The sequence below is a fragment of the Martinezella lusitana genome (assembly GCF_014207095.1).
Lineage (GTDB): Bacteria > Pseudomonadota > Alphaproteobacteria > Rhizobiales > Rhizobiaceae > Rhizobium > Rhizobium lusitanum_B.
This window is the reverse complement of the sequence record NZ_JACHBG010000006.1, coordinates 288,356-344,221: the sequence shown is the minus strand read 5'-3', so window position 1 is coordinate 344,221 and position 55,866 is coordinate 288,356. Positions and strand designations below refer to the sequence as shown.

General features: G+C 60.6%; 57 protein-coding genes (2 of these 57 only partly in view). 26 read left to right on the top strand and 31 right to left on the bottom strand.

Annotated features, from left to right (window positions below; translation table 11 throughout):
* A protein-coding gene (locus tag GGD46_RS16170) for a GntR family transcriptional regulator (RefSeq protein WP_184705574.1) crosses the window boundary here: on the bottom strand, positions 1-112 show its 5' portion. Its footprint begins 626 nt before the window's first position; the window shows 112 of its 738 coding nt (coding positions 1-112); its start codon is at positions 110-112; the stop codon falls past the left edge of the window.
* Positions 113-262: 150 nt separating this feature from the next.
* Here GGD46_RS16170 and GGD46_RS16165 point away from each other — a divergent pair, with 150 nt between their 5' ends.
* Both GGD46_RS16165 and manD read left to right on the top strand, forming a co-directional pair.
* Positions 263-1,576, top strand: coding sequence for an MFS transporter (locus GGD46_RS16165; RefSeq protein ID WP_210325590.1), 1,314 nt, complete (start codon positions 263-265; stop codon positions 1,574-1,576).
* 29 nt (positions 1,577-1,605) lie between these two features.
* The gene (gene manD, locus GGD46_RS16160) at positions 1,606-2,808 is read left to right on the top strand and encodes a D-mannonate dehydratase ManD (RefSeq protein WP_184705572.1); all 1,203 of its coding nucleotides are present in this window, start codon (positions 1,606-1,608) and stop codon (positions 2,806-2,808) included.
* A gap of 23 nt (positions 2,809-2,831) precedes the next feature.
* On the opposite strand, the gene GGD46_RS16155 is transcribed toward manD, so the two are convergent.
* The 3 genes from GGD46_RS16155 to GGD46_RS16145 all read right to left on the bottom strand — a co-directional run bounded on the left by GGD46_RS16155 (position 2,832) and on the right by GGD46_RS16145 (position 5,083).
* Entirely contained in the window at positions 2,832-3,947 is a 1,116-nt protein-coding gene (locus GGD46_RS16155; RefSeq protein WP_184705570.1) for an FUSC family protein, read from the bottom strand.
* 249 nt (positions 3,948-4,196) lie between these two features.
* A complete protein-coding gene (locus GGD46_RS16150; RefSeq protein WP_184705568.1) occupies positions 4,197-4,739 on the bottom strand; it encodes a DUF1269 domain-containing protein in 543 nt (180 codons plus the stop codon).
* Between the two features lie 53 nt (positions 4,740-4,792).
* Positions 4,793-5,083, bottom strand: a complete 291-nt coding sequence (locus tag GGD46_RS16145) for a hypothetical protein (protein ID WP_184705566.1) — start codon at positions 5,081-5,083, stop codon at positions 4,793-4,795.
* Positions 5,084-5,796: 713 nt separating this feature from the next.
* Between GGD46_RS16145 and GGD46_RS16140 the strand changes: the two genes are divergently transcribed.
* Positions 5,797-6,561: a putative nucleotide-diphospho-sugar transferase gene (locus tag GGD46_RS16140; protein ID WP_246806325.1), complete on the top strand. Its 765-nt coding sequence runs from the start codon at positions 5,797-5,799 to the stop codon at positions 6,559-6,561.
* Between the two features lie 56 nt (positions 6,562-6,617).
* Here GGD46_RS16140 and GGD46_RS16135 read toward each other — a convergent pair whose 3' ends face one another.
* Positions 6,618-7,547 (bottom strand): phytanoyl-CoA dioxygenase family protein, encoded by a 930-nt coding sequence (locus tag GGD46_RS16135; RefSeq protein WP_184705564.1) that lies wholly within the window; start codon positions 7,545-7,547, stop codon positions 6,618-6,620.
* 97 nt (positions 7,548-7,644) lie between these two features.
* Between GGD46_RS16135 and GGD46_RS16130 the strand changes: the two genes are divergently transcribed.
* Positions 7,645-8,469 carry an AraC family transcriptional regulator gene (locus GGD46_RS16130; RefSeq protein ID WP_184705631.1) on the top strand — a complete coding sequence of 275 codons (825 nt, stop codon included), beginning with the start codon at positions 7,645-7,647 and terminating at the stop codon, positions 8,467-8,469.
* A gap of 70 nt (positions 8,470-8,539) precedes the next feature.
* Here GGD46_RS16130 and GGD46_RS16125 read toward each other — a convergent pair whose 3' ends face one another.
* On the bottom strand, positions 8,540-9,436 hold the full coding sequence (locus tag GGD46_RS16125) for a helix-turn-helix domain-containing protein (RefSeq protein WP_184705562.1): 897 nt from the start codon (positions 9,434-9,436) through the stop codon (positions 8,540-8,542).
* A gap of 95 nt (positions 9,437-9,531) precedes the next feature.
* Here GGD46_RS16125 and GGD46_RS16120 point away from each other — a divergent pair, with 95 nt between their 5' ends.
* Positions 9,532-11,094, top strand: coding sequence for a 4-hydroxyphenylacetate 3-hydroxylase N-terminal domain-containing protein (locus GGD46_RS16120; RefSeq protein ID WP_184705561.1), 1,563 nt, complete (start codon positions 9,532-9,534; stop codon positions 11,092-11,094).
* Between the two features lie 10 nt (positions 11,095-11,104).
* The gene (locus tag GGD46_RS16115; RefSeq protein ID WP_184705558.1) at positions 11,105-11,617 is read left to right on the top strand and encodes a flavin reductase; all 513 of its coding nucleotides are present in this window, start codon (positions 11,105-11,107) and stop codon (positions 11,615-11,617) included.
* Between the two features lie 80 nt (positions 11,618-11,697).
* Here the strand turns inward: GGD46_RS16115 and GGD46_RS16110 are convergent, their stop codons facing one another.
* The 7 genes from GGD46_RS16110 to GGD46_RS16080 form a co-directional block, all read right to left on the bottom strand.
* Entirely contained in the window at positions 11,698-12,399 is a 702-nt protein-coding gene (locus GGD46_RS16110) for an ABC transporter ATP-binding protein (RefSeq protein ID WP_184705556.1), read from the bottom strand.
* Entirely contained in the window at positions 12,396-14,111 is a 1,716-nt protein-coding gene (locus GGD46_RS16105) for an ABC transporter permease subunit (RefSeq protein WP_184705554.1), read from the bottom strand. Before GGD46_RS16105 ends, GGD46_RS16110 begins: the two co-directional genes overlap by 4 nt.
* Positions 14,098-14,967, bottom strand: coding sequence for a branched-chain amino acid ABC transporter permease (locus GGD46_RS16100; RefSeq protein ID WP_184705552.1), 870 nt, complete (start codon positions 14,965-14,967; stop codon positions 14,098-14,100). The genes GGD46_RS16105 and GGD46_RS16100 overlap by 14 nt, the downstream gene beginning before the upstream one ends.
* A gap of 105 nt (positions 14,968-15,072) precedes the next feature.
* On the bottom strand, positions 15,073-16,254 hold the full coding sequence (locus GGD46_RS16095) for an ABC transporter substrate-binding protein (RefSeq protein WP_184705550.1): 1,182 nt from the start codon (positions 16,252-16,254) through the stop codon (positions 15,073-15,075).
* 52 nt (positions 16,255-16,306) lie between these two features.
* Positions 16,307-17,968 carry an amidohydrolase gene (locus GGD46_RS16090; protein WP_184705548.1) on the bottom strand — a complete coding sequence of 554 codons (1,662 nt, stop codon included), beginning with the start codon at positions 17,966-17,968 and terminating at the stop codon, positions 16,307-16,309.
* A 331-nt stretch (positions 17,969-18,299) separates the two neighbouring features.
* Positions 18,300-19,778: an aldehyde dehydrogenase gene (locus GGD46_RS16085; protein ID WP_184705546.1), complete on the bottom strand. Its 1,479-nt coding sequence runs from the start codon at positions 19,776-19,778 to the stop codon at positions 18,300-18,302.
* 57 nt (positions 19,779-19,835) lie between these two features.
* Positions 19,836-21,290 (bottom strand): APC family permease, encoded by a 1,455-nt coding sequence (locus GGD46_RS16080; protein ID WP_184705544.1) that lies wholly within the window; start codon positions 21,288-21,290, stop codon positions 19,836-19,838.
* A gap of 316 nt (positions 21,291-21,606) precedes the next feature.
* Here GGD46_RS16080 and GGD46_RS16075 point away from each other — a divergent pair, with 316 nt between their 5' ends.
* The 16 genes from GGD46_RS16075 (at position 21,607) to GGD46_RS16000 (ending at position 37,284) form a co-directional block, all read left to right on the top strand.
* Entirely contained in the window at positions 21,607-22,440 is an 834-nt protein-coding gene (locus GGD46_RS16075) for an IclR family transcriptional regulator (protein ID WP_184705542.1), read from the top strand.
* Positions 22,391-23,644, top strand: a complete 1,254-nt coding sequence (locus GGD46_RS16070; RefSeq protein ID WP_184705540.1) for a Tm-1-like ATP-binding domain-containing protein — start codon at positions 22,391-22,393, stop codon at positions 23,642-23,644. The genes GGD46_RS16075 and GGD46_RS16070 overlap by 50 nt, the downstream gene beginning before the upstream one ends.
* Entirely contained in the window at positions 23,641-24,291 is a 651-nt protein-coding gene (locus GGD46_RS16065; protein ID WP_184705538.1) for an HAD family hydrolase, read from the top strand. The genes GGD46_RS16070 and GGD46_RS16065 overlap by 4 nt, the downstream gene beginning before the upstream one ends.
* A gap of 17 nt (positions 24,292-24,308) precedes the next feature.
* Positions 24,309-25,664 (top strand): aspartate aminotransferase family protein, encoded by a 1,356-nt coding sequence (locus GGD46_RS16060; RefSeq protein ID WP_184705536.1) that lies wholly within the window; start codon positions 24,309-24,311, stop codon positions 25,662-25,664.
* A gap of 2 nt (positions 25,665-25,666) precedes the next feature.
* On the top strand, positions 25,667-26,950 hold the full coding sequence (locus tag GGD46_RS16055) for an aspartate aminotransferase family protein (RefSeq protein ID WP_184705534.1): 1,284 nt from the start codon (positions 25,667-25,669) through the stop codon (positions 26,948-26,950).
* Positions 26,951-26,957: 7 nt separating this feature from the next.
* Positions 26,958-27,977: a homoserine kinase gene (locus GGD46_RS16050; protein WP_184705532.1), complete on the top strand. Its 1,020-nt coding sequence runs from the start codon at positions 26,958-26,960 to the stop codon at positions 27,975-27,977.
* Between the two features lie 53 nt (positions 27,978-28,030).
* Positions 28,031-28,417: a 5-carboxymethyl-2-hydroxymuconate Delta-isomerase gene (locus tag GGD46_RS16045; RefSeq protein WP_184705529.1), complete on the top strand. Its 387-nt coding sequence runs from the start codon at positions 28,031-28,033 to the stop codon at positions 28,415-28,417.
* 42 nt (positions 28,418-28,459) lie between these two features.
* Positions 28,460-29,977 (top strand): 5-carboxymethyl-2-hydroxymuconate semialdehyde dehydrogenase, encoded by a 1,518-nt coding sequence (gene hpaE, locus GGD46_RS16040; protein ID WP_184705527.1) that lies wholly within the window; start codon positions 28,460-28,462, stop codon positions 29,975-29,977.
* A 132-nt stretch (positions 29,978-30,109) separates the two neighbouring features.
* A complete protein-coding gene (gene hpaD / locus GGD46_RS16035) occupies positions 30,110-31,090 on the top strand; it encodes a 3,4-dihydroxyphenylacetate 2,3-dioxygenase (RefSeq protein WP_184705525.1) in 981 nt (326 codons plus the stop codon).
* 66 nt (positions 31,091-31,156) lie between these two features.
* Positions 31,157-32,611: an NADP-dependent succinate-semialdehyde dehydrogenase gene (gabD, locus tag GGD46_RS16030; protein WP_184705524.1), complete on the top strand. Its 1,455-nt coding sequence runs from the start codon at positions 31,157-31,159 to the stop codon at positions 32,609-32,611.
* Between the two features lie 23 nt (positions 32,612-32,634).
* Positions 32,635-33,507 carry a fumarylacetoacetate hydrolase family protein gene (locus GGD46_RS16025; protein ID WP_184705523.1) on the top strand — a complete coding sequence of 291 codons (873 nt, stop codon included), beginning with the start codon at positions 32,635-32,637 and terminating at the stop codon, positions 33,505-33,507.
* A complete protein-coding gene (gene hpaH, locus GGD46_RS16020) occupies positions 33,507-34,310 on the top strand; it encodes a 2-oxo-hept-4-ene-1,7-dioate hydratase (RefSeq protein WP_184705522.1) in 804 nt (267 codons plus the stop codon). Before GGD46_RS16025 ends, hpaH begins: the two co-directional genes overlap by 1 nt.
* A gap of 11 nt (positions 34,311-34,321) precedes the next feature.
* Positions 34,322-35,128 carry a 4-hydroxy-2-oxoheptanedioate aldolase gene (gene hpaI / locus GGD46_RS16015; protein ID WP_184705521.1) on the top strand — a complete coding sequence of 269 codons (807 nt, stop codon included), beginning with the start codon at positions 34,322-34,324 and terminating at the stop codon, positions 35,126-35,128.
* A gap of 170 nt (positions 35,129-35,298) precedes the next feature.
* Complete coding sequence (locus GGD46_RS16010) at positions 35,299-36,087, top strand: SDR family NAD(P)-dependent oxidoreductase (RefSeq protein ID WP_184705520.1); 789 nt, start codon at positions 35,299-35,301, stop codon at positions 36,085-36,087.
* A gap of 16 nt (positions 36,088-36,103) precedes the next feature.
* The gene (locus GGD46_RS16005) at positions 36,104-36,883 is read left to right on the top strand and encodes a MoaF C-terminal domain-containing protein (RefSeq protein ID WP_184705519.1); all 780 of its coding nucleotides are present in this window, start codon (positions 36,104-36,106) and stop codon (positions 36,881-36,883) included.
* 11 nt (positions 36,884-36,894) lie between these two features.
* Positions 36,895-37,284 (top strand): nuclear transport factor 2 family protein, encoded by a 390-nt coding sequence (locus GGD46_RS16000; protein WP_184705518.1) that lies wholly within the window; start codon positions 36,895-36,897, stop codon positions 37,282-37,284.
* Between the two features lie 40 nt (positions 37,285-37,324).
* On the opposite strand, the gene GGD46_RS15995 is transcribed toward GGD46_RS16000, so the two are convergent.
* The 14 genes from GGD46_RS15995 to GGD46_RS15930 form a co-directional block, all read right to left on the bottom strand.
* Positions 37,325-38,269 (bottom strand): helix-turn-helix domain-containing protein, encoded by a 945-nt coding sequence (locus GGD46_RS15995; RefSeq protein ID WP_184705517.1) that lies wholly within the window; start codon positions 38,267-38,269, stop codon positions 37,325-37,327.
* Between the two features lie 11 nt (positions 38,270-38,280).
* Positions 38,281-38,997, bottom strand: a complete 717-nt coding sequence (locus GGD46_RS15990) for an SDR family NAD(P)-dependent oxidoreductase (RefSeq protein WP_184705516.1) — start codon at positions 38,995-38,997, stop codon at positions 38,281-38,283.
* A 15-nt stretch (positions 38,998-39,012) separates the two neighbouring features.
* Positions 39,013-39,729: an ABC transporter ATP-binding protein gene (locus GGD46_RS15985; protein WP_184705515.1), complete on the bottom strand. Its 717-nt coding sequence runs from the start codon at positions 39,727-39,729 to the stop codon at positions 39,013-39,015.
* 1 nt (position 39,730) lies between these two features.
* Positions 39,731-40,435 carry an ABC transporter ATP-binding protein gene (locus tag GGD46_RS15980; protein ID WP_184705514.1) on the bottom strand — a complete coding sequence of 235 codons (705 nt, stop codon included), beginning with the start codon at positions 40,433-40,435 and terminating at the stop codon, positions 39,731-39,733.
* Positions 40,432-41,469: a branched-chain amino acid ABC transporter permease gene (locus GGD46_RS15975; protein WP_184705512.1), complete on the bottom strand. Its 1,038-nt coding sequence runs from the start codon at positions 41,467-41,469 to the stop codon at positions 40,432-40,434. Before GGD46_RS15975 ends, GGD46_RS15980 begins: the two co-directional genes overlap by 4 nt.
* Entirely contained in the window at positions 41,466-42,332 is an 867-nt protein-coding gene (locus tag GGD46_RS15970; RefSeq protein ID WP_184705510.1) for a branched-chain amino acid ABC transporter permease, read from the bottom strand. Before GGD46_RS15970 ends, GGD46_RS15975 begins: the two co-directional genes overlap by 4 nt.
* Positions 42,333-42,401: 69 nt before the next feature.
* Entirely contained in the window at positions 42,402-43,655 is a 1,254-nt protein-coding gene (locus tag GGD46_RS15965) for an ABC transporter substrate-binding protein (protein WP_184705508.1), read from the bottom strand.
* Between the two features lie 59 nt (positions 43,656-43,714).
* Positions 43,715-45,310 (bottom strand): GMC family oxidoreductase, encoded by a 1,596-nt coding sequence (locus GGD46_RS15960; RefSeq protein ID WP_184705506.1) that lies wholly within the window; start codon positions 45,308-45,310, stop codon positions 43,715-43,717.
* Positions 45,311-45,313: 3 nt separating this feature from the next.
* The gene (locus GGD46_RS15955) at positions 45,314-46,720 is read right to left on the bottom strand and encodes an aldehyde dehydrogenase family protein (RefSeq protein ID WP_184705503.1); all 1,407 of its coding nucleotides are present in this window, start codon (positions 46,718-46,720) and stop codon (positions 45,314-45,316) included.
* Positions 46,721-46,822: 102 nt separating this feature from the next.
* A complete protein-coding gene (locus tag GGD46_RS15950; RefSeq protein WP_184705501.1) occupies positions 46,823-47,809 on the bottom strand; it encodes a helix-turn-helix domain-containing protein in 987 nt (328 codons plus the stop codon).
* 96 nt (positions 47,810-47,905) lie between these two features.
* The gene (gene hpaR / locus GGD46_RS15945; protein ID WP_246806324.1) at positions 47,906-48,427 is read right to left on the bottom strand and encodes a homoprotocatechuate degradation operon regulator HpaR; all 522 of its coding nucleotides are present in this window, start codon (positions 48,425-48,427) and stop codon (positions 47,906-47,908) included.
* Positions 48,428-48,558: 131 nt separating this feature from the next.
* Positions 48,559-49,266, bottom strand: coding sequence for a GIN domain-containing protein (locus GGD46_RS15940; protein ID WP_184705499.1), 708 nt, complete (start codon positions 49,264-49,266; stop codon positions 48,559-48,561).
* Positions 49,267-49,299: 33 nt separating this feature from the next.
* On the bottom strand, positions 49,300-49,872 hold the full coding sequence (locus GGD46_RS15935) for a DUF1700 domain-containing protein (protein ID WP_184705497.1): 573 nt from the start codon (positions 49,870-49,872) through the stop codon (positions 49,300-49,302).
* 2 nt (positions 49,873-49,874) lie between these two features.
* A complete protein-coding gene (locus tag GGD46_RS15930; protein ID WP_184705495.1) occupies positions 49,875-50,195 on the bottom strand; it encodes a PadR family transcriptional regulator in 321 nt (106 codons plus the stop codon).
* 169 nt (positions 50,196-50,364) lie between these two features.
* Here GGD46_RS15930 and GGD46_RS15925 point away from each other — a divergent pair, with 169 nt between their 5' ends.
* Complete coding sequence (locus tag GGD46_RS15925) at positions 50,365-51,360, top strand: alpha/beta hydrolase family protein (RefSeq protein ID WP_184705493.1); 996 nt, start codon at positions 50,365-50,367, stop codon at positions 51,358-51,360.
* An 88-nt stretch (positions 51,361-51,448) separates the two neighbouring features.
* Here the strand turns inward: GGD46_RS15925 and GGD46_RS15920 are convergent, their stop codons facing one another.
* Positions 51,449-52,090, bottom strand: coding sequence for a dihydrofolate reductase family protein (locus GGD46_RS15920; RefSeq protein WP_184705491.1), 642 nt, complete (start codon positions 52,088-52,090; stop codon positions 51,449-51,451).
* Between the two features lie 113 nt (positions 52,091-52,203).
* On the opposite strand from GGD46_RS15920, the gene GGD46_RS15915 reads away from it, so the two are divergent.
* The 3 genes from GGD46_RS15915 to GGD46_RS15905 all read left to right on the top strand — a co-directional run bounded on the left by GGD46_RS15915 (position 52,204) and on the right by GGD46_RS15905 (position 53,567).
* Positions 52,204-52,560: a helix-turn-helix transcriptional regulator gene (locus GGD46_RS15915; RefSeq protein ID WP_184705489.1), complete on the top strand. Its 357-nt coding sequence runs from the start codon at positions 52,204-52,206 to the stop codon at positions 52,558-52,560.
* On the top strand, positions 52,544-53,023 hold the full coding sequence (locus GGD46_RS15910; RefSeq protein ID WP_184705486.1) for an SRPBCC family protein: 480 nt from the start codon (positions 52,544-52,546) through the stop codon (positions 53,021-53,023). Before GGD46_RS15915 ends, GGD46_RS15910 begins: the two co-directional genes overlap by 17 nt.
* 145 nt (positions 53,024-53,168) lie before the next feature.
* Positions 53,169-53,567, top strand: a complete 399-nt coding sequence (locus tag GGD46_RS15905) for an NUDIX hydrolase (RefSeq protein WP_184705484.1) — start codon at positions 53,169-53,171, stop codon at positions 53,565-53,567.
* 65 nt (positions 53,568-53,632) lie between these two features.
* Here GGD46_RS15905 and GGD46_RS15900 read toward each other — a convergent pair whose 3' ends face one another.
* The 3 genes from GGD46_RS15900 to GGD46_RS15890 form a co-directional block, all read right to left on the bottom strand.
* Positions 53,633-54,904, bottom strand: a complete 1,272-nt coding sequence (locus GGD46_RS15900) for a CynX/NimT family MFS transporter (RefSeq protein WP_184705482.1) — start codon at positions 54,902-54,904, stop codon at positions 53,633-53,635.
* Positions 54,901-55,578 carry a FadR/GntR family transcriptional regulator gene (locus GGD46_RS15895; RefSeq protein ID WP_184705480.1) on the bottom strand — a complete coding sequence of 226 codons (678 nt, stop codon included), beginning with the start codon at positions 55,576-55,578 and terminating at the stop codon, positions 54,901-54,903. Before GGD46_RS15895 ends, GGD46_RS15900 begins: the two co-directional genes overlap by 4 nt.
* A gap of 243 nt (positions 55,579-55,821) precedes the next feature.
* Positions 55,822-55,866, bottom strand: the 3' end of a protein-coding gene (locus GGD46_RS15890) for an MFS transporter (protein WP_184705478.1). The gene runs 1,179 nt beyond the window's last position; 45 of the gene's 1,224 nt are visible here — the last part of the coding sequence; its start codon lies off the right edge, out of view; it ends in the stop codon at positions 55,822-55,824.

Here is a 55,866-nt window from a genome sequence, read left to right as displayed (position 1 = left end):
GCTGGATGGTGTAGCGCGCACCCGGCTGCAGCTCCGTGGAAACGATCATACCTTCGAGGCGATCATAGGCTTCCTCTGACAGGCTCCGGGTTTGCTTCTCCGTCTTCGTCATCGCGCAGTCGATCTTTTCCCGCCCGGCCCAGCCGTCGCGTCCCACATCCGATCAACCTGGATCGGCATTGACTTTCGGCTGCATATATCAAAATTATTGCCTCATGTGAAATTTCAGATTAGTAGCGTGATATTTCATATGGGAGGATTCATGACAATCGAACACTCAACCACTGCCGCGACGATGCAGCGGCCATCCACCAATCGCCGTTGGTGGATCGGCGCCCTGTTAGCGCTCGGCGTTCTCGTCAACTATTTCGACCGGGTGAACCTGACGGTCGCCTCGCCCTTCATCCAGGACGACTTTCACATCGGCCCGGCTGAGATGGGCATACTTTTCAGCGCCTTCGGCTGGACATATGGCTTCCTGCAAATCCCCGTGGGCATGCTGCTTGACCGGTTCGGCGTCCAGCGCGTCATGCGCTGGAGTACATTCTCCTGGGGTGTTGCTTCCATCATCACGGCCTTCTCGACCGGCATGCAGACGCTCTTTCTTTCACGCATGCTTCTCGGCGTCGCCGAAACACCCGGCTTCCCTGCCAACTCGAAGGCAACCGGCTATTGGTTTCCGCGCCATGAGCGCGGGCTTGCAACGGCTCTCTTTGATGCGGCTGCAAAATTCTCCAATGTCATCGCCATTCCGCTGGTCGCCTTCCTGATGCTCCACTTCGGCTGGCGCGGCGGCTTCATCGCCACGGCGATCATCAGCTTCGTTTTCTTCGCACTGTTTTGGCTATTCTATCGCGACCCCGGAGCCGACAGGAATCTCTCGAACGAGGAACGCACCTATCTGAAGGCCGGTGGTGCGGCGCAGGAAGGCGAGGCCTCCGCCAATGCCGTTGGCATGCTCGGCTATCTCCTGCGCAATCGCAAGGTCTGGGGCCTTTCGATCGGCTTTGCCGCCTATGGCTACGCCTTTGCCCTCTTCATCTTCTGGCTCCCGGGTTATCTTGTGAAGGAGATGCATATGGATATTCTGAAGTCGGCAAGCTTCACGACAATTCCCTGGATCTTTGCCACGGCTTCAGACCTTCTGATCGGCGGCTGGCTGATCGACCACTTCATCCGCAAGGGTCTCGACGAATCCCGGGTACGCAAGACGATCATCGTCCTCGGCATGCTGATGGGTCTGGCCGTAGTCGGCGCCGGACTGACTGCCGATCCCTATTGGGCGATCCTCTGGATCACAATCTCTCTGAGTGGCCTTGCCGCGGCTGCACCGGCCGGATGGTCTATCCCCGCTCTCATCGCGCCGAGGGGCGGTGCCGCCACCGTCGGCGGCATCATGAACTTCCTTAACAGCGTAACCGGCATTGCCGCTCCGATCATCACCGGCTTCATCGTCGGGGCCACGCAATCCTTCAGTCGTGCCTTCCTGCTGGCAGGTGTGATGCTGGCGATCGGCATCGTCTCCTATGTCTTCGTCCTCGGTCGCATCGAGCAGATCCCCGATCCGAAGGCATGATTTCGTTTAAAGACCAGGAAAGGTTTCCCATGAAAATCACCAATGCGAAGGTCATCGTCTGCTCGCCTGGGCGCAACTTCGTCACCCTCAAAATCGAAACCGATGACGGGATTTACGGCATCGGCGATGCAACGGTGAACGGCCGCGAGCTGGCCGTCGCCTCCTACCTGCAGGATCATCTCGTTCCCTGCCTCATCGGCCGCGATGCGTCGCAGATCGAGGACATCTGGCAATATTTCTACAAGGGCGCCTATTGGCGCCGCGGCCCGATTACCATGGCGGCGATCGCCGCCGTCGACGTGGCACTATGGGACATCAAGGCCAAGGCGGCCAACATGCCGCTCTACCAGTTGCTCGGCGGTGCCAGCCGCACGCATATGCTCGCCTACACCCATGCAAATGGCGAGACGATCGAGGAGACGGTCGACAAGGTTGCCGCCTTCAAGGAAGAGGGCTGGAAGGCAATTCGCGTGCAAAGCGCCGTTCCTGGCCTACCGGTGACTTACGGCGTCGAAAAGGTCGGCTCGCTCGCGCAAGCAGAGGACAAGCCGCGCGAAACGCTTTGGGACACGCCCACCTATCTGCGGTTCCTGCCGAAGCTTCTCGACCATCTGCGCGATCGCTTCGGCTATGATCTTCACCTTCTGCACGACGTTCATCATCGCCTGACCCCGCAAGAGGCGGCAGCGCTTGCGAAGGAGGTGGAACGCCACAGGCTCTTCTGGCTCGAAGACGCGGTTCCGGCCGAAAATCAGGAGTCCTTCCGGCTTATCCGGCAGCACTCCACCACGCCGCTCGCACTCGGCGAAGTCTTCAACTCGATCCACGATTGCCGCCAGCTGATCCAGGAGCAGCTAATCGACTATATTCGTACAACGCCGCTGCATGCCGGCGGCATAACCCATGTGCGGCGCATCGCCGATCTTGCGGGCCTCTATCATATCCGCACCGCCTGCCATGGCGCGGCTGACATGTCGCCGATCACCATGGGTGCGGCGCTGCATTTCGATCGCTGGGTGCCGAATTTCGGGATCCAGGAATATGCCTTCCATCCGGATGAAGCGAAGAACGTCTTCCCACACGAATGGCATCTGAAGGACGGCCAGCTCTATAGTGGCGAGAAGCCGGGACACGGCGTCGATATTGATGAGAAGGCTGCTGAAAAATACCCCTATCGGCGAGCCTATCTCGACGTGGCACGGCTGTCGGATGGAACCATGTGGAGTTGGTGATGCTCAGCGAACGGCCGGCGTGCTCAAGTCGGCCGTTCGCTTTCATCGCCGCGGCTTTCTCGGATGCGGTCGGCGAGATCGAGGAAATTTTGTCGTATTCGGCGCAGGGTGAAATCGAAGCCGAACAAACGCCCGCTGTCGCTGAAAGCGACCGATTGGGCAGCCTCGGAATGCTGAAATGCGTCGAAGACCGCTTGGAAAGCACTGTCCGCATCGGACAGACGATCTGAATCGATATCGCCTCCCTCTCTCAGTGCTTTCCCGCAAGCCTCGGCAAAGGCGGCTTGGGCGCGCAGAACCAGTGCAGCCTGTGGCCCGATCGCCTCGACCACTTCAACGGGAAAAGGCGCTTCGAACAGGTGGCTGACATAGGTCATGTCATTGCGAATGCGCCACAGCGAACGCGGAATGGCGTCGGAAATTCCCTGCTTTGCCAGCCATAGAGATCGCTCGCGCTGTGCATCGGTCAGCAACGCTTCCGTTGCCACCAGCGATTGCCGCAGCCCGATATTGGCCTCCGCCGCCGACACCGCTTCGCCCTTTTCAGCTGCAGCCGCAAGCATCCGCATGATCTGGGCCATCACATCGAGCGCCGATGCGAAGCGATCGAGCACAACGGTTCGCGAACGGGTCGGCAGGATGAAGAGGCTGGCGAGCACGCCGATGACACCTCCCAGTGTGATTTCCGCGATCCGGTCAATCACGAAAACCTCCACCGGAACCGCCTGCGAATGCGTCAACATTACGATCGCGGCCGTCAAACCTGCGTTTTTCAAGCGCGGCGCTCGCACGGAAACGAAACTTGCAAACCCGACGACACTGATCAGTGCGACCCCTATGGGAAGCGGCTCGTGCGGCGTCAGAAACACGGCTATGCCGCCAAGCACCGCACCGGCGACCGTCGCAACCAGACGGTCGACGGCCATGCCGGCTGTGGCACCGACCGAAGCCTGCATGACAATCAGTACCGTAAACACAGCCCAATAGCCCTGCTGAAGGTGGAGCAACTGGGAAACAGCATAGGTGACCGTACAGGCGATCATGACCCGCAACGCCTGTATGGCTGCGCGCTTGGTCTGAAACGTCGAGGTTTTCGGTGGAGGCGGAGGTCCGCTTTGACGAGATGCGGGCTCGATCATCGCGCGGCCTCACGGGTGTAGACGTGTGTTGACAATGGCCGTGCGGGGTCTTGCCCCTCCCCTTCGAGTGTGGCGGCATCAGCAGCCGCACCTTCGCCGGACAATGGCAGCAATTTCTCCAGTAGGAAAGAAGGTGGACGCGTGCAGATGGCCTGCGCCGCACGCCATCAAGGCTCTATAAGATGAAAGCCCGAACAACCGCTGAAGTCGTACGGGCTCCAATATGCGACGAGCCTTGAGATCCGCGGATCACGCCGTGGCTGGGGCGGCGGATGGCGTCAGCGTGTCGTCGAGAAGCGCTTGCCGCAGCCGATCTTCTTGCTCCGGCGAAAGCGAGGTGCGAAGCAGGCGCGCGTGATCGCCCTTAAACTCGGCCAGCACCTTCTCAGGCTGGACCTTGCGGATCAGCAGGAAAAGCGCTGAGCTTTTTGCAGGGATGGTGTCAGCCAGCCTCTTGATGAGGTCGTCGTCGATACCGTAATCCGCCATCGATCCGGCCAATGCGCCGGATCCCGCGCCGAGCGCGCCGCCGACAACCAGGCCTGCCAGCGGATTCAGAAACAGCAGGCCGACCAGAGACCCCCAAAGGGCGCCCGATAGGCCGCCGCTTGCCGCACCCGCAGCAGTGAGATTGACGCTTTGCTTGAGACGAACCTTGCCAGTTTCGTCTCTGACCGCAATGACGGCGTCTTCCAGATCGATCAGATATTCCTTCTCTAGCTGAACGAGACGATTGAGAACGGCATCCGCCTTGTCGGCATCATCAAAACCAAGCACCACGAGTTCAGACATCAAAAATCCTCCAGGGTCGTGTCGACGTGACGGCAGATAGTGCACCGCCGCGATTAGTGAACAGCCGTGCTGATCATTCGATACGGATGGCTGGCCTTGAACTGGGAGATGACCTCAGTGGCCTGTTGCAGCACCTTGTCTGCACTTTCCGGATCATCGCGGGCGAGCTCATCCGCGTGAATGCGGATCGCCTCGGCCATATTGTTCGAAAACGCCGCGAACTGCTTGTCGCCTTCAACCAACGCTTCGTTTGCGGCATCTTCCAATGTCAAAGCGGCATCGATCAGGATTTCCTCGCGTTCTTCAACGCTCAACTCTTCTATTACTCTGGTTCTGTCTTCCATTTTGACCACTCCAAATAGACGTGATGGATATCGAGCTCATGAAGCCTCGAATACTAGACAGCTAAGAAGAGGGAATTTCAGATTCAAGCCCCCGGGGCCTCCAATCAAGGTCAGGCGTGCCCGGATTGCATGGCTTGCACATCGAGGGCTGAAGGATCTCGAGCTCGTGTACGGAGCTTGGTTGCGTACTTGTCAATGCTTGCATAAATCACAGCAAGCCACCAAGGGCTGCGACTCGCTATTCACCGCCCCCGCCGAGCATCCAGCGGATGTCGGAAATCATAGAAAAATGGTGCCGTATCCTTAGAAAGCGTGACCTGCCGGGCCGCCTTTCAGCGAGAAGTAAGCAAAGGCCGCTAGGAAAAATAGGACGATGGCGACGGCGACCAGCAGGCGCTTCCGCCATGGCGGTATTTGCCTTGGCGGCTTCGGCTTGGGACGGCGCTCAAATTTGACAACATTATCGGACATACAGACCGGATTAGCGAAGATCAAACGGTTTGCCAATCCAATATTACCATAAGCGAGGTCACCTTCCGACTAGCCATTAGCCCAAATCGCTCAAGCGAACTCTCAATCTGACCTGCGACACACCGGGGGCGTGCAAGTGGGCCGACCGCCAATATCAACGGAAATGCAAAACGGACCTGACACAGATCGCGAATTGCGGAGCAGGCCATTGAACGAATAGACAAAGCCCCGAAGGTGCCTTCTTGAATATATTCAACATGGTGCGCCCCTGGACAGCCCAGCAGCGCGCGCTCATCGTCCCGTTCCCTGCCCGGCAAGATCTGGAGAGGCGCAAATCCGCAGCGACCGACGCCGATGGTCCTGTGGTGGCTTTCTTCACCGCCGGCAGCTTCTACGAACAGGAAGAGAAGCGCATGGCCCGTTCAGCCGAGAGGATCGGCCTGAAGGTCCTTGCGACAGCATTGCCCAGCGCCGGAAGCTGGGTGCTCAATGCAGGCCTCAAACCCGGCTTTCTCACGCAAGAAAGATCAAGGTTGCGCGGACCGCTGCTATACGTCGATGTCGACGCCGTCTTCCATCGCAATCCCTGGCCGGAACTTCGTAAACTCGATTGCGATATTGCCGCTTACTATGAGACCAACGGCCGTCTGGTCAGCGCGACGATCCTGATCAACGACACGCCGGCGGCGGCGCAGCTTCTGGAACTCTGGCGGCAGGGATGCGTTGCCAATCCCGAGATGTGGGATCAGCTCGTTCTCGAACATATCATTGCCGAGGATGAAAAGAGCGTTCATCCGCAGTTTCGCGTCGTCAAGCTGCCCGTCTCCTTCTGCTGGATTTTCGATCGTGTCGAAAACGAAAGCGTCGCCGAGGTCTATATCGAGCAACTTCAGGCCAGCCGGGAGGCAAAGAAGCGCAAGCGCTGGTTCGGCCGCATCGGCAAACGCCTGAAACGCCGCCGCGACCGCATCGATGAGATAGAGCGCATCCTGTGTAGCGGTCGCTGACCGGAACCGGCCTCCCCACTTCGGCCGGCATCCGGATCTGTGCTGGCTTGGTCCTGTTAGAGCATGTCGCCAAGCGACCAATGGTTGTTCCAGCGAACGTCGATCTCATCCTCTACATTCTGATAGCGGATGTCGGTGGACAGACGCAGTCGCTGGCGCTCATCCTGATTGGTCGTCGAGGCATGAATCATGAAGGGCGAATGCAACATCACGTCGCCGGCCTCGTAGTCGGCGATCAGCCAGCGCGTGTCGAAACGCTCTGCCATGTCAGGCAGGTCCTTCGAGACCCACCCGCCCTCTGTCATGTTGCGATTGTAAGCGCTCACGCGCTCCTCGGGGCTAAGGTCGCTGTTCTGTTCGGCGAAGTCGCGCTCCATTCGCGCGCCGATGGCATGCGAGCCTTCGAGATAGGTCAGCCCACCCATTTCGACCGGAATGTCTCCGATCGGGATCCATGCCGTCACGACCCGACTGGTGCCGCCCCGAAGATAGACGAGATCATAGTGCGCCGGCGTTGCCGTCGTCGTACCCGGCCGAACATGGCGCATGATCTTGCGCTTGTGCAGGTAGGAGATGCCCGCCAGGAATTCATCCATGAAACGGGCCATACGCGGCTGCGCGCAGAACCCCTCATAGGCGACGGAACGGACCAAGGCCATCAAATAGCGGTCCACCGCTTTGCTATCCGGAGTGATCGCAGAAGCGATCCCGTCGCGCGGGTCCGTGCCGGATGCGATGAGGCCGGTTGCCGCCAGATGGCTGAATACCCAGCCCCGGAACTCGATCACCTCGCTTCGCGGCAGAAAGCCTTTCAACCAGACATATCCGTTCTCTTCATAAAGCCAGCGGATCGCGGCGACCCCGATACCCGGATCGGTCGGAGTGAGGTAACCGAGCCGATCTGCCGTCGTCGACAGCTGTTTCCCATTCGCCACGAGACTGGGGCCTTTCCCGTCTCTGTGCGTCACCCCCATGGAAATCGACATTTCACTCGCCCGCTACAAGAGTTGAAGACCCATTGAATCTAGCGAAAAGAACTGCTTTCCTACATGGAGGAAAATCATGCTGGACTTTTCGCTCACCATGGAAACGACAGACGCCATCTATCGGTCACCTCTTGAGGCCATGGGAGGACTGGCCATTATCGGCAGCGGGAGGCAGCACGTCGCTCATTGGGTGAAAGCCCGAAAGCTGCCGAGCTATGCCGCCGTTCTGATAGAGCAAGGCAACGGGCATCTTGAAACCGATGCCGTCGGTCGTAGGAGCGTAGAAGGCCCTGCCCTTTTCTGGCTCTTCCCGAACAGGCAACACTCCTACGGCCCGGATACGGATGGCTGGAGTGAGCGATGGGTGCTTTTCGAAGGCTCGCTCGTCCGCGATTTCCTGCGGCTACGGCTTATCAATGAGCAGAATCCGATCGCTTCTTTACGCAACCTCGACCGTATGCAACGCCTCTTCAGCGCCCTTCACGCCAATCTGCTCGAAGATACCCCACTTGCCAGTGCCTCGGCAGCTTCAGTGCTGCATCAGATCGTCATTCTCGCGGCCCATCAGGTCAGTCAAACAAAGCCTTCGCAAGCAGATGGAGCCGATCTCTCCGAGATCATCGACGCGCTTCGCAAGAAAGCAATGCAGCCTCTCGACATGACGGCTTTTGCGGCCGAGCACGGCATGTCGCCGGCAACGCTGCGTCGGAAATTTCTGGCGGAAATTGGGTTGCCGCCAAAGGCTTTTCAGCTTCGGCTGCGCATGGACCACGCCAAGGAGCTGTTAGCGACGACGGACGACAAGATCGAACTCGTCGCCTCCAAGGTTGGGATCGTCGACGCGTTCTACTTCTCGCGTCTGTTTCACGAGCGGGAAAACTGTACACCGCGCGAGTTTCGCCAACGCTACAGCAGAAGTTGAGCCGCAGCGAGATCGCGCATCAGGCCCTTGATGGCACGGTCATACCCACTGGAAACTGCCGCGTCTGCGTTCATATCTCGGCATCGCCGCCGATCGAGCTTCGCTCCACATTCCGACGTCGCCACGCGGCCGGAGCCTCTCCCATCCGCTTGCGGAAGAACCGCGAGAAGTAGGCCGGATCCTCAAAGCCAACTTCCCGGCCGACATCCTCGACCGAGCGGATCGTGAACATCAACAGGCGCTTGGCCTCCAGCAGACGCCGCTCGAGCAGCAGTTCCTTGACGGTAAGCCCGAAAACCTCGCGCGCGGCCTTGTCGAGTAGATGAGGTGTGGTGGCAAGCAGTTCGACGTAGCGGCCGACCGGCCAATCGCTCCGATAATGGCGATCGATGGCGCTTCTAAGCGCCAGCGCAAGGGCAACGGTCGGTGAGGCTTGCGGAAGCGCCGCGCTGCCGCCAAGGCGCCCCACCAACGAGAGCACGACGCCAACCAATCCCAATATGACTTTCTCGTTCTGCCCGCCACGATCCGCATATTCGGCGCTCACCATTTCAAGCAGCGCATCGACCCGCTTCCAGGATGGATCTTCCGGCCGCCCCGTCAGAAATGTCGGCGCATCGAGGCCGAGGTCCACCTGAGAGGCAAGCGTCTTCAACGTATCGTCCGATACCGAGACCACAATGGCGTCGGACTGATCGTCAACCTCGAATCCATGAATGATGTTGCTTGGGACGAAGCTGATCGTCGGAGCGGAAAAATTCCAAGTTTCATCCTCAATACGATAGCGACCGCCACCTTTGAACCAATAGGTGATCTGCCCCATAGATGGGTGCTTATGCGCCGCCACGTGCCCGAAATGCAGTGTTTTCCGGTCCATGACCGTCTCCACATGCAGAAAGCCGATGTCAAGCACACGGCTTGGCTCGCCATAGACAAAGAAATTCGGGATCTCGTTTTTCTGCGACATGCCGGAAAAAGTACCAGCGAATTACCTCCTTTGTCCATGGCCGCGGCGCCGGCGGCGACGTAGCATCGGTCATGATCTCAAGGGAGGAATACGAGATGCGAGCCGAAGACCACCGCAGCGACAAGAGCCGTCCATTTACCGGCGCCGAATATCTGGAAAGCCTGCGCGATGGCCGCGAAGTCTACATTAATGGCGAACGCATCGCCGATGTGACGGCGCATCCCTCCATGCGCAATTCCGCTCGCTCGATTGCGCGCATGTATGATGCGCTGCACGACGAAAAGTCCAAGGAGCGCCTGACGTCGCCCACCGACACTGGATCCGGCGGCTACACCCATAAATATTTCCGGGTGGCGAAATCCTCCGCCGAGCTTGTGGCCCAGCAGGGCGCCATCGCTGATTGGGCACGCATGTCCTATGGCTGGATGGGCCGGACCGCCGATTACAAGGCCGCTCTGATGAACACGCTCGGCGCCAATGCCGACTGGTACGGACCATTCAAGGACAATGCGCTTGCCTGGCACAAGCGCGCGCAGGAGTCCGTGCTTTTCATGAACCACGCGATCGTCAATCCGCCGATCGACCGTCATAAACCTGCCGATGCCGTCAAGGACGTCTTCGTGCACATCACCAAGGAAACCGACGCCGGTATCTATGTGTCCGGTGCCAAGGTGGTCGCGACCTCTTCGGCGCTGACCCACTACAACTTCCTTGCCCAGAGTTCGGCGACCGTCACTGAAGATCCGTCGCTATCGGTCATGTTCATCGTTCCGATGAACGCGCCCGGGATCAAGATGTTCTGCAGGGTTTCCTATGAGCAGACCGCCAATACTGTGGGGCAACCCTTCGACTATCCGCTGTCGTCGCGCTTCGACGAAAATGACGCGATTCTGGTGCTCGACAATGTCTTCGTGCCCTGGGAGGACGTGCTCGTGCTGCGCGATGCGGCCAAGATCCTGTCTTTCCACCCGGCTTCCGGCTTCATGCATGGCTATTGCTTCCAGGGTTGCACGCGCTTCGCCGTAAAACTCGATTTCATCGCCGGACTGCTGGCCAAGGCGCTGCGTGCCACCGGCGGTGACGCCTTCCGCGGCAATCAGGCGGCACTCGGCGAAGTCATCGCGCTGCGCCACATGTTCTGGTCCTTTTCCAACGCCATGGCCTACAATCCGCAGCCCTGGGCGAATGGTGCAGTGCTGCCGAACATGGAAGCAGCCCTCTCCTACCGCACCTTCATGTCCGAAGCCTATCCACGCGTCATCGAAACGGTGCGCAAGGTCGTCGCCTCCGGCCTTATCTACCTGCCCTCATCGGCCAAGGATTTCGGCAATCCGGAGATCGATCGCTACCTCGCCCAATATGTGCGCGGGTCCAACGACATGGGCCATATCGAGCGCATCAAGATCATGAAGCTCTTATGGGACGCGACCGGCACCGAGTTCGGCGGGCGGCATGCACTCTATGAGCTGAACTATGCCGGCGCGCCCGAAGAAGTCCGTCTGCAGGTTCTGAAAGGCGCCGAGCGCGGCGGTCGGCTGAAGGAGATGGAGGCACTCGTCGACCGGTGCATGAGCGACTACGACGAAAACGGCTGGACTGGAGACACCTGGCTTCCGCCGCTTGGGCAAACCTCCCCTATCCGCAACGCTGCCGAGTGAGGTCGTTGCTATGGAGGAGCAACTTTCGAAAACCGAATTTCGCAACGCGATGGCCCGGGTCTGCGCCCCGGTCAACGTGATCACCACCAACGGCCCTGCCGGCCGCGGCGGCTTTACCGCCACAGCCATGTGCAGCGTCACCGACGAACCGCCGACGCTTTTGGTCTGCATGAACAGCCGCTCGACGCAGACGGCACTCTTCTTCGAAAACCGCCGCTTTTGCGTCAACGTCCTCACGCAGGAGCATAAGGAGCTGGCCGGCTACTTCGCCGGTCAACGCGCCGAGATGGAAGAACGTTATGCCGCGGCAGAATGGGTGGATTTCCGCTCAGGCAGCCAGGCGCTTTCCGACGCGATCGTTTCCTTTGATTGCCGTTTGACAGAAGCACGCCTCGTCGGCACGCATCACATCTTCATCGGCGAGGTGATGGATATCCGCAGTCGCAGGGATGGGCACGCCCTACTCTACTTCGACCGTAACTATGTCCATGTCCCAACCCAGGCCGGCAGCTTCGGCGGCTGAGCAGCAAAGATGCCTACGACAAAATGGGGATGCGATCCGTAATCGCATCCCCATTTGCCATCTTGAATACCGTTAGGTCGTTAGGCGGCGGCATCGCCGAGATAAAGACGATGCAGATGCGCCGGATCGCCGGCGAGCGTCGCGCAATCACCGTCATAGACGATCGCTCCGCGGCGCAGGACATAGGCACGGTCGCCGATCGCAAGCGCAAGCGCCGCGAATTGCTCGACGAGAATAACCGCCATGCCGGAATCGGCCAATTGCCGGACCGCCCGCATCAGGCGGCTGACGATGACAGGCGCAAGACCGGAGGACATTTCGTCGATCATGATGACCTTCGGCCGAGTCAGCAACGAACGGGCGATGACGACCATTTGCTGCTCACCGCCCGACAGCATGCCGGCCTTGATATCGCGACGCTGACGCAGCTCCGGAAAGAGGGCGTATGCCTCCTGAAGATCGGCGGCAGGATCGAGTGCGACCTTGAGATTCTCCTCGGTGGTCATTTCCGGAAAGACCGTTCGCCCCTGCTCGACGTGACTGATGCCGGCACGAGCGCGCAAGCCTGCGCGCAGCTTCAGAAGCTCGACGTCATCCATCGTCACCGAGCCCGCCGCAGCGGGGATAATGCCCGACAGGCTTTCGAGCAGCGTCGTCTTGCCGGCTCCGTTCGATCCAAGGAGTACGCTGATTTCACCGCTCGACACGCTGAGATCCACGCCCCGGACGACGGGAATGCCGGAGCGGTTGACGACGAGGCCGTTGATGGAAAGTGCGGTCATTCGGCAGCCTCTTCGAGTTCGATGCCCATATAGGCCTTCTGGACGATCGGCATGGCAAGCACGGCTTGCGGGGCGCCGTTGGCGATCACGCGCCCGAAATCGAACACCGTGATCCCCGAGCAGGCCCGCCGTACGAGATCCATGTCGTGCTCGATCAGAAGCACGGCGCTGCCGAAAGTCTCGGGGATAGCAGCAATGCGTTCACCCAGCTTGACCGCATCGGCATAGGATTGGCCGGCGGCAGGTTCGTCAAGGAGGATTACGGGCGGGCGCGAAGCGACGACGCCAGCGACATCGAGCAGGCGCCGGGTCCCCGCGTCGATCGACGCAATCGGCGTGTCGGCGGGCGGACAATCGAACCATTGTAGAATGGCGGAAAGTTCGTCATCGCTGATGGCGCCTGCAGCAAGCCGCACATAGCCGCCGACGCTGAGTTCGGGTGCGATACGTGTCGTCTGCCAGGTCCGGTGAATACCCAACCGGGCGCGGCTGGTGGCCGAGAGACCCTCCAGCGGCTTGCCATTCAGCTTCACCGAGCCGTCATAGCGGGCCAAAAAGCCCGCGATCGCATCGACCATGGTCGACTTGCCGGCGCCGTTCGGCCCGACCAGGCCGACGACGGTTCGCGCAGGCACTTTGAGGTTGACTTTATCGAGCGCCACGACCGCGCCGTAGCGGACGGTGAGATCGCTGACCTCGAGCGCCAGACCCGGTTCATGAGCGGCGCTTGGGGGCAAGCGGCCCGCATCTTGATGGGAGGAAGCTTCCCGGCGGCGGGGCAACAGCTTGCGCCCGAGCCGCATCCAGGTCTCGCTGATCGTTTCGCCGGAGGAGAGCGCATGCACAGCACCGATGGCGAAGAAGACATTGCCAACGTCCTGCGGCAGATTGAGCCTGCGCAGCAGTTCCGGAAACAACGTGATCAGTATGCCGCCGATGACGGCGCCGAGCGTGAAATGCGCACCAACCATGGTCGCGACGGCGAACAGCGCCAGCGATTGCATCATCGAGAAGTTTTCGGACACCAACGTTCCGAGATAGCCGGCGAGAAGTCCGCCCGACACGCCGGAGATAAAGGCGCTGATGGCGAAGGCGCTCAGCTTTGCCCGCGGTATCGAAACGCCATGCGCCGCGGCTGCACGCTCCGAATGTCGCACCGCAAGCCAGGAAGCACCAAGCCGCGAGCGGCTGACGAATTCGAGACTGACGGCAATCACCCCATAGACAATCAGCACGAAGATGAAGAAGCCATAGTCGCTCTCAAAAAGCGATGGGCGTACGACCTGCGTGAACGTGGTCTGCCCTGGGAAAGTGATCGTCGCCAACACCGTATCGAATGCGGCGGAGAAGCCGAGAGTAACAATCGCAAGGTTGATGCCGCGCAGGCGCAGCGCTGGCAGGCCGATGGCTATGCCGACCGGCACGGCGGCAAGACCGCCGACGATCATCCACACCACGAGGCCGCCAGGTGCCTCGATAACGTTCAGATATCCTGTCACCCAGGCGCCGACACCCGCGAAAGACATCTGGCAGAGCGAGATCATGCCCGTGCGGCCAGCGACGAGACCAAGGCTTTGGAGCGCGATGCCGGTGATGAACACCGCGGTCAGCAGGAACACCCAGTACTTGGGCAACAACAGAAGAATGAGCGCGCCGACTGCGGCAAGCGATAGGGCCGTGACAACGGCGGCGCGGAAACTAGCGTGCTTCATCCCAGCGGGCTCCTCTTTGCGACCACAGGAGGACAGCAAGAATGACGATGAATGGAACGGTGCTGCGATACTGGCTGACGAGATCGATGGTGCTGACAGCACCCTCCAGAATGCCGATCGTCAGTCCACCCAAAAGGGCGGCGCGGAAGCTGGCAAATGCGCCGATCAACGCGGCGGCAAGCGCTGGCACGACAAGAAGGCTCAGCGACGAAAAATCGGGAGAGCGCAGCGGCGCGATGATCATCAGCGCGAAGGAGGTCACGCCGCCTGTTACGGCCCAAACTCCAAGCGCCAGCAATCTTACGCGAATGCCGATCAGCTCGGCTGCCATCGGCCGCTGCGACAGAGCGCGCAATTGCAGCCCTATCCGCGTGCGCGCCAGGAACTGCTCCGTCACTAAGGTAAAGACCACGGAAAGAAGCAGTGTCGTCACAGCCGCCCAGGTAACTTCGACGCCGGCGAGGCGGAACGCCGATCCGGGGATCAGCTCGGGAAAATAGTGGGGATGCTGGCCGCCGGTCAGCCGCAAGCCGATGGCGATGATGCCGACCAGAAGCGCCGCCGTGACAGCCGCTTTGGTGGAGGCATTCACATTGGCAAACCAGGTCGTCATGACGAGCCCTATCAGGACCCCGGCCAGGGCGCCGGCGGCAATTCCCGATAGCGCCGCCGGGAGGAGCGGCATGCCGGCCTCGTGCAGCGCGACCATGATGAAGGTACCCGTGGCGCCGATTGCGGCACCGGTAAAGTTCACCACGGCTACGAGGCGGTAGGTGAATATTGCGCAAACGCCAAGGATGGCATAGGCGCCGCCTGCGGAAAGACCAGCCACGGCGGCTGTAAAGAGAGCGTTCATTCAGAGACTCCGGAAGCGGGCACACCGCCTCACCAGATCAGATCATGGTCGGGGCTCATCGCCTGGCCTTGTCTCGGTATCGACAAGGCCAGGCGCGCAGCCTTCTTACTTGGCCTTCGCCAAAGTATACCAATCCGGTGTTTTGACTGTCCACTTGCCATCGACAAGCTGCATGACCTTGGTCGCCTTCATGGGCGAATGCGCCCTGGCTTCGCCGAAGACATAGGGACTGCCAGCGAGGGAATACTGCATTTCCTTGCCCCCCTTCAGCGCCGAAGAGACGGTTTCGCGGGTGACTTCGCCGTCGATGCCCGAAATCGTGTCGATCATCACCTTGGCGGCGAGATAGCCACCCTGCGAGAAGGCGGTCTTTGCGAGGCCAGCCTTGTCCATGGTCTTGGCCCAGTCGGTGTTGGCAGCGGTGTTTTCGGTGTAGGGCTCCCATTCGGTGCCGACATAGACGGGCTGCTTGCTACCGGCCAGTGCCTTGGCAACGCCCTCCGTGTAACCGGGTGCGAGGAACAGCCAGTTGATGCCCGAGATCTTCTGCGCATCGGCAGTCTTCACCCATTGCACCACGCCCGGCTCAACCTGGTTGGTGAGCACGGCATCGCAGCCCGCGTCGCGCGCCTTGATTACGTAAGGCGTGAGGTCACCCTGCGGCGGCAGCGTCATGTCGACGAGGCCGACCTTGTTGCCGGACAGCTTCTGCCAGGCCGCAACCGCGTTGCCATAGGCTTCCTGCGTGCCGCCCAGGATCAGGAAGAAGGCGCAGACCTTCTTTGCTCCAAGGTTTTTCGTCGCATAGTCAAGCATAACCGTGGTCAGCGTGAACGGGCCGACGTTCACGGGCGAGATGCTCGGCGCATTGAAGCAGAGGGGGTCGACGCCCACGCCCTGAACCGCGAGCACGTCATTGCGATTGTAGGTGCCGGCATTGACGGCGCAGTCGAGCAGGCTTGCGCCGCCTGCCAGAGCCACGACGCCTTTGTTGTCGATGAGGTCGCGTGCCGCTTGGGCCGCTACTTGCGGGTCGCCCTTATCGTCGGCCAGCGAATAATCGATCTTGCAGCCATTGATGCCGCCTGCGTCGTTCAACTGCTCGAAGACGGCCTTGGTAGCCTTCGGCGCGTCGGAAAAGTCGACGACGCCGGTGACCGTCGAGACGGCGCCGACCTTGATCGGCCCGCTCTTGCAGGTCGGTCCGGCCGCGAAGGCTGACGAACCCGTGAAGGCCATGCCGGCAACAGCCAGGCCAACGGCGATGAGTGTGGATGTCAATTTCATTCTCTTCCCTTCCCTCCTTGTAATTTGCGGCGTTTCCTCTTCGCCGCTGCAGCTAGCGCTGGTAGACAGGCTCACCCGCGAAATATGTGGTCAGCACCTTGGTATCGGCGATTTGATCCGCCGGTACTTCGAAGACATTTTGGTCAAGCACGATGATGTCGGCCGATTTGCCAGCGACAAGCGAGCCGGTTTCATCGTCCAGCCGCATCGCCTTTGCCGAATTGAGCGTGTAGATCTCGATTGCCGAAGCGAGGTCGATCGCCTGCTCCGCCCAAAGCGAGACACCCGGAAAGGCGCCGGACGGGTTCTGCCGCGTCACCATGCCTTCAATCCCGTTCCACGGATCCGGGATCGGAATGACGGGCCAATCGGAACCGCCCGCCAACAGTGCGCCGGTGGCCTTCATGCTGGCGATCGGCCAGAAGCGGGTTGCCCGCTCCTCGCCCATCACTTCCTTGTGGCCTTCCAGGAAGGTCGTCGGATACCAGATCATCGGGCAGAGATCGGCGACAACGCCGAGCGTCGCGAAGCGGCTGATGTCTTCCTCGCGCAGATAGCTCGCATGAGCGATGTGATGCTTGATGTCAGTCGGGCCGTTGAAATGCCTGACGGCCTCGACCGCATCGAGCATCTCGGTGACGGAATAATCGCCGGCGCAGTGGATCTTCAATCCCATGCCGAGCTTTTCGGACTTGTCGATATGGCGAACGAGATCAGGGTAGCTCACCAGCACTTCGCCACGATAGCCATGGGGACGCGCGGCGTCTGCGACATAGGCGTCGTGGAAAGCCGCCGTGCGGGCGCCGGGGACGCCATCGAGGAAGATTTTCGTGAAGTTCGGCTTCACATGTTCGGTGCGAAACTCATCCCGCAGCGCCAGCAGGCCATCACCCGATAGGCCAAACATGAAGCTCGGCTCTATGAGCGGCAGCGACGTAACAGCCCATGCGGTCAGCTTGCCCTTTAGATCCAGATTCTTGAGGGCCTTCAGTATGGGCAATACCGACGCGGCATCCTGGAAGGCAGTCACGCCGTAGGAGTTGACGACTTCGATGGCGCGGGCCACGGCGGCCTCGCCCATTTCCTCGGTGAACGCCTCGGCAGCCGTCCGCTCGACAATGCCGGCGGCGGACTCGACCAGCAGGCCGGTGAGCCTGCCGGTGACCGGATCGCGGCCGAAGGAACCCTGCGGTGGATCAGGCTGATTGTTGGAGATACCGGCAAGCCGCATCGCCTCGCTGTTGACCCAGCGATTGTGCATGGTTTCATCACGCAGAAGAACGGGATGTCCGAGGCTTGCCTCATCCAGCTTCCTGAGCGCGGCCTCGCTGTTGATCGCCGTGATCATGTCGGCGCCCCATTGATTGGCAACGATCCATTGCCCCTGCGGCACGATCCCGGCCTGCTTGCGCACATGGGCGCAGATCGCCTCGACAGAGGCGCCGGCCGGAATCTGGGTTTCGAACAGTTCGGCCTGGCCGCCCATCATGATGTGGTTGTGGATGTCGATGAAACCGGGCATCGCCATCTTGCCGGCAAGATCGACAAGGCGCGTTTCCGGCCCCTTCAGCGCTTCGATTTCGGTGTTGCTGCCGACGGCCAGGATGCGGCCATTCTTGACGGCGAGCGCCTCGGCCCAAGGCTGGCTTGGCTCAACAGTATAGATTCGTCCATTGATAAGAATGAGGTCGGCAAAGCCGAGCGAAACAGTCATGTTCAGTTCCCACTTAGATTCATTATTTGAACCATTTATTCAAATATTGAGAGTGATGCAGGGCTCAGCGTTTGTCAATATAGTTCACACGTTAAATATATTGATGTATGTACCACCAGCGCGAGCAAACCTGGAGCTCCGCGCACGACATATCAGCCGCCCGCAAGGCCTATGCTTGCGAGACGGACGCAGCCGGTGCGCGTGCGCTCCCGGCGTTTGGCCAAAGTAATTCCGCGAAAAACGCGTAACGGCTTTCCGCCCGGAGTTTTCGAGGAAGCAGAAGGATGTGGCACTTTCGCGATTCGAAGAAAAGCGGAAGCGCCTTATCGCGTCAAAGCTGGATCCAGGCGGTTTTCAGATCGACATATTTGTCGAGAGCGTGCAGCGACTTGTCATGACCGTTGCCCGATTGCTTAACGCCGCCCAACGGCACGCTGTTGTCAGCGCCGCCATAGGTGTTGACGTGGACGACGCCAGCCTGGATTCCGCGCACCATCCGATGAGCGCGTGACAGGTTCGACGTCCAGACGGCCGAAGCGAGGCCATATTCGGTGGCATTGGCAATCTGCAGAGCTTCCGCCTCGGTCTCAAACGGGATGATTGATAGGATCGGCCCGAAGACTTCTTCGCGCGCCAAGGTCATCGATGGCATGACGTCGAACACGGCCGGCCGCATGTAATAGCCGCCGGTCTCCTCCAGGATGCGCGAGCCACCGGTGCGCAAGGAAGCCCCTTCGGATAGGGCCTGCCCGACATAGCCGAGATCCTTCTTCAGCTGTATCTCGCTGGAGATCGCGCCGGCTTCCGTCGACAACTGGAGGGGATCGCCGACCGTCATGGCATCTGCAATGCGGGCGACTTTTTCGGAAAAGGCCTCATGGATCGATTTCTCGACGAGCAGGCGGGAGCCGGCGACGCAAACCTGGCCAGAATTGCGGAAGATGCCATAGGCTGAGACTTTCGCAGCCTGATCGAGATCTGGCGCATCGGCAAAGACAATGTTCGGAGACTTGCCGCCAAGTTCGAGATAGATGCGCTTCAGGTTCGAGCGCGCCGAATATTCCAATAAACGACGGCCGATAGGACCTGAGCCAGTAAAAGCTAGGACATCGACATCCATATGCAGGCCCAGTGCCTCGCCGCTGACCGCACCCCGGCCGGTGACGACGTTGAAGACCCCTTCGGGCAATCCTGCCTCCGCACAGAGTTCCGCGAGCCGCAGCAGCGTCAGCGACGCACCTTCGGCCGGCTTCAGCACGACGGAATTGCCGGCAGCAAGAGCCGGCGCAATCTTCCAGGCGCCGATCATCATCGGAAAATTCCACGGCACGATTGCCGCGACCACGCCAATAGGTTCGCGGTGGACGAGGCCGAGAATATTGTTGGCGGTCGGCGCGATCTCGCCATAGACCTTGTCGATCGCCTCGGCATAATAGCGGAAAGTGCCTGCGGCACTGCCCGGCTCCGCCTTCAGGGCCATTGAGATTTCGGTGCCGTTGTCGCGCACGCCGAGCACGGCAAGTTCCAGCGCATTCTTCTCGATCAAGTCGGCGATCTTCAGCAGCACTTTTTTGCGTTCGGCGGGAGCCGCTTTCGACCAGCTGCCCTTTTCGAAAGCTGTACGCGCCGCCCTGACGGCCAAATCGACATCTTCCGCACCCGCGTCGGCGATGGTGGTCAACCTGGTGCCGTCGATCGGCGAGATGACGTCCATGACAGCGTCGCTGACCGCCGGCCGCCAAGCGCCGCCGATGAACAGCGATTGCGGGGAAACGGACATCGTCCGGAGCTGATCGATCTTATCCTGCATCTCATTCTCTCGATTGAAAGGGTGGCGAGTACCCCCGCCACCACGATTGGAATTGTATCAGGCTTCCTGACCGGCACCGAGGCGGGCGAAACCATCGGCATCCGCCGACCGCAGGCGCGCGGCAGCGATAAATCCGATCACGCCCGCGATCAGAACGAGGCAGGGCAGCAGCACGGCAAGCACACCATTTGCTCCGGCAATCGCGCCGAAATTCGCCGAGATATAATAGACGAGCGCCGCAAGAATAAGCCCCGTCAGCGTCGGCAACACCTTGACCGCCAGCACATTATTCTCAAGTCCCGGATTGCGGCTGAAGAACACGACAATCGAAAAGGCGGTAAAGGCCATCAGCAGAATGATTGCCAGAGTGCCCACGTTCGTCAGCCAGGAGAAGAGCCCCAGCACAGGATCCTGACCGGTCGCGGCGAACAGCGCGACGACGAGCACGGCAATAACAGTCTGGATGATCGAGCCGACATGCGGGCTCTGGAAGACCGGATGCGTCACGCCGACCGACTTGGGCAGCAGTCCTTCACGACCGGCGACATACATGTAGCGCGCAACGCCATTGTGGAAGGCGAGAACGCCGGCGAAAAGGCTGGTGATGAAGAGGACGCTCATCACGACCGTGATCCAATGACCGACATAGCGCTCGGCAAGGCCGAAGAGGAAGGTCGTCGGATCGGCAAGGCCCTGCAAGGTGGGCACGAGCTTGTCGACGCCGGCGCCTGTTACCATCAGCCAGGACGTCAGCATGTAGAAGAGGCCGATAATCAGCACCGAGATATAGGTTGCACGCGGTACGGTCTTGTGTGGTTCACGTGCTTCTTCACTGTAGATCGTAGTTGCCTCGAAGCCGATGAAAGCGGCAAAGCAGAACAGAAGGCCCACAGCCGGCGTTCCGCTCCAGAAGGCGGTTGGCGTGAAGGGTGCGGCAGAGAGGCCGGCATCACCACCCTTTACGAAAATCGCGCCGTCGATGACGAGAACGACGAGATATTCAAGGATAACGAGCACTGTCAGCACCTTGGCCGAGAGATCGACTCGGCGGTAGCCGAAGACGGCCACAAGAGCGATGCCGATAAAGGTCCAAACCCACCACGGCAGGTCAAGGCCGAATTGCTCGGCAAAAAAGCCTTTGGTCGCAGCGCCGAAAAGCCCGAAAACGCCGACCTGCATGCAATTATAGGCCAGAATGGCGATGAGAGCGGCAGCACCGCCCATAAGCCCGCCGAGGCCGCGAGCAGTATAGGCATAGAAGGCGCCGGCGTTGCGGATGTGCCGCGCCATCGCCACGTAGCCGATGGCGAACAACAGCAAAATGCCGGTCACCAGCAGGAAGGTCAGAGGAATGCCCGGGCCGTTGCCGAGCATCATCGATAGCGGTACGCCGCCGGCAACCGCGGTCAGCGGCGCTGCGGCAGACACGACCAGGAAGGTCACGGCACCCACGCCGAGACTGTTTTTGCGCAGCTGATTCTCAGCAGCACCTTGCGAATTTTGCGTGTTCATCTGCGTTTGTTCCCCTTGTTGAGAGCATCCGATCGTCGCTGTGATTTCCCACAAGCGACCTCCACCAGAACCGGACTGACGAGCGGGGGCTTGAGCTTTTGTTGATTATGCCGCCATCAGCGCTTATGGTTCATTATTTGAACCGCAGCTTCAAATATAGACTTGCAAACATTCCTGTGCTCTGTCAAGTTATTTCGCATGTTAAGTATCTTGGGTCGCTGCTATCGTGCCGCGGCGCATGGTCAGCGAGCTGATTTGACGGAAGCCCCGGCTGGACGCACAAAAACAGACGCTGACCAACCCAAGAGGAGGAACAATGAGCACGATCGGGAAGGCGCTTTCATTGCTGGATACGCTGTCACGGCTGGACAAGGAGGCGGGTCTAACAGACATCGCCAATCTGTGCGCACTCGACAAGGCGACGGCGCGACGCTTTCTGGTCGAGCTGGAGAAACACGGTTTCGTCGAGCAGGATCCTGACACGCGGCGATATAGAGTAGGCTCTGCACCCGTACGTCTTGCCCGCATTCGCGAAGCGCGTTTCCCGTTTTTGCGAGTAGCAATCCCCTTCATTCAGGCACTCGCGGGATCGTCGACCGAGACGGTGCATCTTTCCGAATTTTCCGGCGGGCAGCTCTCCACCATTTATGTGGAGGATTCGTCCTGGGCGCATCGGATCATCGTCGAAGTCGGCAGTCTCCTGCCATTTCATGCGACGGCGTCCGGCCTCGCCTTCCTTGCATTCTGCCCGCCGGCAGAAATCGGAGCCTTTCTTAAGAAGCCGCTCGAGAAATACACCGATCATACTGTCGTCGATCCCCAGCTGATCCGCGGCATGCTCGACGAAACGGCGGCACGCGGCTTCTCGATCAGCCATCAGGGACTGGAAGCCGGCGTGATCAGCACGGCGGCACCCGTCTGCGGCCCCAACGGCCGCCCGATCGGCTGCGTGGCCATCGCAGCGCCGCTCTCGCGCACGACAAACGCTGGCATCTACGAATTCGGCGCACAAGCCGTCGCGACGGCCAACGCGATTTCAGAAAAATACTACGGGTCGGAAAAACCCTTGGGAACCAATGCAAAATCAGGAGGACGGATTAATGAGCCCCACGGCTCCCTCGCCCAGAATTCTCGTCATCGGAACCGGTGACACCAAGAGCGACGAACTGCAATTCATGGCATCCGTCATCGCGGAAGCCGGCGGCAGGCCTGTTATGGTCGATGTCAGCATTCTCGGCGATCCGCCTTATGTGCCCGATTTTTCCAGGCATGACATCGCAAAGGCCGCCAATACCACGATCGAAGCGATTGCCGAGAGCGGCGATGAAAATAGCGCCATGGCCGGCATGGCCGCGGGCGCAACCGCGCTGACGAAACGACTTTACGAGGACGGTCTGGTCGACGGCATCATCGTCCTTGGCGGCACCATGGGCACCGATCTGGCGCTCGACGTTGCTGCGGTCCTGCCTCTCGGCGTACCGAAATTCGTGGTTTCGACCATTGCCTACTCCCATCTGATCCCGCCCGAGCGCATTGCCCCCGATCTCATGATGATCTTGTGGGCCGGCGGCCTTTACGGATTGAACGATATCTGCCGCTCGGTTTTGTCGCAGGCATGCGGCGCCGTTGTCGGAGCGGCAAAACATGGAACCAGGACAGATCGCCAGCGCCCGCTCATCGGCATGACATCGCTCGGCTCCAGCTGCCTCAAATACATGAAGTACCTGCGGCCGGAGCTCGAAAAGCGCGGCTATGAAGTCGCTATCTTTCATGCCACCGGCATGGGCGGACGCGCCTATGAAGCCATCGCTTCGCAGAGAGGGTTCGCCGCCGTCTTCGATTTCTGCATTCAGGAAGTCAGCAATCATCACTACGACACCGTGGTCACCTCTGGCCCGGACAGGCTGGAGAACGCTGGCCGCACCGGCATTCCGCAGATTGTCGCGCCCGGTGCCGTCGACATGGTCGATCTTCAAGCATGGCGGCCATTGCCTGATATCCTCGCCGAGCGGCCCTACCATGCTCACAACCGGCTGATCGCGTCCGTCACCACATCACCGGAGGGCAGGCGTGAAGTTGCCCAACTAATCGGACGCAAACTTGCACGCGCCGATGCGAGGGTTGCCTTCCTGCTCCCGACCGAAGGCATTCAGGAATGGGACAAGCCGAACGAGCCGCTGCATGATCCGGATGGGCTTGCCGCCTTCGTGGAAGAGATGCGCCGTGCCATACCGCCGTCCGTCGCTTTGGAAGAGGTCGACGCCCACATCAATTCTCCCGCCTTTTCAGCTGCAGCCCTTGCCGTTTTCGACAAATGGGTCGCCGAAGGCGTCATTCCGGAGGGAAGACCATGACATCACAACGCGCGCTCATCCTTGATTTCGGCGGCGTGGTGACACGTACGTTGTTCGAAACCCATGAGGTCACCGAGCGCACTCTCGGTCTCCCGAAGGGATCGCTGACGTGGCTCGGACCGTTCGACACCACCACAGATCCGCTCTGGGTGTCGATGCAGAAACGCGAAATCACCGAGCGCGACTACTGGCTGACGCGCGCGGGAGAAGTTGGGAAAATGGCCGGCGAAAACTGGGCCGACATGCAGACTTTCGTTCGTCGCGCCCGCGGTGCCGAGCCTGAGCTCGTCCTGCGTCCGGAAGCCCGCGACGCCATCCTGCGGGTCAAGGAAGCCGGTCTCAAGCTGGCGATCCTGTCGAACGAACTGGACCTTTTTTACGGCGTCGAGTTCCGCAAACGCTTCCCGCTGATCGACCTTTTCGACGTTATTGTCGATGCCACCTATACGAAGATCCTCAAGCCCGATCCCCGCGCCTACGAACTCGTCCTTGCCGAGCTCGATCTGCCGCGTGAGGCCTGCGTCTTCGTTGACGACCAGAAGAAGAACATCGAGGGCGCCGAAGCCGTGAAACTGCCTCATGTGCATTTCGACGTTACCCGCCCCGCCGAAAGCTATGCCCAAGCACTTGCCATGCTGGGACTCTGAACAAGAAGGAATTTGATATGCGCGAAACCAATTTCATCATTGAAAACAATGCCCGTCACCTTTGGCACCCGATGGCTCACCCGGCCGAGATGCAGGCGCATCCGCCGCGAATCGTCAATTCGGGCGAAGGCGTCGAGATCGTCGACATCCAAGGCAAGAAGGTGCTCGACGCTGTCGGCGGCCTCTGGAACGTCAACCTCGGCTACTCCTGCGAGCCGGTGAAGAAGGCGATCCGCGACCAGCTCGACGAACTGCCCTACTACTCCACCTTCCGCGGCACGACGAACTCGCCGCTCATCGAACTGTCCTACGAACTCGCCGAATGGTTCAAGCCCGATGGCCTGAGCCGCTCATTCTTCACCTCCGGTGGCTCGGATTCGGTGGAGACCTGCTTACGGCTGGCGCGCCAGTATCACAAGATCAACGACCAGCCCGAGCGCACCAAATTCGTCGCGCTGAAGAAGGGCTATCACGGCACGCATTTCGGCGGCGCCTCCGTCAACGGCAACCAGAATTTCCGCCGCAACTACGAGCCGCTGCTGCCTGGCGTCATTCATTTGCCCGCGCCCTTCACCTACCGCAATCCGTTCAACACCACCGACGGAGCAGAGATCGCACAGGCGATCGCGACACTCTTCGAGGATGAAATCGCCTTCCAGGGTGCTGACACCATCGCGGCCCTGATCGTCGAGCCGGTGCTGGGCGCCGGCGGCGTCATCGTCCCGCACGAGACCTTCCTGCCGCTGATGCGCGAGATCTGCGACCGCCATGGTATCCTGCTGATCGCCGATGAGGTCATCACGGCATTCGGCCGTACCGGCGCCTGGACTGGATCGCGTCTCTGGGGCGTCAAGCCGGACATGATGTCGACGGCGAAGGCGATCACCAACGGCTACTTCCCCTTCGGCGCCGTGATGATTTCCGACAAGGTGGCGCACGTCTTCGAAAGCAATAAGAACTCCGTCGGCAATATCGGCCATGGCTACACCTATTCCGGCCATCCGGTCGGTGCCGCAGCAGCGCTCGCAACGCTCAAGGAGACCAAACGGCTTGACGTGGCTGCCAATGCCGCCGCCCGCGGCGAAGAGCTGCTGGCCGGCCTGAAGGCGCTGCAGAACAAGCATGAATTGATCGGCGATGTGCGCGGCAAGGGCCTGATGTGCGCCCTCGAACTCGTCAGCGACCGTGCAAAGAAGAGCGCGGCGGCCAAGGACGTGGTTCAGAAGGTCCATGACGCAACCTACGATGCCGGTGTGATGGTCCGCACCTCCGGCGCCAACGTCATCATGTCGCCGCCGCTGATCGTGACGGCTGCGAATGTCCAGACCATCCTGACCGCGCTCGATGCCGGCCTCTCTGCAGCAGGAGCCTGATCATGTCCGACAATGCAGCTCTTATCGCACGGCGCGAGCGGCTTCTCGGCCGCAACATGTCACTCTTCTATGAGGATCCGGTCCATCTGGTCCGCGGGGAAGGTGTCTGGCTATGGGATGCCGACGGCAAGAAATACCTCGATTGCTACAACAACGTGCCGCATGTCGGCCATTGCCATCCGCGCGTGGTCGAGGCCATCACGCGCCAGGCCTCGACGCTGAACACCCACACGCGCTACCTGCACGAAGGGATCCTCGACTATGTCGAGCGGCTGACGGCGACTTTCGACAAGAGCCTCGACGCGGCGATCCTGACCTGCACGGGCAGCGAAGCCAACGACGTGGCACTGCGCATGGCACAGGCCGTCACCGGCAAGACCGGCGTCATCGCGACCAACCACACCTATCACGGCAACACGACGGCCGTGTCGCAACTGTCGACGCGCATGCCGCCAGTCGGCGGCTTCGGCGGCCATGTTCGGCATGTGCCTGCGCCGGACAGCTATCGGCCGCTCGGCGGCGAAGGCGGAGACGCCTTTGCCACGGCTTTCGCAGCAGAGGTCGAGAAGGCGATTGCTTCACTACAGGACAGCCCGCATGGCTTTTCCGCTATCATCATCGACCCGTTCTTTGCCAATGAAGGCTTCCCGGATCTGCCGCCGGGCTTCCTGGACAAGACGGTCGCCGCTGTGCGGAAAGCGGGCGGCCTGGTCATTACCGACGAGGTGCAACCCGGTTTCGGCCGCACCGGCACGCATATGTGGGGGCATCAACATGCCGGTATCGTTCCCGACATCGTCACCCTCGGCAAGCCGATGGCCAACGGCCATCCGGTCGGCGGTGTCGTTGCCAACATCGATACGGTGAATGCCTTCCGCAAGGCGTTCCGCTATTTCAATACCTTCGGCGGCAATCCGGTCTCCTGCGCGGCGGCGATGGCGGTTCTTGACGTCATCGACGACGAAAACCTCATCGAAAACGCCCGCAAGGTCGGCGAATACACGCGCACTGCCTTCCAGAAACTCGCGCAGAAGCACTCGATCATCGGCGACGTGCGCGGAAGCGGCCTCTTCATGGGGACGGAATTCGTGCTCGACCATGCAACGAAGGAGCCCGCGCTGACGCAGGCAACCCGGATCGTCAATGAGATGCGCGAACGGGGCGTGCTGATGGGTAAGATCGGCATTCATCAATGCGCGACCAAAATCCGGCCGCCCATGCCCTTTACCACAGAGAATGCCGATTTCATGCTGTCGATTTTCGACGACGTGCTGTCGGGCTTGTGAGGCTGATATGGTTGACGAGTTGCCACAAGCCGTCCGGGACGCCCTGCAGAAGCGCGCACTGGAGGCGCTCGACCATTGGTCAGTTCAGGCCGATGAACCGGTGCTGATGAAATATCGGGAGAATGCCGTCTTCCGCATCACTCTCGACGACGGACAATATGCCGCCCTTCGGCTACATCGTCCAGGCTATCACGACGAAACGAGCCTGCGCTCGGAACTGCACCTGATGGCCGCGCTGCGGCTCGGCGACCTCAACGTGCCGAGCCCTGTTCCTACAAGCGACAGGCAAAGCCTCGTTCGGCTCCCGGCCAACCGGCAATTTTCCGAGCAGCACGCCGACGTCGTCAGTTGGATCGAGGGTTCACCGCTCGGCCAGAGCGGCACGCCGCTGGCACAGTCAGCCGAAAAGCAGGCGCAGATATTCTACTGCGTCGGCCGCTCCATGGCGACCATGCATAATCTCGCCGATGCATGGGCACCGCCCGAGCGTTTTCGACGCCCGGCCTGGGATGTGGAAGGCCTCGTTGGCGAAAAGCCCTTGTGGGGACGCTTCTGGGATTGCCTGGGCCTCCCGAAGGACGATGCCGAAGCGCTGACGGCATTGCGAGGCCAATTGCGCCAAGCGCTCGCAAAGGCGCAGGAACGTGGCCTCGATTATGGCCTGATCCATGCCGATCTTGTGCGTGAGAACATCTTCCTCACGGACAACGAAAGCGACGTTGCCTTCATCGATTTCGACGATGCGGGATATGGTTTCCGTCTTTTCGATCTTGCAACGGCCTTGCTGAAGAATCGCAACGAATCCGCCTATCCGGACATCGAAAACGCGCTGATTTCGGGCTATCGGAGCCAGCGTGAGCTTTCCGACGCAGCGCTCGAATTCCTTCCGCTCTTCATGGTTCTGCGCAGCCTCACCTACATCGGATGGCTCGCCGAGCGGCCCGAGATTCCGAACGCCGCCCCGCGCCTTGCTCGCTACGTCAACGAAAGTCTGGAGATGGCAAGAAAGCTGAACAGCATCGCTTGACTTCTCTCGGAAATTTATTAACGTGTTAAGTAAATAAGAGATCGGGAGGACGCATGCCACATCTCGCCATCGAGTATTCGGCCAATCTGGAAGGCCGCGCCGATATCGACGCGCTTTGCGAACGACTACTGAAGACCGTGCTGGAAACCGGTCTTTTCGAGATCGGGGCCGTGCGCGTTCGCGCCTTCCGCGCCGATCACTACGCAATTGCAGACAAGCTGCCGGAGAACGCCTTTGTCGATCTGAATTTCCGCATCGGCAAGGGTCGCACGGCTGATGAAAAGAAGCGGACCGGCGAGGCGATCTTTGCGGCGGCAACCGAGGTTCTAAGCCCTCTCTTCGAGACGCCGCATTTCGCGCTCTCGCTGGAAATTCGCGAGATCGATGCGGAACTCAGCTGGAAAAAGAACGCCATTCATCCGCGGCTTCGCGGCAAGTGACCACGCCCGCCTAGGGACGAGATAACATCAAGGAAATAGACGATGTCCAAATTGCAGGAAAACATCGCAAAGGCCGAAAGCTTTCTGGCCCGGTTCAAAGAGCGCGGTGTTCTCAACCGCATCAACGGCGAGGATGTCCGTGCCGATGACGGTTCGACCTTCGAGACCATTTCGCCGGTCGATCTGAAGCCGCTTGCCACCGTCGCCCGCGGCAAGGCCGCCGATATCGATCGTGCCGCCAAAGCCGCAAAGGCCGCCTTTGCTGATTGGGCTGCCATGCCGGGTGACGCCCGCAAGAAGCTTCTGCATAAGATCGCCGATGCAATCGTGGCCCGCGCGGAAGAGATCGCCTTCGTCGAATGCATGGACACCGGACAGTCGCTGAAATTCATGGCCAAGGCCGCCCTGCGCGGCGCCGAGAATTTCCGTTTCTTCGCCGATCGCGCACCGGAAGCGCGCGATGGCAAGTCGATCCGCGCCGAAGGCCAGGTGAACCTGACGACGCGCGTGCCGATCGGCCCGGTCGGGATCATCACGCCCTGGAACACGCCCTTCATGCTGTCGACCTGGAAGATCGCGCCGGCACTGGCCGCTGGCTGCACCATCGTCCACAAACCAGCCGAATTCTCGCCGCTGACCGCCCGCCTGCTGGTGGAGATCGCTGAGGAAGCCGGCCTGCCGAAGGGTGTTTGGAACCTGGTCAACGGTCTGGGCGAAGATGCCGGCCGCGCTCTGACGGAACATCCGCTCATCAAGGCCATCGGCTTCGTCGGCGAAAGCCGCACCGGTTCGATGATCATGAAGCAGGGTGCCGATACACTGAAGCGGGTGCATTTCGAGCTTGGTGGCAAGAACCCGGTCGTCGTCTTTGCCGATGCCGATCTTGAGCGCGCCGCCGATGCCGCCGTCTTCATGATCTACTCGCTGAACGGGGAGCGCTGCACCTCGTCCTCGCGCCTGCTGGTCGAGGAAAGCGTCTACGACAAGTTCACCGCAATCGTCGCCGAGAAGGCCAAGCGCATCAAGGTCGGCCATCCGCTGGACCCGGAAACTGTCGTCGGCCCGCTCGTCCATCCCGTGCACGAAAAGAAGGTGCTGGAATATATCCAGATCGGCAAGTCCGAGGGCGCAACGGTTGCAGCCGGCGGCGAGAAGTTCGATGGCCCCGGCGGCGGTTGCTACGTCTCCCCGACCCTGTTCACGGGCGCCAACAACCAGATGCGCATCGCCCAGGAAGAAATCTTCGGGCCGGTACTAGCAGCCATCCCCTTCAAGGACGAATCCGATGCGCTCGCGCTCGCTAACGACGTCCAGTATGGCCTGACCGGCTATCTCTGGACCTCGGACGTCACCCGCGCGTTCCGTTTCACCGATCATCTCGAGGCCGGCATGATCTGGGTGAATTCGGAAAACGTTCGCCATCTGCCCACCCCCTTCGGTGGGGTCAAGAATTCCGGCATCGGCCGCGACGGCGGCGACTGGTCGTTCGATTTCTACATGGAAACCAAGAACGTCGCCTTCGCCACCAAGCCACACGCAATCCAGAAACTCGGCGGCTGAGCCGACAATACGCATTAGAGCGGTTCAGCTTTTCGAGGAAGCGCGGAACCGCTCGAACTTTTCGTTTAACGCAATTCCGGACGGAAAACCGCTTCGCACTTTTCCTGGAAATTGCTCCAAGAGGAGGAACACATGCCCCTGCCAAAACCAAATCTCTATCCGCCCTTCAACATCGTGCGCCTCAGCCATGTCGAATTCGGCGTTACCGACCTTGCCAAGTCGCGCTCCTTCTATGTCGACACACTCGGCCTGCAGGTGACGGATGAGACGGCCGACACCATCTACCTGCGGGCACTCGAAGAGCGCGGCCATCACTGCATCGTCCTGCGCAAGTCCGACAAGGCGGAAGCTCGCGACCTCGGCTTCAAGGTCTTCGGCGACGAGGATCTCGACAAGGCCGCTCACTTCTTCAAGGGCAAGGGCCTGCCGGTGGAATGGGTCGAGCGCCCTTACCAGGCGCGGACCTTCCGCACCCGCGACCCGCATGGCATCCCGCTTGAGTTCTACTCGAAGATGGATCGCCTGCCGCCGATCCATCAGAAATATGCGCTCTACAAGGGCGTCAAGCCGCTGCGCATCGACCACTTCAACTGCTACTCGACCAATGTCGATGAAAGCGTGGCTTTCTATAACGAACTCGGCTTCCGCGTCACGGAATATACCGAGGATGCCGAAACCGGTCGTCTCTGGGCTGCCTGGACGCACCGCAAGGGCGGCGTCCACGACATCGCCTTCACCAATGGTCGCGGCCCGCGCCTGCACCACACCGCCTTCTGGGTTCCGACGCCGCTCAACATCATCGACCTTCTCGACCTGATGGCAACCACCGGCTGGGTCAGCAATATCGAGCGCGGCCCGGGACGCCACGGCATCTCGAATGCCTTCTTCCTCTACGTCCTCGATCCGGATGGCCACCGCATCGAAATCTACTGCTCGGACTATCAGACCGTCGATCCCGATCTGGAGCCGATCAAGTGGGACCTCAAGGATCCGCAGCGCCAGACACTTTGGGGCGCACCCGCTCCCAAATCCTGGTTCGAACATGGTAGCCTGTTCGCTGGCGCAGAAGTCGCGGAACCGGAACTGAAGGCACAGCCGATTATCGCGCCTTAAGCGTTACCCTCAAGAGCGGGCGAAAACGCCCGCTCTTTTCAACGTTATCCAGGCGAGGAGATAGTCATGAAATTGAAGGACGCAACGTTGTTCCGGCAGGCGGCATTGGTCGGCGGCGAGTGGATCGAAGCCGATCCCGCAAACGCGATCAAGGTCGACAATCCGGCAACAGGCGAGATCATCGGCCTGGTTCCCAATCTGGGCGCTGCCGAGACGAAGAAAGCGATTGCTGCAGCCGAGGTGACCCAGAAGGAATGGGCCGCCCGCACCGCCAAGGAGCGTTCCGGCATTCTGCGGCGCTGGTTCGAGCTGATGATGGAAAACCAGGATGATCTCGGACGCATCCTGACAGCCGAACAGGGTAAGCCCCTGCCCGAAGCCAAGGGCGAAATTGCCTATGGCGCAAGCTTCATCGAATGGTTTGCCGAAGAAGGCCGCCGCGTCTATGGCGACATCATCCCCGGCCATCAGAAGGACAAGCGCATCCTTGTCATGAAGCAGCCGATCGGCGTCGTCGCGGCCATCACCCCCTGGAATTTCCCGAATGCGATGATCACCCGCAAGGCTGGCCCGGCTTTTGCCGCTGGCTGCGCCATGGTCCTGAAACCCGCGTCCCAGACGCCGTTCTCGGCAATCGCCCTTGCGATCCTCGCCGAGCGTGCCGGCCTGCCCAAGGGACTGTTCAGCGTCATCACCGGATCGGCCCGCGCCATCGGCGCCGAGATGACCGCAAGCCCGGTCGTGCGCAAGCTCACCTTCACCGGCTCGACCGAAGTCGGTGCGGAACTCTACAAGCAGAGCGCGCCGACCATCAAGAAACTCGGCCTTGAGCTAGGAGGCAATGCGCCCTTCATCGTGTTCGACGATGCCGATCTCGATGCTGCTGTCGAAGGCGCGCTGATTGCCAAGTTCCGCAACAACGGTCAGACCTGCGTCTGTGCCAACCGTCTCTACGTGCAGGACGGCGTCTATGATGCCTTTGCCGAAAAGCTTGCCAAGGCTGTGGGTTCGCTGAAGACCGGCAACGGTTTTGACGAGGGCATCAATCTCGGACCTCTGATCGATGAAGCGGCTCTCAACAAGGTCGAGGAGCATGTCGCCGACGCTCTTTCCAAGGGCGGTCGCATCGTTGCCGGCGGTCATCGCCATCAGCTCGGCGGACGCTTCTATGAAGCGACGGTACTCGCCGACGTCACGCCTGCCATGGCTGTGGCGAAAGAAGAGACCTTCGGACCGGTGGCTCCCCTCTTCCGCTTCAAGGATGAGGCCGATGTCATCGTTCAGGCCAATGACACCGAGTTTGGCCTTGCCTCCTACTTTTATGCCAAGGATCTCGCCCGCGTATTCCGCGTTGCCGAAGCCCTGGAATACGGCATGGTCGGCGTCAATACCGGCCTGATCTCGACGGCCGAAGCCCCCTTCGGTGGCGTCAAGCTCTCCGGCCTTGGCCGCGAGGGCTCGCGCTACGGCATCGAGGAATTCACCGAAATCAAATATGTCTGCCTCGGCGGCGTCGTCTGAGGTCAAAACAAGGCCATGAAAGCATGACCCATCCAAGATTCCTGTCCTTTTCGAGAAACGGCCGTCATGGTTACGGGCTTGCGGTCGACGGCGGTGTCGTCGACCTCTCCGCCCGCCACGGCGCGACATGGCCAACACTGCGTGAGGTGATCGAGGCCGGTCGCCTCGTTCAGCTCGCAGAGGAAGCCAAGACGTTGAAGCCGGATTTCGCACTGGACGACATCCGCTTCGAAATTCCCATTCCGTCGCCGGAAAAGATCATTTGCGTCGGGGTCAACTTCCCCGACCGCAACGAGGAGTACAAGGATGGGCAGGCTGCCCCTTCCAACCCCTCTCTCTTCATCCGCTTTCCGCGCTCGTTCACCGGCAACGGCCAGCCGCTGATCCGGCCGCCGGAAAGCCCTCAGCTCGACTACGAAGGCGAGATCGTCATTGTCATCGGCAAGGGTGGCCGACGGATCGCCGAAGCCGATGCCTTCTCGCATATCGCGGCTCTTTCGCTTTGCAACGAAGGCACGATCCGTGACTGGGTGCGGCACGCAAAGTTCAACGTTACCCAGGGCAAGAACTTCGACAATACAGGCTCGATCGGCCCCTGGCTGATCCCCTTCACCGATGCCGCCCAGCTCGACGACATTGAGCTTAAGACCCGCGTCAACGGCGAGGTGCGCCAGATCGACCGCACCAGCCGGATGATCTTCTCCTTCCGCAAGATCATCAACTACATCTCCACCTTCACCACGCTCGTTCCCGGCGACGTCATCGTGACAGGCACGCCGACCGGCGCCGGCGCCCGCTTCGACCCGCCGATCTGGCTGAAGCCGGGAGATGTCGTCGAAGTCGAGGCAGATGGCCTCGGCATCCTGAAAAACACCATCGCCGACGAGGTGCTCTGATGCTGTCGCAAGATGAAATCCAGGCCGCGGCAGAAAGCCTCGACCAGGCTGAGCGGACGCGCGTCCAGACCGGGCTCCTGTCGCTGAAGCATCCGCAGATGACCATGGACGACTCTTATGCCGTCCAGAGCGCCTGGGTGAAGAAGAAGATCGCCGCTGGCCGCAAGCCGATCGGCTGGAAGATCGGGCTGACGTCGAAGGCAATGCAGTATGCCCTCAACATCAACATTCCGGATTCCGGCGTGCTCTTCGACGACATGATCTTCGAGGACGGCGCGACCGTGCCGGCCGACCGCTTTATCCAGCCGCGCATCGAGGCCGAAATCGCCTTCGTCATGAAGGCGCCGCTCAAGGGGCCGAACGTCTCGATCTTCGATGTGCTGAACGCCACCGACTACGTGACCCCCGCTCTTGAGATCCTGGACACCCGCATCCTCCGGGTCGACCCCGAGACGAAGAAGGCGCGCACTATCGTCGATACCATCTCCGACAATGCCGCCAATGCGGGCATCGTCACCGGCGGCCGCGCGGTGCGACCCGATCAGATCGACATGCGCTGGATGGGCGCGATCGTCAGCCGCAACGCCGAAGTCGAGGAAACCGGCCTTGGCGCCGGCGTTCTGAACCAGCCTGCACGCGGCATCGCCTGGCTTGCCAATCGCCTGTCGCAATATGGCGACGGTATCGAATCCGGTCAGATCGTTCTTGCCGGTTCGTTTATCCGCCCGATCGAGGCGCGGCACGGCGATACGATCACTGCCGATTTCGGTCCTTACGGATCGGTCAGCCTGTTCTTTGCATAATGGAGTAAGACATGCCCGCGCCCAAGAACCTCTTTAAACAGGCATTGAAGGAAGGGCGGGCGCAGATCGGCCTCTGGCAGGCCCTCGCCAATGCGTACACGGTCGAAATCTCAGCGGGCGCGGGTTACGATTGGCTGCTGCTCGACGCCGAGCATGCGCCGAACGACGTGCCGCTCCTCGTCTCGCAACTGCAGGCGATGAAGGGCACGGCGAGCCACGCGATCATCCGTCCGCCAATCGGCGAGACCTGGATCATCAAGCAGATGCTCGACATCGGCGCTCAGACCCTGCTCATCCCGATGGTCGACAGTAGGGAAATGGCCGAGACCATGGTCAAGGCTGTCAGATATCCGCCCCATGGCGTGCGCGGCGTCGGTGCGGCCCTTGCCCGCGCCTCCGCCTTCAATCGCATCCCTGACTACCTGCCGACGGCCAATGACGAGATTTGTCTGCTCCTGCAGGTGGAAAGCCGTGCGGGACTCGAAGCGCTCGATGCCATAGCCTCGACTGAAGGCGTTGACGGCGTCTTTATCGGCCCCGCCGATCTCGCTGCCGACATGGGCTATCTCGGTGGGCCGGGCGCGCCGGAAGTGCAGGCGGAGGTCGAAAAGGCGCTTGCGAAAATTCAGGCGCATGGCAAGGCCGCCGGCATCCTGATCGGCGACCTCTCGCTGGCCAAGCGCTATCTCGAACTTGGTGCGACCTTCGTGGCGATCGGCAATGATGTGACGCTTCTCGCCAATGCCACCACCAAGCTTCTGGATGATTTCAAGAACGCTGAAGCTGCAAAACCGCCTGCTGACGCGAAGGTTTACTGATCTCCGCAGACGCCTCTCGCAGACCAGCGAGGGGCGTTTGCCAATCATGCGGTGGAGGAGCCGCGCGATTGAACGCGTTGTGCACGCTCAGTCAAAACGGACTGCACAGCTGGACGCGACGCCTGCGAACGCATCGGCCATGATGCTCAAGAAATCCAAGAGGAGGAAACATGCGTTTCAAGAACAAGACGGCCCTGATTACGGGTGGCGGCACGGGTATCGGCGCAGCGGTCGCGCGCCGCATCCGCCAGGAAGGCGGCAATGTCGCGCTCGTCGGGCGCCGTCCCGAGCCGCTTAGAAGCGTTGCCGAAGAGATCGGCGCAACTGTCGTTGCAGCCGATGCTGCCGATGGCGCCGCGATGAAGGCTGCCGTGGAAAAAGTCGTCGAGACCTATGGCGGGCTCGACATCCTGATCGCCAATGCCGGCGGCCACGGTGTTGGACCGACGGTCAGCATGTCGGACGAGACATGGGATCTTGCCGTTCGTCTCAACCTCAACACCGCATTCGTCAGCGCGCGCGAATCCCTGCCCCACCTCATCAAGAACAAGGGCAATATCGTCGTTCTCGCCTCGATCGCCGGGCTGTTTGCCGGGCCGGATGCCGCGGGCTATGTCACCATGAAGCATGGCTGCATCGGCCTTGCAAAGTCGTTGGCGCGCGACTACGGCCGCAAGGGCGTTCGCACCAATACCGTTTGCCCCGGCTGGGTCACGACCGCCATGGCTGACGAGCAGATGGAATTCATCGTCGAGAAGTACAAGCTGAACAGCATCGAGGAAGCCTATGCGCTCGTCACCAAGGACGTGCCGCTCGGCCAGCCGGCGACCGCCGAGGACGTCGCCAATGCCGTCTGCTTCCTCGCTTCGGGTGAGGCTTCGATGATCAACGGCGCGGTCCTGACCGTCGACGGCGGCGCCGGCACCGTCGATCTGCCGACGCTGGCATTTGTGGATTAAGGGGGAGGAAACGCGCATGAACCAGAATCCAAAAGATTGGAAAACCTACGATCAATTCGCCTATGGCATCGACACGAACCGGCTGCCGGCGACGGATGCCCTTGCCGGCTCGTCGCACAAGGTCGCCTTCGACGACGGCCGCAAGCTCGAGCTTGCCTTTGGCAAGGAACACGTCAAATGGTCCGACGGCAAGGACAGCGCCACGGATAAGGCCGAAGTTATCGAAGTCGCGCCGAACACCTATTTCGTCGAGATCGTTTTTGCCGGACGTTCGAAGGAAGCGGAAACGCTGATCCTCAATGTCGAAACGCGTCGCGCCCTGTCGATCTACTCGATCGTTCGCGAATTGAAAGATTCGGTCGGCGAGCCGCAGGTGGCACAGATCTTCCGTCCCGGCATCATCGAAGGCGGTGTTGTCAGCGGCCAGGCTCCGGCTGAGAGCCGCGACCTGATCGGGCTCCGGGCACACTTCACCTACAGCCCCAACCATGTCTATGAGCACACGTACCTGTCGTCGCAGCGCTATGCCTGGCAATGCCTCGTCGGCGTTCAGCGCGGCCATGGCGACGTCGATCTGACCACCACCTACAAATTCGACGAGAACCAGTACATCTTCACCTTCCGCGAATTCAAGATCGCGGTCGCGTCGACGTTCTTCTACAATTTCAATGACATGCGTTCAACAGGCAAGTTCCTCGGCATCACTGGCGACGGACGTATCCAGAACAGCCCGGCCGGCGCGTTCATCCGCAAGGCCTCGATGACCTACTATCTGCCCGGTCAGGAACCAGTGTGAAGGACAGCACGATGCGAACAGCTTTCGAAATTGTGAAGGCGCATTACGACGCCAATCTCCGCCGCGACATGGATGGCATGCTTGCCGACATCGCGCCCGATTGCCACTGGACCGAGATGGACGGTTTTCCCTGCGTCGGCACCTATGTCGGCCCGCAGGAGATCTTCAAGAACGTCTTTCAGGCGCTCGGCGAGCTATTTGACGGCTATACATTCACGCTCGAACGGCTCCTCGACGCCGGCAACGACGTGGTCGCAATCGGCGAATATACCGGCACCAGCAAGCAGACGGGCAAGCCATTCAAGGCTCGCGTCGTGCATGTCTGGGGCGTGGCGCAGGATAAGATCCGCCGGTTCGAACAGTTCACCGATACGCTTCGGGTGGTAGAATCGATGCGTTGATCGGTCGAGGCGGCCGGGACTCGACGTCCGGCCGCCTCTTTTATACAGCCGCGGCCCTACGCCATTGCGAGGGAGAAACACCGAAGCGATTGCGAAAGGCCCGGGAAAAATGTGCGCTTGATGAAAAGCCGAGCGCAAAGGCGATTTCGGATATTTCGCCGGCGTAGCCTCCGGCATCCCGCAACTGTGCGGCAGCCTTTTCCACGCGTAAATTCCAGATATAGTCCGAAGGCGTCAGGCACTCGACCTCGAATGCCCGATAGACATAGCGCACCGAGCAGCCCATACGGCGCGCGATCATTGTGATGGTCAGGTCCGGCCGCTCGACATTGCTTTCGATGAACTCCTTGATCCGCTGCAGCAGCAGAGCCAACGGATTGGCAACCGGTCTTGCCGGCTGCGTATCCGCGCCGATCACGGTGCGAACGAGATCGATCATCGTCTGGCCGATGCCGGCGCGCCTGGCTTCATCGAGATGGCCGATCTCATGCATGGTCGATTCCATCAACGACAGCAGGATGCGGCACATGCCGTCCTGCTCCGCATGCGCCGTGAACGGCCTCGCCAGCCGCTCGATGGCGCTGTGGGAGAGCGCATGCCGCGGCAACTGCAGCAGAAGCTGGCGCACAGGCGTGCTGTTGGTCAGCACATAGGGCCGACGTGGGTCATAGATGACCAGAGCATCGGATTGGACCGGGGCACGCTGTCCGCCCTGCATCAGCGAAGCAATACCCTCAGTCTGCAGGATCAGTTTGATCGCGTCCGGATCATCAGGCCCCGCCGTGACGCGCTCGCCGAAAACGACATGCCGTTCGGCCTCCAACCGCGTCAGCCGGCATGCACCGAGCATTGCCGACACCATGCGGCTTTTATTCTGGTCGGCGGCGCCGAAATCAAGACGGACATTGCCGAAGAGATTGCGCGCGAGGCCGGCAAAGTCCTGCCCACCGGCAATCTCGACATGACGTTGAAGCGCTGCAGCCATCGTAGAAGCCCTCAAGATGTGAGATATCCGCCATCGACCGGCAGGCAGGCACCCGTGACATAACGTGCCGCGTCCGAGGCAAGGAATATGATCGCATCTGCGACCTCATCCGAAACGCCCCATCTGCCAGCCGGAATACGTTGAAGAATGGGGCCGGAAGCAGCTTCGTCGGCGAAAAGCCCGCGGCTGAGCGGCGTGACGATCCAGCCCGGCGCAACCGCGTTGACGCGAATTCCGGCCTGCGCATATTCCTGCGCCAGCGACTTCGTTAGCTGCACGATCGCGCCCTTGCTGGCCGCATAAGCCGGGCGGTCGGCTGCTCCGAAGGTGGAATACATCGAAGCGATGTTGACCATAGCCGATCCGACCTGCATTCGCGGACGGGCGAGTCGGCAACAATCCATGACCGAAGTCAGGTTGATCGCCATCACCTCGTCGAACACGGCCTTCGACCATTCGCCCCGATCGCGGCTGACGCCCGTGCAATTGACCAGGACATCGATGGCTTCGACGGATGCGAGGAAGGCTTCCAGCGCCCCCGGCACGAGCACATCGACTTCATGGTTTTCGATCCCCGGCATTGCGGGCGCCTTGGACGCGCCGAGACCGCAGCTGAGAACACGGGCACCAAGTGCGGCAAAGCCGTGCGCGCTGGCCGCTCCAATGCCCGATGTGCCGCCGGTCACGACGATCGTTCGCCCGGCAAAGAGATCCGCAGAAAACGTCATGGCAACTCCCTTCTGTCAGTTGGCAAGGTAGGCGCCGTGGAGAATGTCCGGTTGCGCCTTCAAGGTCGCGGCCGAGCCGTCGAAGACGAGACGCCCACGCTCCAGAACCAGGGCCTGATCGGCAAGATCAAGGGCAAGGTTGGCGAACTGCTCGATCAGGAGAACGCCGATGCCGCCCGCCGCTGCGATCTTGAGCGCCTCGGCCAGCCGCTTCACGACGGCAGGCGCCAGTCCGAGAGAAAGCTCATCGACGATCATGAAGCGAGGCTTGGCAACGAAAGCCTGCGCCATCGCCACCATCTGCTTTTGGCCGCCAGACAAGTCCGATGCCGATTGGCGGCGGCGTTCGGCAAGTTCGGGGAATATTTCGTAGGCGCGCTCGAGCCCTTGCTTGCGGCCACTGGCCGACGGATCGAGGGCGGCCACGAGGATGTTGTCCTCCACGGAGAGCTGTCCCAACACGCGATGCCCCTCCGGCACAAGCGCAAGGCCCGCACGGCGAATGCGATCGGGCGCAAAACCATCGAGCTTGGCACCATCGAGGCTCACCGAGCCGCCGCGCGGTAAGACGCCCGCCATGGCCATGACGGTGCTCGACTTGCCTGCGCCATTGGCGCCAAGCAACGTCGTGACCTTGCCGGCAGTCACCGAGAAGGAAACATCATGAATGACGCGCTTGCCGCCGCGCTCCACGACAAGATTCTCGACGCGGACTTGTGATGTACCGGTCATCTCAGAACTCCCCCAGATAGGCGCGACGCACATTGGGATCGGCAAGCACGGCATGGGTCGGACCGAGCGCCAGAAGCTTGCCGTAGTCGAGCACCATGGTCTCGCTGCACATCGAGCGGATCAGATCGACATCGTGATCGATGATCAGGACCTGTGCCCTGAACTCTGCCGGGATGCGGAGAACCAGTTCACGAAATGCTTTGCCCTCCTCCTCGGTCAACCCTGCCGCCGGCTCATCGAGCAGGATGAGCTTCGGGTTGCCGATCACACATTTGGCAAGCTCGACGAGACGACGCTGAAACAGATTGAGCGATTGCCCCAGGCGATCGGCAACCGAGGTCAGACCGACGAAGGCCAGAGCCTGATCGACCGCGCCGGAGCGATGTCCCACAGACACGACATGATCGGCGATCGCAGAGATATTGCCGGCGACCGTCAGATCCTCGACAACCTGCTCCGTCTGAAACGAACGCCGCAGGCCGGCGCGTACGCGCTGAAGCGGCGACATCGACAGCAGTGCCTGCTCGCCCAGCGACACCGTGCCCTGGATCGGGCGGACGAAGCCGGAGAGCACATTGAGCAGCGTGGTCTTGCCGGCACCATTCGGACCGATGAGGCCAGCCACCGGCGCCGTCAGCACGGCGCTGAGCTCGTTGATCGGCTTGACGCCGCCAAATTGCACCACGAGATTGTCGATCTTGATCATCGATCCCTCCCCAGGGAAAACTTGTTGCCGAGCCAGGCGATCACATCCGATACCTGACCCGCAATACCTGTCGGAGCGGTCGCCAGAGCATGGAACAGCGCCATGCCGAAGATCCCGATCGTCACATAGCCGTCGATACCAAGATCGGTCAGAAGCGCCGGCACTGCCCGCAGGAGAAGACCGGCGATCAAGGCGCCGTACCAGTTGAAGACCCCGCCGACGATCGCCAGCGAGAAGAGATTGAGGCTATCGAAAGCGCCAAAGGCGCGGCCGTCGAGCTGGCCAACATTGCCGGCAAGCAGCCCGCCGGCGAGACCGGCCAGAAAGCCGCTGAGCGCAAAGGCCCATGCCTTGTAGATCAGGACATTGACCCCACTTGCAACCGCGACCGTCTCACCCTTGCGGATCAGCGCCCAGGCGCGACCCGGACGAGCAAGCTTGTGCCATTGCGCAACCAACAGACCGATCGCCGCCGCCACGCAGACATAAAGGAAATAGGCGACTTCGCCCTCGGCGATAACGGGTCTCGCCAGCATTGCACGTCCCGAGCCATCTGCACGCCCAAGGAAGCCGGGACCACCGTCCGGAAAGCCCCAGGCGCTGATGACGATCTGGAAGGCACCGGCCAGCATCAGCGTTACAAGCGCCAGATACAGACCGCGCAACCGCAATGCCGGTACGCCGAAGGCCAACCCTACCACCGAGGCGACGATGCCGCCCGCGAGCAGGCTGACTTCGAAAGGCGGATGGAAAGCATGGCCTATACGCAACGTCACCCAGCCGCCGACACCGACAAGCGCAAACTGGCAGAGCGAGACCAACCCGAGCTGGCCGTAGAGAATGGCGAGGCCGGCAACGGAGAGCGACAGGGCAACGGCTGATGTTGCCGCCGATAGCCAGAAGGAATTGGCAAGGAGAGCGACGACGAGCGAGAAGATCGCCATCGTCATCGGAACATGCAGTAGCTGCTTGGGCAGGCGCACCATCGATATGCCTTCGGCGTTGGAGGCGATTGTCTGATCTTGAACGGTCATCGGTCTTTCAACGCGGCTCGCGCCGTGCCTCCCAGGATCGTGACTGCAACGAGCGCGATGACGAAGGGTGCGGCCGCGCGATAGGGCGAGATCCAGGCGATCGGCGTCAGCACGGCCTCGGCAATGCCGATCAGAATGCCGGCGACGGCCGTTTCCCAGAGCGAGCGCAGCTGCCCGAGGATCGCCGCAGCAATCGCCGGAATAACGAGCAAGGTCAGAAACGTTCCCTGCAACCGCACAAGGTCGGCAAGCAACAGGCCAGCGAGGCCTGAGAAGATACCGGTGATGACCCAGGCAGCAGTTTCCGTATAAAGGATGCGTACGCCGAGGACTGCGCTCAGATCACGGTCATTGGCAAGAGCACGCATATCGAGGCCGAGGCGCGTGCGGTTCAGCAGCAATGTAATGGCAATGACCATTACGACCGCCAATATGATGGCGATGATGCGCGTATAGGTCAGGCGCACAGCAAAGAGGGTCACAAACATCTGGTCGGTCGGGAACTGCAACCGGCGCGGCAGCTCGCCCCAGATGACGCCCATGACGGCGATCAAAAGGAGAGCGGGCGCCAGCGTCCCTACCGCGCGCACGACGATATCGCGATGCGACAGCATGGGCGCGAAGATCCGGCCATAGAGAAAGCTGATCGTGGTGGAGACGGCAACGGCCGCCAGAATGGCAACGGCGAGCGGCATCTTCCACTCCAGCAGTTGCCAGGCACAATGGGCGCCGATCGCGCCGAAAGCGCCGAAAGCAAAATTGAGAACGCCGGTCGCTCGAAACAGAACGACGAGCCCGACACCGGACAGTGCGTAGACTGCACCTATTCCCAGCCCGGAAATGACAAAGGGTAGAAAGTTCATGGATCGATCCTCTCGGGTCGCTCGGTTCCGCGGCGTCAGCACCGCGGAACCGATGGCAAGCTTCGGGGCTTAGTTGAGGCCGGCCGACTTTTCGAAGGCGCGGATATCCGTCAATTCCGGATCTGGCGATGGAGCGCAATCGGAGACGACCTTCCACTTGCCGCCTTCGGCAACCGCCATGCGTGTCGTCGAGTTGGCATTGTGACGCGGCTGGCCGTCGCCGTAGTACCAGGGAGCGCAGAAGATATCGCTCTTGAAGTCCTTGATCTGCTTCACGGCCGCGGATGCGGTCTCGCGGTTGATCTTGGCAGGATCGAGCGTCATCAGTGCCTTCTCGGCGACGCGCGCCGCCAGATAGCCGGCCTGGGCGAAGGTGTCACGCGGGTCAGACTTCTGGCCGTATTGATCCATCACGGCGAGCCAGTTCTGATTGTCCGGCGTGGTTGCCTCGAGATCATTGAACTCCATGTTGACATAGAACTTGTCGTTCCAACCCGGGCCGATGGTCGACGGAACCGAGAGATCATAAGCAGAAGCAGCGCTCAGGAAGGTGATGGATTGGTTCAGACCCTGCTCTTCGGCTGCGGTCAGAAGCGGCACCGCAACGCCCTTTGAAAGGCCGAGAACGATAACGTCGGGCTTGCTTGACGCTGCCTGCAGGATGACGGACGTCGCGTCGGCAGAGCCCGGATCCATCAGGATCGTCTGTGCGGCGAAGCCCTTTTCCTTGGCGAGCAAAGCGACACCATCGCAGGACCACGTGCCGACGTTCGGAATGTTCGGGGCGACGCAGACTACAGACTTGGCGTGGAGCTTGTCGAGCGCGTAACCCATGGCACCCAGCATCGAGACGCGCGGTCCGGCATTGGTCGGAGCGATATTGCCCGCAAAGAAGCATTCGCGCGGCACGCCGACACCGGCCAGCACCAGAATACCAGCCTTCTTGTAGAGCTCAGCATTGGCGCCGCATTCGACATAGCTCGAGTTGCCGACCATCAGCACGGCTTTCTGGTCGTTGACGAGCTTGGCCGCCAGCTGCGCCGCGATCTCCGGATTCCACTGGTCGTCCTCGACCATATACTTGACCGGCCGGCCTTTGATGCCGCCATTAGCGTTGAGGCAATCGAAATAGGCCTTTGCCGCCTTGGTCGAGTTCGAGAAGTCATCCGGGCCGGTCTTGCCGGTGATGGCGCCGATGACGATCGGCTCGCCGGTCGCCGGCTTGCCGCTATTGTCGCCGCAGGATGCGGCCGCATGTGCACTGAACGCCGAAACGAGCGTCAGGAATAGGCTGATCGCCAGCCCTCTGAGATTGATAGGCATTTTCTCCTCCAGTTGTTGTCCCCGCTCCCCACGGGATCTTGATGTCTGCGATCTCGGGCTCAGCCCGAAATCGCCTTTCCTGTCATGAAGGCGGCAGCCTTTGCCGCAATCATCATCGTCGGGGCGTTGGTATTGCCCGAAACCAGAGTCGGCATGATCGAGGCGTCACAGACCCGCAGCCCCTCTATGCCGCGCACCTTCAGGTCCGGCCCCACCACAGCATTGGGATCGTCTGCCCGGCCCATGCGGGCCGTGCCGGCCGGATGGAACACGGTCTTGCACGATTGGCGGATGTAGTCCCGCAACGCCTCCGGGTCCTTCTCGACACCCGGCTTCGGCAACACCCGACGCTTGACCAGCTTGGCAAGCGCCGGTGCATCGAGAATCCGGATCGCGGTTTCAACGCCGCGCACCAAGGTCTCGATATCGGCGGGATCGGAAAGCAGATTGGCATTGAAATCCGTCTGCTCGGTCGGATCGGCACTTTTCAGCCGGATCCAGCCGCGCGATCTCGGCCTGAGATAGCAGGGGCCGATGCTCAACCCGTGACCAGGTTCCGGGTCGCGATCGATGAAGCCGATCAGAACCGGCAGGACGTGAAACTGCACGTCCGGCTGGCCGGTGCCTGACGTATCGACAAAGCCACCACACTCGACGACATTTGATGACAGAAGACCGCGATGGGATGTCAGATAGCGCAACATGTGGCCCACAGCCTGTAGACCCTTGTCCTGACCGAGGATCGAGATCGGCTCGTATGTTTCCCCCTGCACGGGCACTTCCAGGTGGTCCTGATAGTTGGTGCCAACGCCGGGCAGATTAGCGACGACCTTGATACCGAGCGATGAAAGATGCTCCGCATCGCCGATGCCGGATAGCTGCAGGATCTTCGGCGTTGCAATCGCACCGGCGGTCAATGCAATTTCGCGCTCCGCTTTGAAGATCGTGCCGTCGAGCAGTTCAACACCAACGGCCTTTTTTCCTTCGAACAGAATGCGGGCGACCTTGCGCTGTGTCAGCACAGTCAGGTTTGGCCGTTTTTCGGCGTCGCGCAGGAAGGCTTGCGCGGAACTCCAGCGTCGGCCCCCGTAGGTCGTGCTTTGATAGAAGCCGACACCGGCCTGATCCTCACCGTTGAAATCGTCATTGTGCGGAATACCGATTTCGGTCGCGGCCTTGATGAAGGCCTCGCTCAGCGGGTGGCGGTGACGTGGATCCGAGACGCGCAGGCCGCCATTGTTGCCGTGATACTGACCATTCAGTCGCTCGTTGTTCTCAAGCGAGCGGAAGGCGGGAAGGACGTCGTCATAGGACCAGCCCTGGCAGCCCATTTGCGACCAGGTATCGTAGTCGTTGCGATGACCGCGAATATAGATCATCGCATTGACCGAACTGCCGCCGCCAAGCACGTTGCCCTGCGGCGTGATGCTCGGACGCCCGTTCAAGCCTTTGTCGGGGTTCGAGGCGTAGGGATGGATGTCGATCCCCTTGCCTAGCACCTTGAAGAAGGTCGCTGGGATGTGGATCCAGGGATCGGCATCCCGCCGACCCGACTCGATCAGCAGAACCCTGTGGGCGGGGTTCTCCGACAGCCGGTTCGCCAAAACGCAACCAGAGGATCCACCACCAACGATGATATAGTCGTACGTCGCCATGTCTTAGCTCAGCACCGTCTGGATCGTCGTGAATTCCTTCAGCCCCTCGGTACCGAACTCGACGCCGAGGCCGGATTGCTTCACGCCGCCGAAGGGTGCGTTGGGCTGAATGGTGCCGTGCTTGTTGATCCATACAGAGCCGCATTCCAGCTGCATCGCATAGCGCTTCGCCTTCTGGGCATCAGCAGACCAGACAGAGCCGCCGAGGCCGGCGGGATTCTGGTTGGCGCGCACGATCACCTCATCGATATCGCTATAGCGGATGATCGGCAGGGCCGGACCGAACTGCTCCTCATCGACCAGCCGCACACCATGATCGACATCGGCCACGAGCGTAATCGGATAGAAATATCCAGGCCGCTCCATCGGCGCACCGCCGGTCAGGATGCGGCCGCCATTGGCACGCGCATCATCGACGAGCTCGCGCACCTTGTTGAACTGCATTTCGTTCTGGATGGGTCCGAGAATGCTCGTTTCGTCGAGGCCGTCGCCAACGGCGATCTTGCTCGCATAATCGGCAAGCCCGCGGCAGACCTCTTCATAGATGCTGTCATGCACGTAGAGGCGCTTCAGCGCCGCACAGGTCTGGCCATTGTTGATGAAGGCACCCCAGAAGAGGCCTTCGACAATTGCTTTCGGGTCTGCATCCGGCAGCACGATACCCGCATCGTTGCCACCGAGTTCCAGCGTCAGCCGCTTCAGGGTCGCAACCGCCGACGCCATGACCTTCTTGCCGGTTTCCGTCGAACCGGTGAACGTCATCTTGGCGATGCCGGGATGAGCGGAGAGTGCTGCCCCGATGCTATTATCGCCGGTAATGACGTTGACGACGCCGGGCGGGAGAACTTCATTCATGATTTCGACGAGGCGGATGGTCGACAAGGGTGTCAGCGGCGACGGCTTGATGACAACGGTGTTGCCGGCGCGTATGGCCGGGACAATATGCCAGCAGGCAATCATCACGGGCCAGTTCCAGGGCGTGATCGAACCGACGACGCCGATCGGCTTACGATGCAGCTCGACACGGCCTTCATTGTCGTCCTGAAGCACCTCGACCGGCAGGTCCAGTTCGGCGGTGTGCCGCGTCCAGGCGAGTGCGCCGCCGATTTCGAAGCGCGAACCAAGACCATTGAGCGGCTTACCCTGCTCCCGGGTCAGGATCTGAGCGAGTTCTTCGGCATGTTCGTTGATCTTCTCTGCGACCGCGCGGCACGCCTTGGCGCGCTCCTCGTTCGAAACCTGAGACCACGCTGCGAAGGCTTCCGCGGCCGCGGCAACTGCGCGATCAAGATCCGCTTCGCTGCCGAGCGGCATGTAGCCGACAACATCTCCGCTTGATGGATTTGCGACCGGCGCATGATGGGACGTGGCAACATGCTCTCCGCCGATAAGCAGGGTATACTGCTTCACGATATTCTCCTCCCGTGACTTTCGAGAGGACTATGACTTTTGCCGCAAGACCCGTCTTGGGGAGAAACGCGCCTCGTCTTGGACTGGAACGCAGACTGCGTTTCAGTCCAATCGATGCGCCGGTTCGGCGCCGCGCAGCAGCTCGCTCGGAGCGCAATCGAACAGCTCCTTGAAGCTGCGATTGAAATAGGAAATATCGTTGAAACCGGCGGAGTAGGCGACTTCGGCTATCGTTGTGGGGTTACGCCGTTCCTTGAGTTGCTCGATCTTTTCGCGTGCAAAGCGCAGGCGCTTGTCGCGAATGACGGTCGTGCAGGTCATGCCCATTCCCTGGAAATCCTGCTGCAGCGTACGGATCGACACGCCGAGCCTTGTCGCCAACCATTTGGCGTTGAGGTCGGTATCGGTCAAGTGCTTGTCGATCAGGATATCCACCATCTGCATACGCTTGCTGGCACTGTCGTGCAAAGAGTTCAGATTGGTCGCCTGGGCGCTTTTCGACAAAAATGCCTGACGTGTCGTATCGAACATTAGCTGACGCAGATGCGGTGAAGCCACATCGTTTTCCGGCGTAGTCATCATCTTTGCGATCAGCGCCCGCAGCATCATCGCCATCGGATCGGAGGCGACAAGCTTGCGGGCGACGTCGAAATCGACCCTGCTGTTGGAATACATCAATTGCCGGGGCAGATGCAGCGAGAGATGGTTGGAGAAGTGTCCACGGAAATAGAAGGTTGTGGGACGCGTGGAGTCGACGAGAATGCACTCGCCGACGTCAAGAATGTTCTGTTGGCCGGAATGCTCGACGCCACAGACACCTTCAAGCTGCAGGATCAAAAACAGGTGTTCGTTCGCATCGCGCCGGATATCGTCCCAATCGCGGTGGACATAATCGAGGTCGTTGGAGACATGGGCAAACTCCATGCCGCATACATCGATGCGGCTTGCCATGCCGACGACACTATCGCCGCGCTTGACGGTATGCGGGTTGAAATTCCCGCAAATGCTCCGCAAGCCGTCCGCCCATTGATCATAAGGCGTTGGTGACCAGCTTCGTTCGATGAGGCTGCGATTCTGCAACAGGTCCAACTCTGCCTCCCAACAGTATCAGCACTGATGAAGACTGCTACAGTTCCTCCGGTCCGTCAATTAAATACTTAACACATTAATGAAATCGAAAAGATATCACTCTTCACCGACCGAGCCGTTTTCAAGCTTCAACGACGCCAACTCCGCTAGCATGTCGAGAAGCTGCTCCACGCGCTGTACGCCGAAGCGGGCGTCGATATCGGCATAGACCTTCAGGCTCTCCGGCATGACTTCCGTAACGAGGGCCTCTCCCGCCGGCGTGATCTGCAGAAGCACTCTGCGGCCGTCAGCTTCGTCCTTGTGCTTAGTGATAAAGCCACGCTCCTCCAGCAGCCGTATCATCCGCGTCAGGCTCGGCGCCAGAATGGATGCCTTGTCGGCCAGTTCGGTGGCATCAAGCTTGCCACCCTCGTAGAGGACACGAATGACGCGCCATTGCTGTTCGGTGACATCATGCGCCGCCAGGATCGGCCGGAAATGGCTCATGACCGCTTCGCGAGCGCGCAGGAGCCCGATCGCGAGGGAACGGCGAGGCTCTCGCAGCGGTCGCTTGGGCTTTACTGCCGCAGTATCGAATGCTGATGCCCGTCCGGCGTTGCTGTCTGTCTTGTCCGGCATTGTTTCCGCATATTTGCTAAGGTCACATTCCCATTGATTAACATGAGAATTTTTCAAAGCAAGGTGGTCGGAAGAGCAAGGCTCATCCGACCACTGAAACACCATGCGGCAGCACCCGCATCGGAGCTGACCTATGGCACCTGCACGAGGCGCCCGCTGCCTCTAATCTCGGAACGTCGCAGCACCGGATGCCCATATAGCTCGACATTGCCGCTTCCGCGGATCGATATGTCGGCGTCCGTCGCCGCAGCAACCTGCGCGTCACCACTGCCGCGGACTCTGATTTTGACCGACTGGGCGGCAAGATCCTTGAGGCGGGCGGCACCAGAGCCGGCTACATCCAGATCGACGGACCGAGCGCTGCCGGCGGCCTTGACACTGCCACTGCCGGAAATGCTCAGACGCAGATCGTCTTGATCAAGCTGCGACAAGACAAGGTCTCCGCTGCCGCGAACCTTCCAATCGGTGACGAGCGGCCCGGACAAGGCGACATCGAACTTGGACATGGACCAGCCCGGATTGCAATCCAGGCTCAACCGTCCGCCTTCCAGCCGCACGTGGTCGAGAAGCGCAGCGTTGCCGCTAATGACGGCCTCGGCTTTGCCGCCCGGCTGATATCGAACGGAAGCGGGCATATCGATTGACAAGCTGCCATCCGAATTGAAAGGCAGGACGATCTGCTGCTTGCCCGCCCCCGTTGAACCACACGCGGATTGTATGCCATCCCACCAATATCGCGCGTTGGCCAGATCTGGCCCCGAAAGCCCGAAGCCCACGGCAAGAAAGACAAATGCGCAAATCAATCCGGCCGTGGCGACAGTCGCCAGTTTCCCGTTCATTGTCCATTCCTCCAACGATGTCAGACGCGGCGCTCAAACACGATTTTCGGTTGCCTGCGCCAGGCGGAAATGCAGCCGGGCATACTGCCCGAGCATGCGGATACCCAAGCCAAGCCCCATCAACAGCAGCGCGCCACCGCCCACGAGGGCACTCACCAGCCCTGCCCCTATAAGGAGGCGCGCCAACATGCCGACGGTCGGCAGGCCGATGTGAAAAAACACCGTCGTGAACACGATCTTCAGACCGACAGCGCCGATGGCAACGAGTGCGATTGCAAGACCGAACGTGACGAAGACCGCAGCGAACAACAAAGGCAGAAGGAAGAAGATATCGACGATGGCAAGCCCGGCCAGCGCCATCATCGCCGCCAGAAGGTTCGGCACGCTCCAATGAGCCTCGAAACGGCGCAGCCCCGCATCGGCTCGCAGTTCCCTGGCGATCCTGGCTGCATCGCCCAGCGCCGCCACGACGTCTTCATCACTACGACCCGAGGCCTCGGATTCCGTAAAATAGGCGGTGTAGTCGGCAACGATATCATCGACTTCGCGAGGCGGAAGCCCGGTAAGGCCCAGTCTCAGCGTACGCAAAAAGGCATCCCTGGTCATGGCTATTCCTCAAGAAGTTTGTCGACGGCGCCCGCAAGCGAGCGCCAGTCACGCCGATGTGCCTCGAAAATCGAATGACCCAACGGCGTAAGCCGGTAGTATTTGCGCGGCGGCCCGTTGCTGGACTCGACGATGCGGGTCGCAACGAGGCCGTCATTCTGCATCCTGCGCATCAGCGGATAGATCGTCCCTTCCCCCATTCCAACGGCTGCGACCAGCGTGCTGGCAATCTCGTAGCCGTAGCTCTCGCCCCGTGAGAGCACGGCAAGAACGCAGAGATCGAGAACGCCCTTGCGCAGTTGAACTTGGATCGAGTCGGTCATGAATGCCTCAGCTTTACAAGTTAGATATAACAAGCTATCTGTTTATGCAAGGTACTGAACCGACATTCGAGGCACTCGCCCCATAGCGTCGCCGTTGCGGCAGCCCAAGCTCGCGGTCCGCGCCGTTGCTAGCACCTGATTCAAGCCCCCGGCCAGAAGGAATTGCGCAATGATCCACCGCAGCCTTGCCCTCGCAGCCGCCCTCTGCCTTGCTGCATCGCTGTGCCAAGCGGCGGGGTTGAAGTTCATTCGAATTCCGGCCGACCCCGGCGGCCCGGAAATCACAGGGACAATGTGGTCGCCCTGCGCGGAGGCGCCGACGACGATGAGAATAGGAGCTTTAATATTAGCAGCGACGCCGGATTGTCCGATCATGGGCAAGGATCTGCCGCTCATCGTCATTTCACACGGTTATGGCGGCGACTCGCTCGGCCACCGGGACACCGCCCAGGCGCTGGCGGACGGAGGCTTCATCGTCGTCGCTATCAATCATCCACATGCGAACTACGCCGACATGAGTCAGGCAAACGGCATGGGCGTGCTGGTCGAACGACCGGCCGACATCAAGCGCACCATCGACTTCATGCTCGGCCCATCGCCCGACGCAGCAAGCATCGGTCCGCGGCGTATCGGTTTCTACGGATTTTCCCAGGGCGGCTACACAGGGCTCGTCGTTGCCGGCGCCAATCCCGACTTCAGCAAGCTGCCGCCGCGCTGCGCGGACCCGAAGGTTACCGACTGCCCGCCAGCCGACCAAAGGCGGCCTTTTCAGCGAATCCAGCCACCTCGGACATGGACACACGATCCCCGCGTCAAGGCGATGGTGGTCGCTGATCCCTTGAGTACTGTCTTTTTGACCGCCGACAGCGTGAAAGACGTGAAAATTCCGCTTCAGCTCTGGGGGTCGCAGCTCGGCGGCGGTCAGGATGCGGAGCCGGAGAACGTTGCAAAGCTGGCGCATCTGCTACCGGACAAGCCAGATTTCCGGGTCGTCCCCAATGCCAGACACCTGTCGTTCTTAACGCCCTGCCCGAGCGTCAAATCATCCACGAAGCCCTCCTGCAGCGACGCTCCAGGCTTTGATCGCACCGCGTTCCATAAGGAATTCAATGCCGAAGTTCTCGCATTCTTCCGTGAGCATCTGATGGATCCGCGCCAGCCTTGACGAGCCGCATAGATCGGCTCTCCGCCAAAAAAGCTGGGATCATGGATCATCTGCCGATGGCCCATGATCGCGCCATGAGCGGGGGCAGTTAGCGGCGGAACGTCAGGTGGATAGTGCCACTCGGCGCCGTTTCCGACTTGACCGTGTAGCCGGCCTCCAAACCACGCAGATCATCCCACAGGCGGATGCCACGTCCGAGAAGGATCGGCGTGATTGCGACATGAAGACGATCGACGAGACCCGCCTTTAGAAAGTCACGAACGACCGTTGCGCCACCACCAACCCGCACATCCTTTCCGCCCGCCACCTTTTCCGCCTGCTGGAGCGCGTCGATCGGCGTTGTATCGATGAAATGGAACGTGGTACCGCCGGCCATTTCCAGGGTGGGTCGGGCCGTGTGGGTCAGAACGAAGACCGGAACCCTGAAAGGCGGCTCTTCGCCCCACCAGCCACGCCAGTTCGGATCATCGGGGAAGTTATGAAGCCCGAACATGCCGGCGCCCATGATTTCGGCGCCCACATTCTCGAAATACTCTCTTGCATAGTCGTCATCGATGCCGGTGGTCCCGGCCCCGCTGGTATCCTTGAACACGCGCTCTCTGAACGTCCGCGTTGCGGTATATGCGCCGACGAGACGCGGCCAGTCCTCGCCGAAAGGGACTTCGGGTGTCTGGTCCATCGTTGTCGCGAAGCCGTCGAGCGAGATCATGAGATCGACACGAACTGCCATTGGAGCTCTCCTTGTGAGTGGTTGCGTAGCCGGTCTCATCTTAGACCGACTAAATACTAAGGCAAGTACCTAAGTTTTCTTGACCAACGCCGCAATTCGTTTTAGGAAATCGCATGCCCTATCATTCGACGCCTCTCGACCTCGCCTTTCATGCTCTCAGCGACCCGACCCGCCGCGCTGTTGTATCGCGGCTGGCCGAGGGTGAGGTTCCCGTCACGGTCCTCGCCGAACCATTCGACATGGCGCTACCCTCCTTCGCCCAGCATCTGAAGGTGCTGGAAGATTGCGGGCTGATCGCCAGCGAAAAGCGCGGCCGCAGCCGCTGGTGCAGGCTGGTGCAGGCGCGGTTCGACGAGGCGGCAGACTGGATGGAGGCGGAGCGCCGGCGCTGGAGCGAGCGGCTGGACCGGCTGGAAGTCTACCTGGATAAGACGAGAGAGGATGAAGAAGAACATGACAAATCCGTTTGACACTTGGGCACTGGATCGCGAAATCGTGCTGGTGAAGGTCCTGAATCACCCGCGGGAGAAGGTCTTTTCTGCCTGGATGGATCCAAAGGCGCTGGCCCAATGGTACGGCCCGACCGACCTCAAAATCGAAAACCATGAGGCCGATATCAGAGAGGGTGGAATCTGGCGGTTCGACATGGTCGGCTTGTTCGAAGGGCAGGAACGTCGCTTCGCGAACCTCGTGCGCTTTCTGGAAATCGTACCGAACGAGCGGATCGTGATGGATCACGGCACGCCCGATGCAAACGATCCCGACCGCTTTCGCGCCACGGTGACCTTTGATGAGCAGGCTGACGGCAAGACGGTGTTGACCATGCGCCAGCTCCATCCGAGCCCGGCACGTCGCAAGATCGTTATCGGCTTCGGCGCTGTGGAATACGGGTTGCAGACGCTGGATGGCCTCGCAGCATGGCTGGACACCTGAACCTTTTGTCGATCAGGGCCGCGCTCATAAGGGCGATGGCCGAAGTGGTGAGCAGATCGAGCTGCGCTTGATTGCGCGGCTTGAATCCCGCTGATGGGACCGGATGATCATTGAAACCCGATCGCGAATCCGATCAGATTGACACATGACGAAAACGATAAGGATCGCTGCGGCTCTGCTACTGCGCCGCGATGGAGATACGCTGCTGGTGCGCAAGCGCGGAACCACGGCTTTCATGCAGCCCGGCGGCAAGATCGAGCCGCATGAGGCGCCGGAACAAGCGCTCGTCAGGGAGTTGCACGAGGAGTTGGGCCTTGCGATCGACACCGAGTCACTGGCATTCCTCGGCCACTTCGAGGCGCCCGCTGCCAATGAGCCCGAGCATATCGTCGTTGCGGACGTCTTCCGCCTGGATGTCGGCGATGCCGCGATTACCGCTGCGGCAGAGATCGAGGAGATCCGTTGGATATCGCCCGCCCATCCGGGCACGATATCCATGGCGCCTTTGACCGAACACCATATCTTGCCGCTTCATCGGCAGTGAAAACTCTTTGGCGAGCAGGGCGGATCCTCGAAACCGGTCCACGCGTCGTCAAAGGGCCATTTAGGCTATGGAGTTTCGATGGTCTTGGCGTTGACGGTAATCGCGCGACCGGCAAACCAGCCATTGATGGCGGCACCAAGACCGAGCAGGACGAACAAAACGGAGCACCAGGCAAAGCTGCCCGTCCAGCCATGGATCATGCCGACAATAAGAGGGCCGATGGCTGCAAGCAGGTACCCGACAAATTGCGCCATGCCAGAAAGATGTGCAGCGATATGCGCATCCGGCGACCGCAGCACGATCACGGTGAGCGCCACCGCAATCAATCCCCCCTGCCCTATGCCCTGCAGCACGGCCCAGAACCAGACCGTCCAAAGCGGAGCGAAGAGCAGGCCAAGCAATGCAACGACGGCAAAAGCGCAAAGGACAACGTTGATGACGCGCTGATCCCTGCCTTTGATGGCGATGTGAGGCGCTACAAGACATGAGGCGGCCTGCACCATCACCGACGCGGATACGATTGCGCCCGCGGTGACGCCATCGAGACCGCGTTCACGCAGGATGGGAACGAGCCAGCCGAAGACGCAGTAAGCGAGCGCCGATTGCAGGCCCATGAACAAGGTCACCTGCCAGGCAATCGGATCAGTCCACAGCCCCGTCACGCGAAAGCCGGTGCGACGGGCCTGGCTGCGCGTTCCGATGACTTGCGGCAACCAGAGAAGGCTGACCGCAAGCGCCGGCAAGGCCCAAGCCGCAAGCGCGCCACCGAGCGATCCGCCGAGGGCATGTTCGAGGGGAAGCGTCAGCCCTGCCGCGCTTGCCGCTCCGGCGCATAGCGCCATCGTGTAGCAGCCGGTCATCACGGCTGCTTTGTCCGGGAAATCGCGCTTGACGACACCGGGCAAGAGGACGTTGCCGATGGCGATGCACGCGCCGGCCAGCGCAGTTCCGACGAACAGCATGGAGATAGAAGACAGGCCACGTAGCGCCGTACCGAGGGCAAGCAACAAGATTACGCCGAGCATAACGCGCTCGCTCCCCAAGCGCTGCGCAAGCCTTGGTGCAAGCGGTGAAAACAGCCCCAGGCAGACCACGGGCAAGGTGGTCAGAACACTGGTGCCGAACGACGAGAGACCGAGCCCGGTTCTGATCTCAGGCAGAAGCGCCGATGCACTGGAAAAGACCGGTCTCAGATTGAACGCAATCAGCACAAGGCTTACGCCCAGGACAAATCTGCCGATCGGCGATTGTCCGCTGTGAGGCTGCGGTGGTGGAATTTCATCGGCCTCGGCGTCGATCAGGTCGACGGAGGCGGCATTTGGCAAGGAGGTGGTCATGATAGCAACAACCGGTCAAGAGTAGCGATAACGGGAGCCATGAAGCGGCGCACGGCGGCGTCGGCCGCCTCCGGATCGCCGGCCTCAATGGCGTCGACGACCTCGATGTGGGCCTGCATGTCCGGCTCGGGAATTTCAGCATCGAGCGTCGCTTCGATGGTCTGCGCGATCGACATCGAAAAAAAGTCGTAGAGCTCGACCATCGCCAGGTTTCGCGACGCCGCGACGACGGCTTTATGGAAAGCAAGATCGCGTTCGATGAAGCCTAACTTGTCACTCCCGGCGTAATTTCCTCGTGCAGCGAGCAGCGCGCGCAATTGCGAGATCACTTCGGGAGTATGGCGCAAGGCGGTCAGGCGCGCGGCTTCGACCTCCAGCGCCAGCCGGGCTTCGAACTGATCCCGCAACCCGGCGCGGCGCGCCATATCAAGCGGCCGGCCGAAGTCGGTCGTCGAGCGAACATAGGTGCCGGATCCCTGACGGGTTTCGAGATAGCCCTGCGAGGCCAACACCCGCACGGCTTCGCGGATCGTGCCGCGACTGACGGACAGCATCGCGGAAAGAGAAGCTTCGTTGGGCAGCTTCTCGCCCACACCCCAGCGTTGGGCGACAATTTCGCTGCGGATTGCCTCGACGGCAGTTTCGGCAAGCGTCGTTTTGGTCAGGGCGCGCATCGTTCAATTTCATCAAGTCATCTGATGACTTTACGAATATGCGATCGTTGCATCTTCGTCAACAGGCGGCAGCATTGCCCATGAAGGGTGAAAGAACCGGTGATTTTTATCTGCGCAGCCGGATACGGTCGCAATAGAGCAACATGGCGAACCCGATCAGCTCGGCGAAAGACCTCCAGCAGGTTTAGGATCGGCCGAAACCTGCCATGGCGAATGAATGCTGCACCAAGAAAGGGCACCACTTTATTCGATGACGCCGCGCCTAGCCATCAGTGCCAAACCAATCAT

What these genes read in the sequence shown, in the direction of transcription:
- GGD46_RS16010 (WP_184705520.1), top strand. Translation starts at nt 35,299, where the DNA reads ATGCGTTTCAAGAACAAGACGGCCCTGATTACGGGTGGCGGCACGGGT.
- GGD46_RS15915 (WP_184705489.1), top strand. Translation starts at nt 52,204, where the DNA reads ATGCCCTATCATTCGACGCCTCTCGACCTCGCCTTTCATGCTCTCAGC.
- GGD46_RS15965 (WP_184705508.1), bottom strand. Translation starts at nt 43,655, where the DNA reads ATGCCTATCAATCTCAGAGGGCTGGCGATCAGCCTATTCCTGACGCTC.
- GGD46_RS16025 (WP_184705523.1), top strand. Translation starts at nt 32,635, where the DNA reads ATGACCCATCCAAGATTCCTGTCCTTTTCGAGAAACGGCCGTCATGGT.
- hpaE (WP_184705527.1), top strand. Translation starts at nt 28,460, where the DNA reads ATGTCCAAATTGCAGGAAAACATCGCAAAGGCCGAAAGCTTTCTGGCC.
- GGD46_RS15920 (WP_184705491.1), bottom strand. Translation starts at nt 52,090, where the DNA reads ATGGCAGTTCGTGTCGATCTCATGATCTCGCTCGACGGCTTCGCGACA.
- GGD46_RS15925 (WP_184705493.1), top strand. Translation starts at nt 50,365, where the DNA reads ATGATCCACCGCAGCCTTGCCCTCGCAGCCGCCCTCTGCCTTGCTGCA.
- GGD46_RS16135 (WP_184705564.1), bottom strand. Translation starts at nt 7,547, where the DNA reads ATGTCGATTTCCATGGGGGTGACGCACAGAGACGGGAAAGGCCCCAGT.
- GGD46_RS15935 (WP_184705497.1), bottom strand. Translation starts at nt 49,872, where the DNA reads ATGACCAGGGATGCCTTTTTGCGTACGCTGAGACTGGGCCTTACCGGG.
- GGD46_RS15980 (WP_184705514.1), bottom strand. Translation starts at nt 40,435, where the DNA reads ATGATCAAGATCGACAATCTCGTGGTGCAATTTGGCGGCGTCAAGCCG.
- GGD46_RS16100 (WP_184705552.1), bottom strand. Translation starts at nt 14,967, where the DNA reads ATGAACGCTCTCTTTACAGCCGCCGTGGCTGGTCTTTCCGCAGGCGGC.
- GGD46_RS15930 (WP_184705495.1), bottom strand. Translation starts at nt 50,195, where the DNA reads ATGACCGACTCGATCCAAGTTCAACTGCGCAAGGGCGTTCTCGATCTC.
- GGD46_RS16145 (WP_184705566.1), bottom strand. Translation starts at nt 5,083, where the DNA reads ATGGAAGACAGAACCAGAGTAATAGAAGAGTTGAGCGTTGAAGAACGC.
- GGD46_RS16155 (WP_184705570.1), bottom strand. Translation starts at nt 3,947, where the DNA reads ATGATCGAGCCCGCATCTCGTCAAAGCGGACCTCCGCCTCCACCGAAA.
- GGD46_RS16165 (WP_210325590.1), top strand. Translation starts at nt 263, where the DNA reads ATGACAATCGAACACTCAACCACTGCCGCGACGATGCAGCGGCCATCC.
- gabD (WP_184705524.1), top strand. Translation starts at nt 31,157, where the DNA reads ATGAAATTGAAGGACGCAACGTTGTTCCGGCAGGCGGCATTGGTCGGC.
- GGD46_RS15970 (WP_184705510.1), bottom strand. Translation starts at nt 42,332, where the DNA reads ATGAACTTTCTACCCTTTGTCATTTCCGGGCTGGGAATAGGTGCAGTC.
- GGD46_RS16065 (WP_184705538.1), top strand. Translation starts at nt 23,641, where the DNA reads ATGACATCACAACGCGCGCTCATCCTTGATTTCGGCGGCGTGGTGACA.
- GGD46_RS16115 (WP_184705558.1), top strand. Translation starts at nt 11,105, where the DNA reads ATGGAGGAGCAACTTTCGAAAACCGAATTTCGCAACGCGATGGCCCGG.
- hpaH (WP_184705522.1), top strand. Translation starts at nt 33,507, where the DNA reads ATGCTGTCGCAAGATGAAATCCAGGCCGCGGCAGAAAGCCTCGACCAG.
- GGD46_RS16045 (WP_184705529.1), top strand. Translation starts at nt 28,031, where the DNA reads ATGCCACATCTCGCCATCGAGTATTCGGCCAATCTGGAAGGCCGCGCC.
- GGD46_RS16125 (WP_184705562.1), bottom strand. Translation starts at nt 9,436, where the DNA reads ATGTCGCAGAAAAACGAGATCCCGAATTTCTTTGTCTATGGCGAGCCA.
- GGD46_RS15910 (WP_184705486.1), top strand. Translation starts at nt 52,544, where the DNA reads ATGACAAATCCGTTTGACACTTGGGCACTGGATCGCGAAATCGTGCTG.
- GGD46_RS16080 (WP_184705544.1), bottom strand. Translation starts at nt 21,290, where the DNA reads ATGAACACGCAAAATTCGCAAGGTGCTGCTGAGAATCAGCTGCGCAAA.
- GGD46_RS16060 (WP_184705536.1), top strand. Translation starts at nt 24,309, where the DNA reads ATGCGCGAAACCAATTTCATCATTGAAAACAATGCCCGTCACCTTTGG.
- GGD46_RS15990 (WP_184705516.1), bottom strand. Translation starts at nt 38,997, where the DNA reads ATGACGTTTTCTGCGGATCTCTTTGCCGGGCGAACGATCGTCGTGACC.
- GGD46_RS15940 (WP_184705499.1), bottom strand. Translation starts at nt 49,266, where the DNA reads ATGAACGGGAAACTGGCGACTGTCGCCACGGCCGGATTGATTTGCGCA.
- manD (WP_184705572.1), top strand. Translation starts at nt 1,606, where the DNA reads ATGAAAATCACCAATGCGAAGGTCATCGTCTGCTCGCCTGGGCGCAAC.
- hpaR (WP_246806324.1), bottom strand. Translation starts at nt 48,427, where the DNA reads ATGCCGGACAAGACAGACAGCAACGCCGGACGGGCATCAGCATTCGAT.
- GGD46_RS15995 (WP_184705517.1), bottom strand. Translation starts at nt 38,269, where the DNA reads ATGGCTGCAGCGCTTCAACGTCATGTCGAGATTGCCGGTGGGCAGGAC.
- GGD46_RS15900 (WP_184705482.1), bottom strand. Translation starts at nt 54,904, where the DNA reads ATGACCACCTCCTTGCCAAATGCCGCCTCCGTCGACCTGATCGACGCC.
- hpaI (WP_184705521.1), top strand. Translation starts at nt 34,322, where the DNA reads ATGCCCGCGCCCAAGAACCTCTTTAAACAGGCATTGAAGGAAGGGCGG.
- GGD46_RS15895 (WP_184705480.1), bottom strand. Translation starts at nt 55,578, where the DNA reads ATGCGCGCCCTGACCAAAACGACGCTTGCCGAAACTGCCGTCGAGGCA.
- GGD46_RS16110 (WP_184705556.1), bottom strand. Translation starts at nt 12,399, where the DNA reads ATGACCGCACTTTCCATCAACGGCCTCGTCGTCAACCGCTCCGGCATT.
- GGD46_RS16120 (WP_184705561.1), top strand. Translation starts at nt 9,532, where the DNA reads ATGCGAGCCGAAGACCACCGCAGCGACAAGAGCCGTCCATTTACCGGC.
- GGD46_RS16150 (WP_184705568.1), bottom strand. Translation starts at nt 4,739, where the DNA reads ATGTCTGAACTCGTGGTGCTTGGTTTTGATGATGCCGACAAGGCGGAT.
- GGD46_RS15975 (WP_184705512.1), bottom strand. Translation starts at nt 41,469, where the DNA reads ATGACCGTTCAAGATCAGACAATCGCCTCCAACGCCGAAGGCATATCG.
- GGD46_RS16070 (WP_184705540.1), top strand. Translation starts at nt 22,391, where the DNA reads ATGAGCCCCACGGCTCCCTCGCCCAGAATTCTCGTCATCGGAACCGGT.
- GGD46_RS15985 (WP_184705515.1), bottom strand. Translation starts at nt 39,729, where the DNA reads ATGACCGGTACATCACAAGTCCGCGTCGAGAATCTTGTCGTGGAGCGC.
- GGD46_RS16005 (WP_184705519.1), top strand. Translation starts at nt 36,104, where the DNA reads ATGAACCAGAATCCAAAAGATTGGAAAACCTACGATCAATTCGCCTAT.
- GGD46_RS16055 (WP_184705534.1), top strand. Translation starts at nt 25,667, where the DNA reads ATGTCCGACAATGCAGCTCTTATCGCACGGCGCGAGCGGCTTCTCGGC.
- GGD46_RS16105 (WP_184705554.1), bottom strand. Translation starts at nt 14,111, where the DNA reads ATGAAGCACGCTAGTTTCCGCGCCGCCGTTGTCACGGCCCTATCGCTT.
- hpaD (WP_184705525.1), top strand. Translation starts at nt 30,110, where the DNA reads ATGCCCCTGCCAAAACCAAATCTCTATCCGCCCTTCAACATCGTGCGC.
- GGD46_RS16075 (WP_184705542.1), top strand. Translation starts at nt 21,607, where the DNA reads ATGAGCACGATCGGGAAGGCGCTTTCATTGCTGGATACGCTGTCACGG.
- GGD46_RS16000 (WP_184705518.1), top strand. Translation starts at nt 36,895, where the DNA reads ATGCGAACAGCTTTCGAAATTGTGAAGGCGCATTACGACGCCAATCTC.
- GGD46_RS16050 (WP_184705532.1), top strand. Translation starts at nt 26,958, where the DNA reads ATGGTTGACGAGTTGCCACAAGCCGTCCGGGACGCCCTGCAGAAGCGC.
- GGD46_RS15905 (WP_184705484.1), top strand. Translation starts at nt 53,169, where the DNA reads ATGACGAAAACGATAAGGATCGCTGCGGCTCTGCTACTGCGCCGCGAT.
- GGD46_RS16130 (WP_184705631.1), top strand. Translation starts at nt 7,645, where the DNA reads ATGGAAACGACAGACGCCATCTATCGGTCACCTCTTGAGGCCATGGGA.
- GGD46_RS16085 (WP_184705546.1), bottom strand. Translation starts at nt 19,778, where the DNA reads ATGCAGGATAAGATCGATCAGCTCCGGACGATGTCCGTTTCCCCGCAA.
- GGD46_RS16095 (WP_184705550.1), bottom strand. Translation starts at nt 16,254, where the DNA reads ATGAAATTGACATCCACACTCATCGCCGTTGGCCTGGCTGTTGCCGGC.
- GGD46_RS15960 (WP_184705506.1), bottom strand. Translation starts at nt 45,310, where the DNA reads ATGGCGACGTACGACTATATCATCGTTGGTGGTGGATCCTCTGGTTGC.
- GGD46_RS16090 (WP_184705548.1), bottom strand. Translation starts at nt 17,968, where the DNA reads ATGACTGTTTCGCTCGGCTTTGCCGACCTCATTCTTATCAATGGACGA.